This is a genomic window from Pseudomonas putida (assembly GCF_005080685.1).
In the GTDB taxonomy this organism is placed as follows: Bacteria; Pseudomonadota; Gammaproteobacteria; order Pseudomonadales; family Pseudomonadaceae; genus Aquipseudomonas; species Aquipseudomonas putida_V.
In genome coordinates this window covers 2069047-2125777 of record NZ_CP039371.1, presented here as the reverse complement: position 1 = coordinate 2125777, position 56731 = coordinate 2069047, and the positions used below count along the sequence as shown (strand labels likewise).

Here is a 56731-nt window from a genome sequence, read left to right as displayed (position 1 = left end):
GGAAAGCGCAGGGCCAGCAGGGCGCAGCCGAGACTGTCCATCAGACAGTTGCGTGCAGTATCCAGGGCCTCGGGGGAATCGACCCGATAATCCAGAGCGTAGTCGGCGAGCGTTTGCAGCAGCCGGTCGTAGTCCGGGCGATCGTTCAGGTCCACATTGGCACTCATGGCCAGCTCCTGTGCATGGGGGCTGCTTTGCAGCCCATCGGCGGCAAGCCGGCTCCTACTTGGATCGCGGGGTTCCTGTAGGAGCCGGCTTGCCGGCGAAGGGCCACAAAGCGGCCCAATCAGTTCGAGCCGAGCGCCAGTGGTGCCTCAGAAGCAATCGCCAGGCACCCTCACCCAGCCTTCCATCAACACCCGAGCACTGCGGCTCATGATGGCCTTGGTCACCGTCCACTCGCCATTCACCTGGCGAGCCTCGGCCCCGACCCGCAAGGTGCCGGAGGGATGCCCGAAGCGCACCGCGCTGCGCGCTCCTCCGCCGGCGGCGAGGTTCACCAACGTCCCCGGAATGGCTGCAGCGGTACCGATGGCCACCGCGGCAGTGCCCATCATCGCGTGGTGCAGCTTGCCCATGGACAACGCGCGCACCACCAGGTCGATGTCATCGGCCTCGACAGCCTTGCCACTGGAGGCAGTGTAGGCGCTCGGTGGCGCGACGAACGCGACCTTGGGCGTGTGCTGACGCCCGGCAGCCTGGTCGACGTGCTCGATCAGGCCCATGCGCACCGCACCATGGGCACGGATGATCTCGAAACGCTGCAGGGCCTGGGCATCACCATTGATCGCGTCCTGCAACTCGGTGCCGGTGTAGCCGATGTCCGCCGCATTGACGAAGATGGTCGGGATACCGGCGTTGATCAACGTAGCCTTGAAGGTGCCGATACCCGGCAGTTCGAGGTCGTCCACCAGGTTGCCGGTGGGGAACATCGCCCCGCCGCCACCGTCTTCGTCGGCAGCCGGGTCGAGGAATTCAAGCTGCACCTCGGCCGCCGGGAAGGTCACGCCGTCAAGCTCGAAATCACCGGTTTCCTGCACGTCACCGTCAGTGATCGGCACGTGGGCGATGATGGTCTTGCCGATGTTGGCCTGCCAGATGCGCACGGTAGCCATGCCATTGCGCGGGACGCGAGCGGGGTCGACCAGGCCGCCACTGATGGCAAACGAGCCGACCGCAGCGGAGAGGTTGCCGCAATTGCCGCTCCAGTCGACGAAGGCCTTGTCGATGGCGACCTGGCCGAACAGGTAGTCGACGTCGTGCTCGGGCCGGGTGCTTTTTGCCAGGATCACGGTCTTGCTGGTGCTGGAGGTAGCGCCCCCCATGCCGTCGATCTGCTTGCCGTAAGGGTCGGGGCTACCGATCACCCGCAGCAACAGTGCGTCGCGGGCCGGGCCGGGGACCTGGGCGCGCTCGGGCAGGTCCTGTAGGCGGAAGAACACGCCCTTGCTGGTGCCGCCGCGGATGTAGGTGGCGGGGATCTTGATTTGTGGTGCGTATGCCATCGTCTTGGGTGTCCTGTTGAAGAATGCGAAACCCCTGGGGCCGCTGCGCGCCCCATTCGCGGGACAAGCCCGCTCCCACAGGCTGTGTGCTTTACTCGCGGGCAGCGCTGTACCTGTGGGAGCGGGCTTGCCCCGCGAATGGGCTGCAAAGCAGCCCCGCCACTCAGGCCGAGGCCTCGAGGAAATCCTGGGCAAAGCGCTGCAACACACCACCGGCCTCGTAGATCGACACTTCCTCGGCAGTATCCAGGCGGCAGGTCACAGGCACCTCGAGGCGCTCGCCATTCCTGCGCGTCACCACCAGGGCCAGGGTCGCACGCGGCTTGCGCTCACCCAGGACGTCGTAGGTTTCGGTGCCGTCCAGGCCGAGGGTCTTGCGGTCGGTGCCTGGTTTGAACTCCAGGGGCAACACGCCCATGCCCACCAGATTGGTGCGGTGAATACGTTCGAAGCCCTCGGCGACGATGGCTTCCACCCCCGCCAGGCGCACCCCCTTGGCCGCCCAGTCACGCGACGAACCCTGGCCGTAGTCGGCACCGGCGACGATGATCAACGGCTGCTTGCGCTCCATGTACGTCTCGATGGCCTCCCACATGCGCGTCACCTTGCCTTCCGGCTCGATGCGCGCCAGCGAACCCTGCTTCACGCTGCCATCTTCATTGCGCACCATTTCGTTGAACAGCTTGGGGTTGGCAAAGGTGGCGCGCTGCGCGGTCAGGTGGTCGCCGCGGTGAGTGGCGTAGGAGTTGAAGTCCTCTTCCGGCAGGCCCATCTTCGCCAGGTATTCGCCGGCAGCGCTGTCGAGCATGATGGCGTTGGAGGGCGACAGGTGGTCGGTGGTGATGTTGTCCGGCAGCACCGCCAGCGGACGCATGCCACGCAGGGTACGCTCCCCGGCAAGGGCGCCCTCCCAATAGGGTGGACGACGGATGTAGGTGCTCATCGGGCGCCATTCGTACAGCGGCGCCACCTTCGGCCCACGATCCTCCTCGATGGCGAACATTGGGATATAGACCTTGCGGAACTGCTCGGGCTTGACCGCGGCGCGTACCACTTCGTCGATTTCGGCGTCGCTCGGCCAGATATCCTTGAGGCGGATCTCTTTGCCATCGACCACGCCCAGCACATCCTTCTCGATATCGAAGCGGATGGTGCCGGCAATCGCGTAGGCCACCACCAGCGGTGGCGAAGCCAGGAACGCCTGCTTGGCATACGGGTGGATGCGCCCGTCGAAGTTGCGGTTCCCCGACAGCACCGCAGTCGCGTACAAGTCGCGGTCGATGATTTCCTGCTGGATCACCGGATCGAGCGCACCGGACATGCCATTGCAGGTGGTGCAGGCGAAGGCGACGATGCCGAAGCCCAGTTGCTCCAGCTCCTTCTCCAGCCCTGCCTCTTCCAGGTAGAGCTGCACGGCCTTGGAGCCGGGCGCCAAGGACGACTTGACCCAGGGCTTGCGAGCCAGGCCGAGCTTGTTGGCGTTGCGGGCCAGCAGACCGGCGGCGATCACGTTGCGTGGGTTGCTGGTGTTGGTGCAACTGGTGATGGCGGCAATGATCACCGCGCCGTCGGGCATCTGCCCCGGCACTTCTTCCCAGGCGCCGGCAATGCCTTTGGCCGCCAGGTCGCTGGTCGCCACGCGGGCATGCGGGTTGGACGGGCCGGCCATGTTGCGCACCACGCTGGACAGATCGAAGTGCAACACCCGCTCGTATTCAGCGTTGGCCAGGCTGTCGGCCCACAGGCCGGTGGCCTTGGCGTAGGTTTCTACCAGCTGTACCTGTTGCTCTTCGCGGCCGGTAAGCTTGAGGTAGTCGATGGTCTGCTGGTCGATGGCGAACATCGCGGCGGTGGCGCCGTATTCCGGTGCCATGTTGGAGATGGTGGCGCGGTCGCCCAAGGTCAGCGCGCGGGCGCCTTCACCGTAGAATTCGAGATAGGCGCCGACCACTTTCTGCTTGCGCAGGAACTCGGTCAGGGCCAGCACCAGGTCGGTGGCGGTGATGTTCGCTGCCAGCTTGCCACTCAGTTCGACGCCGACGATTTCCGGCAGGCGCATCCACGAGGCGCGGCCGAGCATCACGTTCTCGGCTTCCAGGCCGCCCACGCCGATGGCGATCACGCCCAGGGCGTCGACATGCGGGGTGTGGCTGTCGGTGCCGACACAGGTGTCCGGGTAGGCCACACCGCGGTCGTTGTGGATCACCGGCGACATCTTCTCCAGGTTGATCTGGTGCATGATGCCGTTGCCGGGCTGGATCACGTCGACGTTCTTGAAGGCCTTCTTGGTCCAGTTGATGAAATGGAAGCGGTCTTCGTTGCGACGGTCCTCGATGGCGCGGTTCTTGTCGAACGCCTGCGGGTCGAAGCCGCCGCATTCCACGGCCAACGAGTGATCGACGATCAGTTGCACCGGTACCACCGGGTTGACCTGGGCCGGATCGCCCCCCTTGTCGGCGATGGCGTCACGCAGGCCGGCGAGGTCGACCAGCGCGGTCTGGCCGAGGATGTCATGGCACACCACACGCGCCGGGAACCACGGGAAATCGAGATCGCGCTTGCGCTCGATGAGCTGGCCGAGGGAGGCGTCGAGGGTTGCCGGGTCGCAGCGGCGCACCAGGTTTTCGGCGAGCACCCGGGAGGTGTACGGCAGGCCATCGTAGGCGCCGGGCTTGATCGCCTCGACTGCCGCACGGGCATCGAAGAAGTCCAGGTCGGTGCCTGGCAGGGCTTTACGGTATGTGGTGTTCATAGAGTTATCAGGCTCGGTCACGGTAATCGGTGGCAGTTCGGGCCATTGGGGGCGCCATGCGCCCCTATCGCGGCACAAGGCCGCTCCCACAGGGGTACGGCTGCGGCCATGTGGGAGCGGCCTTGTGTCGCGATAGGGCTGCAACGCAGCCCCAGCGTCCTCCAGGTCAGCGCTTGTCGATCGGCACGAACTGGCGCTGCTCGACGCCGGTGTACTCGGCGCTCGGACGGATGATGCGGTTGTTGGCGCGCTGCTCGTAGACGTGCGCCGCCCAGCCGGTCAGGCGCGAGCAGACGAAGATCGGGGTGAACAGCTTGGTCGGGATGCCCATGAAGTGGTACGCCGAGGCATGGTAGAAGTCGGCGTTGGGGAACAGGCGCTTCTGCTCCCACATGGTCTTGTCGATGGCCTCGGAGACCGGGTACAGGACGCTGTCGCCCACTGCTTCGGCCAGTTGTTTCGACCAACCCTTGATCACCTCGTTACGCGGGTCGGACTCTTTGTAGATGGCATGGCCGAAGCCCATGATCTTGTCTTTGCGCTCGAGCATGCGCAGCAGTTCGGCAGTGGCTTCCTGCGGGGTCTGGAAGCGCTCGATCAGTTCCATCGCCGCCTCGTTGGCACCGCCATGCAGCGGGCCACGCAGCGAGCCGATGGCCGCGGTGATGCAGGAATACAGGTCGGACAGGGTCGAGGCGCAGACCCGGGCGGTGAAGGTAGAAGCGTTGAATTCGTGCTCGGCGTAGAGGATCAGCGACACGTTCATCACCTTGACGTGCAACTCGCAGGGCTTCTTGCCATGCAGCAGGTGCAGGAAGTGACCGCCCAGGGTGTCTTCGTCGCTGGTGCAGTCGATACGCACGCCGTGGTGGGTGAAGCGGTACCAGTAGCACATCACCGCCGGGAACAGTGCCAGCAGGCGGTCGGTCTTGTCGCGTTGCTGCTCGAAGGTCAGCTCGGGCTCCAGGGTGCCCAGCACCGAGCAACCGGTACGCATCACATCCATCGGGTGGGCGTCGCGTGGGATGCGCTCCAGGACTTCCTTCAGTGCCTGCGGCAGATCACGCAGGCCCTTGAGCTTGTGCTTGTAGTCGGCCAGCTCGGCCTTGCTCGGCAGTTCGCCGTACAGCAGCAGGTAGGCCACCTCTTCGAATTCGGCGCCGGCCGCCAGGTCTCGGACGTCGTAGCCCCGGTAGGTCAGGCCGGCGCCGGCCTGGCCGACCGTGGACAGTGCGGTCTGCCCGGCCACCTGGCCACGCAGGCCAGCGCCACTGAGTACTTTTGCTTCGGCCATGGTGTTTCTCCTTTCTTGAACTTGTTATGGATTTCTTCTGGCTAATTCGGGAGTGTTCGTGCCGGCCCTATCGCCGGTTCAGGCTCAGACCTTCTTCTGCGCGAACAACGCATCCAGGCTCTGCTCGAAAGCGTGGTAGCCGATGGCATCGTAGAGCTCCATGCGGGTCTGCATGGTGTCGATCACGTTCTTCTGCGTGCCGTCGCGGCGCAGCGCGGTGTAGACGTTCTCGGCGGCCTTGTTCATGGCACGGAAGGCCGACAACGGGTACAGGGCCAGCGACACATCGGCCGAGGCCAGCTCCTCGGTGGTGTACAGCGGCGTGGCACCGAACTCGGTGATGTTGGCCAGGATCGGCGCACGCACGCGCTCGGCGAAGGTCTTGTACATCGAAAGCTCGGTGATGGCTTCCGGGAAGATCATGTCGGCACCCGCCTCGATGCACGCCGCGGCGCGGTCCAGGGCGGCGTTCAGGCCCTCGACGGCCAGCGCGTCGGTGCGCGCCATGATCACGAAGCTGTCGTCGCTGCGGGCATCCACCGCGGCCTTGATGCGGTCGACCATCTCCTGCTGGGTGACGATTTCCTTGTTCGGCCGATGGCCGCAACGCTTGGCACCGACCTGGTCCTCGATGTGGATGGCCGCAGCGCCGAACTTGATCATCGACTTGACCGTACGGGCGACGTTGAAGGCCGAGGCACCAAAGCCGGTGTCGACATCTACCAGCAGTGGCAGGTCGCACACGTCGGTGATGCGGCGCACGTCGGTGAGGACGTCGTCCAGGCCGGTGATACCCAGGTCCGGCAGACCCAGGGAACCTGCGGCGACGCCGCCACCGGACAGGTAGATGGCCTTGAACCCGGCGCGTTTGGCCAGCAGGGCGTGGTTGGCATTGATGGTACCGACCACTTGCAGCGGATGCTCGGCGGCTACGGCATCGCGAAAACGCTGGCCGGGCGTGCTCTTCACAGTCATGAATCACCTCGGGGGCTGTTGTTGTTGGCGTCCAGGTAGTGACGCTGGATGTTGCGTTTGGAGGCGCCGATGTGGCGGCGCATCAGGAGTTCGGCCAGTTCGCCGTCACGCTCGGCAATGGCATCGAGAATGCGGTGGTGCTCGGAAAACGCCTGGCGAGGCCGATTGGGCGTGGCGGAGAACTGGATGCGGTACATCCGCACCAGCTGGTACAGCTCGCCGCAGAGCATCTTGACCAGCGTCTGGTTGCCGCTGCCCTGGATGATGCGATAGTGGAAGTCGTAGTCGCCTTCCTGCTGGTAGTAGCCGACCCCGGCCTGAAACGCCGCGTCGCGCTCATGGGTATCGAGCACCCGGCGCAGTTCGTCGATTTCGGCCTGGCTCATGCGCTCGGCGGCCAGGCGGCAGGCCATGCCCTCGAGCGACTCGCGAATCTCGTACAGTTCGATCAGCTCGGCTGGGTTCAGCGACACCACCCGCGCCCCTACATGCGGCACCCGCACCAGCAGGCGCTGGCCTTCCAGACGGTGGATGGCCTCGCGTAGCGGGCCGCGGCTGATGCCATAGGTGCGCGCCAGCTCCGGCTCGGAGATCTTGCTGCCCGGGGCTATCTCGCCCCTGACGATAGCCGCCTGGATGCAACGAAAGACATGCTCGGACAAGGTTTCCGTTTCGTCTGTTTGCGCCACATTGGAGGTGGAAAGGTCGAGCATATTGTCAACACCTTGGTAATCCATAAGGCGAAAACTAGCGAATCAAGGGCGCATAGTCAAAGACAAAATCAATATTGTCGACAATCGTCTAAGAGCGAACTTAACCCGCCTTGCTGCTGTCAGATCGCGACGCGCTGGCGCCAAGGCGTCGGCGTGATAGAATGCCGCGCCTCCCACGGAGTATGGACAGTGTGTCCGTCAGCAACCGCAGGTTGTCGACAGATAAACGAGGAAGCTTGCGCAGTACTTGCCAGTCGCCTTGCCCCGAACTTTGCACAGCACCGCGCCAGGACTATGAGACTTACACCCGTTTTATTGCTGTTATGCCTGTCCCTGCTGCCGGCCCTTGGCCAGGCGGCAGGGAAGACCGTATACGGTCTCAACGAATACGCCCGCCTCGGCGGCCTCGACCTCGAAGTGGCCGCCAAGCTCGACACCGGGGCCAAGACCGCCTCGCTCAGCGCCCGCGACATCAAGCGCTTCAAGCGCGATGGAGAAAGCTGGGTACGCTTCTACCTGGCCATCGATGCTGCCCATTCGCACCCGATCGAACGCCCCCTGGCCCGCGTCAGCAAGATCAAGCGCCGCGCCGGCGACTATGATGCAGAGTCGGGCAAGGCCTATACCGCCCGCCCGGTCATCGAACTCGAAATCTGCATGGGCCAGGCCATGCGCACCATCGAAGTCAACCTCACCGACCGCAGCGCGTTCCAGTTCCCGCTGCTGATCGGCTCCGAGGCGCTCAAGCACTTCGACGCGCTGGTCGACCCAAGCCTTAAATACGCGGCCGGCAAACCTGCCTGTGCCACCGACGCTCCCAAAGCAGAGTAACCCCGATGCGCTCTCTTACCCTCCATCTGAAAGTCCTCATCACCGTCCTGGTGCTACTGGGCGTGGCGGTCACGGCTTACCAGATCTTCGTCCTCGGCATACCCGTGACCGAAGACGAAACCGACGACCTGTGGAACATCGACGCCAAGGTCGAGTTCGTCGCCAGTTCCAAGGACCCGGTCAAGGTGCAGATGTTCGTACCGCCGCTGAACCGTGACTACGTGAGCCTCAACGAGAGCTTCATCTCCAACAACTACGGGGTGAGCGTCAACCGTGCCGACGGCAACCGCAAGGTGACCTGGTCGGCGCGCCGCGCCAGCGGCAACCAGACCCTCTACTACCGCCTGGTGCTGACCAAGCGCTACAGCAATGAAAAAACCACGGTCAAGGGCGCGACCTTCCGTGACAGCCTGGCTGTCGAAGGCCCCGAGAAGATCGCCGCCGAGGCCCTGATGGCGCCGATTCGCCAGCATTCGGCCGACGTCGAGACCTTCGTCAGCGAAACCATCAAGCGGGTCAACAACCTCAACGACGACAACGTCAAGCTGCTGCTGGCCGGCGACACGTCCTCGATGAAGAAGGCCCAGGTCATCGACCTGCTGCTGTCGATCGCCCACGTGCCGATGGAAAAGGTCCACACCATCCGCCTGGTGGCCGACACCCCGCAAACCCCTGAGCTGTGGCTGCGCAGCTTCAACGGCAACGACTGGCTGTACTTCAACCCGGACACCGGCGAACAAGGCCTGCCCAGCGACCGCCTGCTGTGGTGGACCGGTGACGACAACCTGATCACCGTCGATGGCGGCAAGAAGGCCAACGTCACCTTCAGCATGAACAACAGCGAGATGAACGCCATCCGCCTGGCCAAGCTGACCGACGAGAACACCGACGCCGACTTCCTCGAGTACTCGCTGTACGGCCTGCCGCTGCAGACCCAGCAGACCTTCATGATCATGGTGATGATCCCGATCGGCGTGCTGGTTATCCTGGTGCTGCGCAACCTGATCGGCATCCAGACCCTGGGCACCTTCACCCCGGTACTGATCGCCCTGGCCTTCCGCGAGACCCAGCTGGGCTTCGGTATCGTGCTGTTCACGGTCATCACCGCCCTGGGCCTGTCGCTGCGTTCCTACCTCGAACACCTGAAGCTGCAGATGCTGCCGCGCCTGTCGGTGGTACTGACCTTCGTCGTGGTGCTGATCGCCGCCATCAGCCTGTTCAGCCACAAGCTGGGCCTGGAGCGCGGCCTGTCGGTGGCCCTGTTCCCGATGGTGATCCTGACCATGACCATCGAGCGCCTGTCGATCACCTGGGAAGAGCGCGGTGGTGGCCACGCCATGAAAGTGGCCATCGGCACCCTGTTCGCCGCCTCCCTGGCGCACCTGCTGATGATGGTGCCGGAGCTGGTCTACTTCGTCTTCACCTTCCCAGCGGTATTGCTGATCCTGGTGGGCTTCATGCTGGCGATGGGTCGCTACCGCGGCTACCGCCTGACCGAGCTCGTTCGCTTCAAGGCATTCGTGAAAAAGGCTGACGTCTGATGTTTGGCCTGATCAAGACGTGGAAAGCCCTGGAGGCCCGGGGCATCATGGGTATCAACCGGCGCAACGCGGACTATGTCCTGAAGTACAACAAGCGCAACCTGTACCCGATCGTCGACGACAAGATCATCACCAAGGAGCGTGCGCTCGCGGCCGGCATCCACGTGCCGGAGATGTACGGCATCATCGAGACTGAAAAGCAGATCGAGAAGCTCGACGAGATCATCGGCGGGCGCAACGATTTCGTCATCAAGCCTGCGCAGGGCGCTGGCGGTGACGGCATCATGGTCATCGCCGACCGCTTCGAGGACAACTACCGCACGGTCTCGGGCAAGATCATCAGCCACGAGGAGATCGAGCACCAGATCTCCAGCATCCTCACCGGCCTCTATTCGCTGGGCGGGCATCGTGACCGGGCACTGATCGAGTACCGGGTGACCCCGGACCAGATCTTCAAGAGCATCAGCTACGAAGGCGTGCCGGACATCCGCATCATCGTGCTGATGGGCTACCCGGTCATGGCCATGCTGCGCCTGCCGACCCGCCAGTCCGGCGGCAAGGCCAACCTGCACCAGGGCGCCATCGGCGTGGGTGTCGACCTGGCCACCGGCGTCACCCTGCGCGGCACCTGGCTCAACCGCATCATCAGCAAGCACCCGGACACCACCAACGCGGTGGACGGCGTGCAACTGCCGAACTGGGACGGTTTCATGAAGCTGGCTGCCAGTTGCTACGAGCTGTGCGGGCTGGGCTACATCGGCGTGGACATGGTGCTGGACCAGGACAAGGGCCCGCTGATCCTCGAGCTCAACGCCCGCCCCGGCCTGAACATCCAGATCGCCAACGACTGTGGCCTGACCCAGCGCACCCACGCCATCGAGGCCCACCTGGAGGCCTTGGCCAAGGAAGGCGTGACCGAGGATGCCGACCAGCGCGTGCGGGTCGCCCAAGGGCTGTTCGGGCACGTGCAACCGCGCTAAACCTGCACCGCCCCATTCGCAGGACAAGTCGGGGGCGCCGAACCGCCGCCCCCACAGGAACCGAATCGACCGGCCCATTCGATACCTGTGGGAGCGGCCTTGTGTCGCGATTGGGCCGCGAAGCGGCCCCATGACGCTAGGCGCATCCCCCTCACAGGTCTACAATCGCCCTCCTCGCTTTTACATCGCCGTCCACACTGATGCCGACCTCCACGCTTCACCCCCTGCCCTACCAACCCGACCCCGCCGCCTTCTTCGCCCGACTGCGCCAGGCGCCCGGCGCGATCCTGCTCGACAGCGCTCGTCCCGGCGCCGAGCGAGGGCGCTTCGACCTGCTCAGTGCCTGGCCGCTGGAGCATCTGCAGGCCCAACCCGGCGAAGGCGGCCGTGAGTTCCTCGAGCGCCTGCGCGCGGCCCTGGCGCAACTGGGCGAGGCGCAACTGCCCGAAGGCTGCGAGCTGCCCTTTGCCGGCGGCCTGATCGGCTACCTCAGCTACGACTTCGGCCGGCGCCTGGAGCAGTTGCCGAGCCTTGCCATCGACGACCTTGGCCTGGCGGAGGCGCAACTGGGCCTGTACGCCTGGGCGCTGATCAGCGACCACCAGCACGCCACCAGCCAACTGGTGTTCCACCCCAGCTTGGCAAACCACGAGCGCCAGCGCCTGATTGCCCTGTTCGACGCCGACGAGGCCACCACCACCGGCGATTTTCGCCTGCTCGACGCCATGCGCGGCGACCTGCAGCCCGCGCAATACCGTGCCGCTTTCGATCAGGTACAACGCTACATCCAGGCTGGCGACTGCTATCAGATCAACCTCACGCAGCGCTTTCGCGCACCCTGCCAGGGCGACCCCTGGCGGGCCTACCAAGCCCTGCGCAAGGCCTGCCCGACGCCCTTCTCCGGCTACCAGCAACTGGCCGATGGCAGCGCCTTGCTGAGCTTCTCGCCAGAACGCTTCATTCGCGTCAGCCAGCGCCAGGTGGAAACCCGCCCGATCAAGGGAACCCGCCCGCGCTCCAGCGACCCGGTCGAAGATGCGCGCAACGCCGAGGAGCTGCGCCACAGCCCCAAGGATCGCTCGGAAAACCTGATGATCGTCGACCTGCTGCGCAACGACCTGGGGCGCACCTGCGAGATCGGCTCGGTGAAGGTGCCGGAGCTGTTCAGCCTGGAGAGCTACCCCAACGTCCATCACCTGGTCAGCAGCATCACCGGGCATTTGGCCGAAGGCCGCGACGCCCTGGACCTGATCGGCGACAGCTTTCCTGGCGGCTCGATCACCGGCGCCCCGAAGATCCGTGCCATGCAGATCATCGACGAACTCGAGCCGAGCCGCCGGGCCCTGTACTGCGGTTCACTGCTGTATGTGGACGTGCGCGGCGAGATGGACAGCTCGATTGCCATCCGCAGCCTGCTGGTCAAGGACGGCCAGGTCAGTTGCTGGGGCGGCGGTGCAGTGGTGGCCGACTCGAACTGGGAAGCCGAGTATGAAGAGTCGATCGCCAAGGTGCGGGTGTTGATGGAGACGTTGCAGAAGCTCTAAACAGTGCCGTCTGCTTCGCGCCGCACCTGGAGCAGGCTTGCCCGCGAAGCAGACACCGCGGTGCATGGTACCGGCTTCGCCGGTGTTCGCGGGTAAACCCGCTCCTACAGGTACGGCGCCGGCCCTGACAGCGGTGAAAATCCTGTAGGAGCGGGCTTGCCCGCGAAGCAGACGACGCGGTCTACCTCGCCATTTTTTGTTACCATCACTCCATTACGAGCGCACAGCGCCACAGCCAAGATGGAAACCGCCTGATGAGCCAACCCTTCGACGTCGCCGCCCTCGCCGTGACCTATGCCAACAAGTCCCCGCAGGACATCCTCAAGCTCGCCTTCGAACACTTCGGCGACGACCTGTGGATCTCCTTCAGCGGCGCCGAGGACGTGGTGCTGATCGACATGGCCTGGAAACTCAACAAGCAGGTCAAGGTCTTCAGCCTCGACACCGGCCGCCTGCACCCGGAGACCTATCGTTTCATCGACAAGGTCCGCGAGCAGTACAACCTGCCGATCGAGATCCTCAGCCCCGACCGCGCCAAGCTCGATCCGTTCGTCAAGGACAAGGGCCTGTTCAGCTTCTACAAGGACGGCCACGGCGAGTGCTGCGGTATCCGCAAGATCGAACCACTGCGACGCAAGCTCGCCACCGTCAGCGCCTGGGCCACCGGCCAGCGTCGCGACCAGAGTCCTGGCACCCGCAGCCAGGTAGCGGCACTGGAGATCGACAGCGCCTTCTCCACGCCCGAGCGCACCCTGTACAAGTTCAATCCCTTGGCGCAGATGACCAGCGAGGAAGTCTGGGGTTATATCCGCATGCTCGAACTGCCCTACAACAGCCTGCACGAGCGCGGCTTCATCAGCATCGGCTGCGAGCCATGCACCCGCCCAGTGCTGCCGAACCAGCACGAGCGCGAGGGCCGCTGGTGGTGGGAAGAGTCGACGCAGAAGGAATGCGGGCTGCACGCCGGCAACTTGATCAGTAAGGCTTGAAATAGCTGGGGCCGCTTCGCAGCCCTTTCGCGACACAAGGCCGCTCCCACAGGTACCATGCAGCATTCATTTGCAGCGCTGTACTTGTGGGAGCGGCCTTGTGTCGCGAAAGGGCCGCCAAGCGGCCCCGGCAATTCTGAATCAGTGCACCGGTAGTTCGACGCCTTCGAACAGCTCTTCGAGCTCCTGCTTGTTATGGCACTGGATGGCCTTGGCCATCACTTCACGCGTCAGGTGCGGGGCGAATTTCTCGATGAAATCGCACATGAAACCACGCAGGAACGTGCCGCGACGGAAGCCGATCTTGGTGATGCTGGCCTCGAACAGTTCGCTGGCGTCCAGGCACACCAGATCGGGATCGAGCTTGGCATCCACCGCCATCTTGGCCACGATACCCACGCCCAACCCCAGGCGCACGTAAGTCTTGATTACGTCGGCATCGGCTGCGGTGAACACCACCTTCGGCGTCAGGCCACGGTGGTTGAACGCCTCGTCCAGCTTGGAACGACCGGTGAAGCCGAACACATAGGTGACGATCGGGTATTCGGCGACTGCCTCCAAGGTGAGTTTCGGCAGCTTGGTCAGTGGGTGGCCCTGCGGCACCACCACGCAGCGGTTCCACTTGTAGCACGGCATCATGATCAAGTCGCCGAACAGCTCCAGCGCCTCGGTGGCGATGGCGAAATCGACTGTGCCGTCGGCGGCCATTTCGGCAATCTGCATGGGCGAGCCCTGGTGCATGTGCAGCGACACTTCCGGATATTGCTTGATGAAGTTGCTGATGACCGGCGGCAGCGCATAGCGCGCCTGGGTGTGGGTGGTGGCGATGGACAGGGTGCCCTTTTTCTCGTTGGAGAATTCCTGGGCAATCTGCTTGATGCTCTCGACCTTGCGCAGGATTTCGCCCGCGGTGTTGATGATCCGCTCACCCGCAGGCGTCACCCGCGTCAGGTGCTTGCCGCTCCGGGCAAAGACTTCAACCCCCAGTTCGTCCTCCAGCAGGCGGATCTGCTTGCTGATCCCTGGCTGGGAGGTATACAGACTCTGCGCCGTCGCGGAGACGTTGAGGTCATGGTGCGCCACTTCCCAGATGTAGCGCAGTTGTTGAAGCTTCATAGGTTTCCCTCGGATCAGCAGTAAGTCACCGGCGGCACACTGCAGGCTGCGATGAGATATAACTATATTAGTGGTTATCGCAATAAATCTAGAACTATTTTGTTACCTGTGCCGGACTTTTCCCACACCAGGCTTCACGCTTTCCTGCGCCCGAGATGCTGAGCCAACGGCACCATGTAAACCGGTACGGGTGACAGCTGCAGCAAGCGCACCGCCGTGCGCCCAATCGGCACGTCAGCGCCCGCCCCCGCGCTGTGGCTGCCAAAGATCATCAGGTCGACCGCCAGGCGCTGCGCCTGCTCGAGGATGACCTGGGCCGGATCGCCCTGACGCACGCGCACGGCCTTGATCAATGCCAGGTCAGCCTCCTCGCCCAGCTCTTCGCGAAAATTCTCGAGCACACGCTGCTCGATGTTGGCCATGACGGTATTGACGCCTTCGCTGTGCAGCTCATCCAGCGTCTGCTCGTCGAGATAGCTCTGCAGCAACGATTCGGCGAACTGCCCCATCGGCTCCACGGCGTGGATCACGTAGAGCTCGGCGCCGAAAGTGCGCGCCAGGGCCAGGGCATGCTGCATGACGAAGGGTGCGTACACCCCGAGGTCGGTGGCGTACAACATGGAACGAATCATTCGACCTCCTCGGCTGTCGCGACGACAGAGCAAGCTTCAGCTTAGCAGCGCGCCGCGCACCCGCCTTGCCGTCCAGCCGCTGGCGACGCGGGCTGGCGAGGGTCAGGCGAGGCGGCTCTGGGAGGCTGGACAGGGGGTCTAGCGCGCTGTTTCATGCTTCTTTTTTGGTTCTTCACGGGTTAGTGGGGCTCGGCTATGGGTCTTGGGATTGGGTCTTGGCTTTGGGATTGGATGGTTGATCCGAGGGGTGTAGCGGCGCTACCGGCCCCTTCCGCCTTTACAGCGGGCTCCTTTGTTCTTGGACAAAGGAGCGCAAAACCGCCTGCTCCCACATACGGCCCCTACGCTGCGCTTCGGGGTTCCCTCGCTACGGCGGCTTGCGGGCCCGCGCGGCCTACGACTTGCTGCGCAAGTCTACATCTCGCGCCTCCGGCTCTGCCGGAGGGTGCTGCGCACCTGGCCCTCCAGCCGCCTACGCTCGGCCTCCTGAGGTCGCGGGTAGATCAAGATCAACAGCAAGATCAAGAGCAGATCAAAAGCCAGAGCAACGGCAGGCGAATCGCTGCGCTCTCGCGGTTTACCTATCGCTTTGTGTTGTAGCGGATAGCGCGGTGTCTCTTTCGAAGATAACGCCATTGCAGGCGCCGCCCCTAACTTCGCGACGTCAGGAGGCCGAGCGTAGGCGCCTGTAGGGCCAGGTGCGCAGCACCCTTCGGCGTAGCCGAAGGCGCGAGATGTAGACTTGCGAAGCAAGTCGTAGGCCGCGCGGGCCCGGAAGGCGCCGTAGCGAGGGGACCCGTAGCGCAGCGGAGGGCCGGATGCAGGAGCATGTACGGGTCACCCTCATGGGTTACACAAAAGTTCGTTCACATAGGTGACAACACCTGAAGTCTTACATAACCATCATCGGCTTCTCGCTCATCGACCCTGCCGAGAATGATTGGGCCGAAAATAACATCCCACACCCCATCCCCGACCCGCTCCAGCCCAATGGTCTGGTGCTTGAGCACATAACCTACATAGATCCTCAAACCCCGGCGGTTGACGATGCCACTACAATCAGCTTGCAGGCTCTCGATATGACTGGGGTAAGTCATTTCGGGTAGTTGCTCCGGAAACGGGCGTGGCGAAGGCTGATAACAGGACGCCGGCGTTTTCTGCTTCAGCGCTTCGTGCAATCGCTCGTAATTGTAGTGTTGCCGAAAGCGGTCGAAGTGCCGCTGTTGAGCCTTCCAAGCCACTGCAGGCGGGGATGGAAGCGTACTTTTGAGTGTCCGGTGCATACGCTCGTGCCGACCATTTTGCTCCGGCCTGCCAGGCGCAATACGTTCAGGAATGATGCCCAGGCGCAGCCACCAAATGGACAGCTGGGAGAGGCCTGCGCGTCCTTTACTCGCAAACGGCACGCCGTTATCGGTTCGGATACGTTCAGGTAGCCCGTTTTCGCGAAAGACCTCAGCGAACACAGCCTGTGTCTCCAGGAAGTTCGTGTTGGCCATGCTGTGGCACGCAAGCAAGAAGCGACTGGCGTGATCCATGATCGTCAACGGATAGCACCAGACCCCTGCTCCTGTCAGAAACTGGCCTTTGTAGTCCGCAGTGAATAGCTGATTGGGCGACTCCGCTTTCTCCAATGGCTTGGGATAGACCGCTACACGCTGACGCAGGCGTCGCGGTTTGATCAGCTCGGCCTTCTTGAGGATGTTGTAGATCGTGGTCTTGGAGGGAGGCGCCTGGTCGGGAAAACGCGCCTGCAATGCTGCCTGGATCTTCTTGGGTCCAGGCTCCGTCTGGCCTTGACCACGCAGCTCGATGATGGCCTCCGCGAACGGCGACGGGTACAACCCAGTCTTGTGTCAGCCGGCGACGACTGCGCTCCTCCAGGCCCGCCGGGCCCTCTTTCTCGTACCGCTCGACCCATTTGTATCCGGTCTTTCGACTGATCTCGTAGGCCTCGCAGAGGGCGCTGAAGCTAGGCGGACCCTGCAGGTAATCCGCGATGAAAAGCGTTTTCATGTCCATAGGTTTCAGCTCTCGCCAAGGCATGGTCAGATCCTCGAAAAACCGACCCTGCCAGTTAAAAACTGTTACCTATGTGCGTGAACTGATTTGTAACCCATGTGGGTGAGTCATACCAGCGAGCGGTTTTGCGTCCCTTTTTCCAAGAAAAAAGGGACCCGCCGTAAAGGCGGAAGGGGCCAGTAGCGCCGCTACACACAATGGATCCGCTCACGATCTAAATGCCAAGCCAAGCCAAGCCCAACCCCTCACAATCCGTGAAAAACTTCTTTTCCGCGCACCAGCAACGCGCAACCTGCACACAAATACCCAAGGCCAGGGAAAATCCCTACGTGGAGCAGGCCCAACCCATTGTCGCCACCCCTGTAACGCGCTAAGGTTCCGCTCCCCGCTGCGAACATTCTTGCTGCTGGGCCGCACGGGGATTGCTGGCGGCCGGCACCCGTGACCTGACGAGTAACACGATGGCTGATTTACCGATCGACGACCTTAACGTTGCCTCCAACGAGACCTTGATCACCCCCGATCAGCTCAAGCACGAACTTCCCCTGAGCGCCAAGGCCCTGCAGACCGTAACGGCTGGCCGTGAAGTGGTGCGCAATATCCTCGATGGCAAGGACCATCGCCTGTTCGTGGTGGTCGGCCCCTGCTCCATCCACGACATCAAGGCGGCTCACGAGTACGCCGAGCGCCTCAAGGCACTCGCCGAAGAAGTTTCCGACACCCTGTACCTGGTGATGCGCGTGTACTTCGAAAAACCGCGCACCACCGTGGGCTGGAAAGGCCTGATCAACGACCCGTACCTGGACGACTCCTTCAAAATCCAGGACGGCCTGCACATCGGCCGCAAACTGCTGCTGGACCTGGCTGAAATGGGCCTGCCGACCGCCACCGAGGCACTCGATCCGATTTCGCCGCAGTACCTGCAGGACCTGATCAGCTGGTCGGCGATCGGCGCGCGTACCACCGAGTCGCAGACCCACCGCGAAATGGCGTCGGGCCTGTCCTCAGCCGTGGGCTTCAAGAATGGCACCGACGGCGGCCTGACCGTCGCCATCAACGCCTTGCAGTCGGTATCCAAGCCGCACCGCTTCCTGGGCATCAATCAGGAAGGCGGCGTCTCGATCGTCACCACCAAGGGCAACCCGTACGGCCACGTGGTGCTGCGTGGCGGCAACGGCAAGCCGAACTACGACTCGGTCAGCGTCGCCCTGTGCGAACAGGACCTGGCAAAGGCCAAGATCAAGGCCAACATCATGGTCGACTGCAGCCACGCCAACTCCAACAAGGACCCGGCCCTGCAGCCTCTGGTGATGGAAAACGTCGCCAACCAGATCGTCGAAGGCAACCAGTCGATCATCGGTCTGATGGTCGAGAGCCACCTGAACTGGGGCTGCCAGGCCATTCCAAAGAATCTCGACGAGTTGCAGTACGGCGTGTCGATCACCGACGCCTGCATCGACTGGTCGGCGACCGAGAACACCCTGCGCAGCATGCGCGAGAAGCTCAAGGATGTGCTGCCGCAGCGCAAGCGCGGCTGATAACGAGCGGGGCCGCTTCCCGCCTCGATCGCCTGCAGGCGATCGGGGCGGGAAGCGGCCCCGCTGCATTCTGGCTGGCAGGAATCAGACTTTGCTCGAGTGCCGCTGCTGGCGCTCCATGTAGCGCTCCACGTACGAGCAGGAAGGGATCACCGTGTAACCCATCTGTTCGGCGTACTCCAGGGCCTTCTCGGTCAGTGCCGCAGCAATGCCACGCCCACGCAGCGCATTGGGGACGAAGGTGCGATAGATGTCCAGCGTCTGCTTGCCCAGGTCCATGTACGTCAGGTAGGCACGATGACCGTCCACGTTGGTCTCGAACTGATGACCGGCCTGGTCATGGTGGATGGTCAGCGCTTCACTCATCACTACTCCTCGCAGGTCTTTGCGGCAGACCCTGGCCTTAACCGATGGTGGTTTGTCCGGCGGAGGAACCTCTACGCCACCTCTTGCCCCTTCGACCGTGGGTCGATGCCAATCGTTCTGCGGGCGGGCCCCCAAATAGTAGGCACCGTCGGCACGATTGCTCAAGGTGGCAGCGGTTAAAAAGTGACAGAATTGGGTACGACGCCCCCGTTGGACCGCACTCGCAACAGCAGCCGGATGTTCTTGGGCTTAAGACGCTGATCGACAGTTAAAGTCACCGTTAGTTCAACAAAAAAGTTCCCGTACTACAGTCGCTTGCGAAGCCTGCACAGGTTTTTCACAAAGTCGCACGCAAATCTTGTCGGCAACCCTTCCAGTGACAATTTTTTTTGCAGTTCTTGCGCTCGGTCAGTTTACTTACTACAAGTAATGGGTACTATGTACGCCGGCCAGTTTCTCTTTTCCGAGAGATGGCTCTTTAATAGAAAGTCCTTGAAGGGGAACACGATGAACAACGTTCTGAAATTCTCTGCTCTGGCTCTGGCCGCAGTTCTGGCTACCGGTTGCAGCAGCGTATCCAAAGAAACCGAAGCTCGTCTGACTGCGACTGAAGACGCAGCAGCTCGCGCTCAAGCTCGTGCTGACGAAGCCTACCGTAAGGCTGACGACGCACTGGCAGCCGCTCAGAAGGCTCAGCAGACCGCTGACGAAGCCAACGAGCGCGCTCTGCGTATGCTGGACAAAGCCAGCCGCAAGTAATAATCCTCACGGATTGTTAAGAAGCCGACCCACTTGTGGGTCGGCTTTTTTATTGCCGTGTTAAACCGGTGTGACACAAACGAAGAGGCCTGCGCAAGGCAGGCCCCAGGTACCGCGTTTAACCTTTACTGCAGTTCGGCCGGAATGCTCGACACCATCGGCTCGCTGCCCTGGTTATTGGCGGGCACGGCGATCTCCACGGGCATGCCATCTTCAGCGGCAACCACATTGCGAACCATGTCCCAGTTCATGCGTAGGTTATTGGCGAGATCTTCACGCTTGAGCAGCGCATTGATCACTGCCGTATGCTTGTCGACCACCGACGGATTGCCGTGATCATCGAGCGGAGTATGGGCTTCGAGGTAGACCTTGCCACCACTCACACCGAACTTGTACGGCTCGTTGATGATACGCACCGAAGTGCCCACCGGGACCATCTGGGACAACGCCAGCACGTTGTTGTTGAGCATACGGAAGCAACCATGACTGGTGCGCATGCCGATGCCGAACTTCTTGTTCGAACCGTGGATCAGGTAACCCGGCACACCCAAGGTGAACTTGAACGGCCCCAGCGGGTTGTCAGGCCCGGCCGGCACCACCGCAGGCAGGATGTCACCATCTGCCGCATGCTCGGCACGAATGGAGGCCGGCGGCGTCCAGGTCGGGTTTGGCGTCTTGGCGGTGATCTTGGTCAGGGCGATCGGCGACCCCCAGCCTTCACGACCGATGCCCAGGGGGAAGGTATAAACCTTGCTCTCCCCTTTGGGGTAGTAGTACAGGCGGTACTCGGCGAGGTTGATGACGATACCCTCGCGCGGCCCCGGCGGCAGGATGTAGCGGGTCGGCAGGATGATCTCGGTACCGGCGCCCGGCAGCCACGGGTCGACACCCGGGTTGGCGGCGATCATTTCCAGGTAACCGAGGTCGTTGGCCGTGCCGATGTCGGCGAAGGTGTCCTCGTACTTGGCCTTGATGACCTGCACCTGGCCAACCACGTCTTCACCGGGCGGCGGCAAGGGCAGCTCCAGCGCAGCAGCAGGGCCCGCTACCAGCAGAGCGGCCAGGGACAGGCATCGGGTGACGGCAGGAAAGCGCGGCAACATCCGGTAAATCCTTCGAAAGATGAGTCAAGACAGTCGATTGTACACCCGCCCCGATACAAGCGGGAGGCATTGGCGGCGTGCAAGCGTTTCAGTTGATGAAAGGTGCCTCGGAACGCTCTAGAGCTGCGGCCACACCGGGCGCATGCCGCACCGCTGGGCCTCGAGGATCGCCCGGCACAGCGGACACAGGCGGCCATCCCGGTAGATCGAGCGTGCCACCCCCGACCAGCGCGGTTGCGCCGGCAGCAGCCCGCCACACAACGTGCGGTCGGCCGGCACGCCCAGTTCGAGCTGACGCGCCACCAGATGGACGCGGATTTCCTGGCAGGCGAACAGGTCGAGCTGCTCATCGGGCTCGATCAGTTGATAGGCATACAAGGACCAGGCAGGGCGCGGCATTGGGGGCTCTCGAAACGGGGGGCGCAACATTAGCCGAAAGCCGCCCCCGTTTAAAGCGTCAGAGCAAGGGTTTTATCGCCGGCCAGGCATTTTCCAGCAAGCGCTGCTGCGCCCCCTGCGCCGGATGGATGCCATCGGCCTGCATCATCCCCGGGTCGCCACCCACACCCTCAAGGAAAAACGGCACCAGCGACACCTGTTTTTCCGCCGCCAGTTGCTCATAGACCTCGGCGAAGGCCGTGGTGTAGCGCACGCCGTAGTTCGGCGGCAGGCGCATGCCCAGCAGCAGTACCTTGGCACCGGCCTGGCGCGAACTGTCGATCATCGAGGCAAGATTTTGTTGCAATTGCGCCGGCGACTGCCCGCGCAGGCCATCGTTGCCACCCAACTCCAGTACCACCACGCTGGGTTTGTGTGCCGCAAGCAGCGCCGCCAGCCGCGTGCGGCCACCGGCACTGGTGTCGCCACTGATCGAGGCATTGACCACACGATCGTCGAAACCTTCGTCCTTGAGCCGTGTCTGCAACAAAGACACCCACCCCTGGCGGGTATCCAGGCCAAAACCGGCGCTGATACTATCGCCGACAACCAGCAACGTTCCCGCCGCCGCGCTCTGGGCCAGGCAATACAGGGCCAGACCGGCACTCAACCACCACACTCGCATCGGATTCTCCATGGGCCCCAGCATTCTCGTTGCGCAGAACCTTAGCAAAGTGGTCCCCAGCGTGGAAGGCGACCTGACCATCCTCCACGCCCTGTCCCTCGACTTGGCCGAGGGCGACAGCCTGGCCATCGTCGGCGCCTCTGGCTCGGGCAAGTCGACCTTGCTCGGCCTGCTCGCCGGGCTCGACCGCCCCAGCGCCGGCAAGGTGATCCTCGCCGGCCACGACCTGGGGCCGCTCGATGAGGACCAACGCGCCCGGGTGCGGGCCGAGCACGTCGGCTTCGTATTCCAGTCCTTCCAGCTGCTCGACAGCCTCAACGCCCTGGAAAACGTCATGCTGCCGCTGGAGCTCGACGGCCGCCGCGATGCCCGCGAGCACGCCCGCACCCTGCTCGAGCGGGTCGGCCTGGGCAAGCGCCTGAGCCATACCCCGCGCCAGCTCTCAGGCGGTGAACAGCAACGCGTGGCGATCGCCCGCGCCTTTGCCGCCCAACCTTCGGTACTGTTCGCCGACGAACCCACCGGCAACCTCGACAGCCACACCGGCGAGCGCATCAGCGACCTGTTGTTCGAACTGAACAAGGAGCGCGGCACCACCTTGGTACTGGTCACCCACGACGAGCGCCTGGCGCGTCGCTGCCGACGGCTCATTCGCCTGGAAGCCGGGCACATGGTCGCCCCGGTGCCGGCATCATGACCCGCATGCCACTGACTCGCCTGTGCGGCCTGGCGCTGCGCCAACTGCTGCGCGACACCCGCGCCAGCGAGGTGCGCGTGCTGTTCTTCGCCCTGCTGGTGGCCGTGGCCGCGAGCACGGCAATCGGTTACTTCGGCGCCCGCCTCAATGGCGCCATGCAGATGCGCGCCAGCGAATTCCTCGGTGCCGACCTGGTGCTGCAAGGCACCTCACCGGCCCGCCAAGCGCAGATCGCCGACGGCCTCGGCCTGGGCCTGAAGCACGCGCAGGTGGTGGAGTTCACCAGCGTGGTTGGCAGCGATGCCGGCATCCAGCTGTCCAGCGTCAAGGCGGCCGACGTGGCCTATCCATTGCGCGGCCAGATTCGCAGCGCCGCCGCACCCTACGGCGAGGAAACCCCCGGCGGCGGCCCCGCACCCGGCGAGGCCTGGGTCGAGCCGCGCCTGCTGGCAGCCTTGGGCCTGGCGATCGGCGACAGCATCGACGTCGGCTCGCGCACCCTGCGCATGAGCCGGGTGCTGACCTACGAGCCAGATCGCGCCAACAACTTCTATAGCCTCACCCCGCGGGTGATGATCAACCTCGCCGACCTCGAGGCGACCGGGGTCATCCAGCCAGGCAGCCGGGTCACCTACCGCGACCTGTGGCGCGGCAACGCCGAAGCACTGGCGGCCTATCGACAATCGGTGGAAAAGGACCTGGCCGCCAACCAGCGCCTGCGCGACACCCGCGACGGCAACCGGCAGATCGGCGGCGCCCTGGGCAAGGCCGAGCGCTACCTGAACATGGCCAGCCTGGTGGCAGTACTGCTGGCCGGCGTGGCCGTGGCCCTGTCGGCCAGCCGCTACGCCGCGCGACGCCTGGATGCCAGCGCCCTGCTGCGCTGCCTGGGCCTGTCCCGGCGCGAGGCACTGGGGCTGTATTGCGTGCAACTGGCGGCATTGGGCCTGGCCGCCGCACTCGCCGGCGCCCTGCTCGGCTGGCTGGCACAGCTCGGGCTGTTCCGCCTGCTGCACGGCCTGCTGCCGAACGTGGTCCCCCCCGGCGGGATCGCGCCGGCACTGGCCGGAATCGGTACCGGGCTGGTGGCCCTGGCCGGTTTCGCCCTGCCGCCGCTGGCCGCCCTGGGCAAGGTCCCGCCACTTCGCGTGCTGCGCCGCGACCTGCTGCCGGTACCACCCAGCAGTTGGCTGATCTACGGCGCCGCCCTGTTCGCCCTGGGCCTGATCATGTGGCGCCTGAGCCTCGACCTGTTACTGACCTTCGCCCTGCTCGGCGGCGGCCTGGTCGCCGCACTGCTGCTCGGCGGCCTGCTGCTGCTCGGCCTGCGCAGCCTGCGACGCCTGCTGGCCGGCGCACCGCTGGCCTGGCGCCTGGGCCTTGGGCAACTGCTGCGCCACCCCACCGCTGCCGCCGGCCAGGCCCTGGCCTTCGGCCTGATCCTCCTGGCGATGGCGCTCGTGGCCCTGCTGCGCGCCGAGCTGCTCGATACCTGGCAGGCCCAGCTACCCAAGGACGCACCCAACCATTTCGCCCTGAACATCCTCCCCGACGACCGCGCGCCCTTCGCCCAGCACCTGCGCGAGGTCAACGCCTCCTCCGCACCGCTGTACCCAGTCACTCCGGGACGACTCATCCAGATCAACGAACAACCCGTGCAGCAGATCGTCAGCAAGGACTCGGCAGGAGAACGCGCCGTGCAACGCGACCTGAGCCTGACGTGGGCTGCCGACCTGCCCGCCGGCAACAGCCTGACCGCCGGCCAATGGTGGCAGGGCGCACCTGCCAAGCAACCAGTGCCCGGCGTTTCGGTGGAAGCGGAACTGGCCAGCAGCCTGAAACTGCAACTGGGCGACCTGTTGACCTTCGACATCGGCGGCGAGCAACACCAGGCCCGCGTCACCAGCCTGCGCAGCGTGCATTGGGACAGCTTCCAGCCCAACTTCTACATGATCTTCCAGCCCGGCACCCTGCAAGGCTTGCCGACCACCTACCTGACCAGCTTCTACCTGGCGCCGGGGCACGACCTTGACGTGGTCGCCTTGTCCCGCGCCTTCCCGGCGGTAACCATCCTCCAGGTCGACGCATTGCTCGACCAGCTGCGCAGCATCCTCGCCCAGGTCACCCTGGCCGTCGAGTACGTACTGCTGTTCGTGCTCGCGGCGGGCCTGGCAGTGTTGTTCGCCGGGCTGCAGGCCACCCTCGACGAGCGCATCCGCCAAGGCGCCCTGCTGCGCGCGCTAGGCGCGGCAAGGCCATTGCTGGTAAAGGCCCGTCGCATAGAGTTCGGCCTGCTGGGCGCGGCCAGCGGCTTCCTGGCAGCGCTAGGCTGCGAGCTGATCACACTGGTGCTCTATCGTCATGCCTTCGACCTGGCCTGGAGCCCGCACCCCTGGTTGCTGGTGCTTCCGGTGGCAGGTGCTCTACTGGTCGGAGGTGCCGGGGTCCTGGGCACTCGCCGAGCCCTCAATGCCAGCCCGCTGACCGTGCTGCGCGAAGGCTGACGGGGCTTGCGAGTGGCAGATTCCGCGCCATTCGCCAACGCCTGGAAATTCGAGAACGCCTTTCTCCATTCGGAATGAGCACTCAGTCGTGCTTACTTGCCGGCACCTGCGGAAACAGCGAGCGACTAATGAACCGGGCCGCCTCGTGCAGGCTGGCGCCGATCCGCTCCAGATCGGCGCGCTCATGCTGGGCACTGATGCCGATGGCGGAAATGACGAAGCGCGGCTGGCGATCGTGATCGGTGACCGCACTGGCGACCATGCTCACGCCCCGGTACAGATGATCCCGATCCATGGCCCAGCCAAGCTCCAGGGCACCGATGGCATCATCACGGAACGCCTCGAAACTCGGCGGCTGCTCCCAGCGCACCCGAGTCAGGCGGCGACGTAGCTCGTCGTCCGGCAAGCGGCGCAGGCCGGCGATGCAGCGCCCGGCGGCTCCCACCAATTCCGGCAGGCGCGAACCGATGGCGACGTTGACGTGCGCCACAGGAGGCGCGGACACGGCGATCACGCGGATGTGCGCATCGTCGGTAACCTGCCACAAGGTAATCAGGATCTGGTGCGCCATGCTCAGCCGCTCCAGTTCCGGCTGGATCAGGTCGGCGTAGCTGCGACCAATGAAGCTGACCGCCAGCTCCGACAAACCCAATCCCAGACGATAGGTCTTGGCCTCGTTGTCGAACGAGGTCAATTGCTCGTTGCTCAGCGTGCGCAGGATATTGAAGGTGGTGCTCGGGCTGATGCCGGTGGCGCGGGCGATCGCAGCCACGCCCTCGGCCCCTTCGGCATTGGCCAGATGACGAAGAATCTGGATGGCGTTCACGACTGCGCCGACATCTTTGCCATTGGCGCGCTTGGCTTGGGACTCATCGACGGTTTTCTCGGTTTTCATATTCAGTATTCTGATTGACATTCAGTATTTGGAATGTATTCTAACCCTGCGATGCCCGCAACCGCTATCGGTTCGGCAGGCGGAGCATCGGCGACAACGCACTGTGCAACAAAGCAGAACAACAACAAAGGAGAAACCTCATGCTGGATTTCCCCGACCAGAGCACGCCAGGTCCCGAGGCACAGTACCTCGCGTTTCTCGGCCAAGGTCGTTTCATGTTGCAGCGCAGCGCCTCCACTGGCCAGCACGTGTTCTACCCCCGCACCCAGGTGCCCGGCAGCGGCGAGACCGACCTCGAGTGGGTACCGGCCAGTGGCATGGGGACTCTCTATGCCCTCACCGTCAACCGCGCCCGCGGCGGTGATCACAATATCGCCCTGGTCGACCTCGACGAAGGCGTACGCATGATGTCGCGTATAGAAGGCCACCTGAGTCTCCCCCTCGGCACCCGCCTCAAGGCGCGCATCGTCGACCAGGATGGCAGCCCGGTCGTGGTCTTCGACCCAGCAACGGAGGTGCAACCATGAACCAGGCCCTGCGCGGCAAAACCGCGATCGTCGGCATTGGCAGTGCCGGTATCGGCGAAGCCCCCGGCTACAGTGCCATGGAGCTGCTTGGCCAGGCCTCGCTCAAGGCCATCGCCGATGCCGGGTTGAAGCTGTCCGACATCGATGCGGTATTTGCCGCCACCAGTTCCCACGCCTTCCCTACCCTGTCGGTCTGCGAATACCTGGGCATCAAGCCGAAATTCGTCGACGGCACCAACATCGGCGGCTCCAGCTTCGAGCTGCACCTGCTGCAGGCCACGCTGGCCCTGCAAGCCGGACTGTGCGATGCCGCACTGATCTGCTACGGCTCCAACCAACGCACTGCCGGCGGCAAACTGGTATCGATGAGCGAGCCGCAGTGGCACGAAACGCCGTACCGCCCCCGTCACCCGATCACCGCCTATGGCCTGGCTGCCAGCCGCCACATGCATCAGTACGGCACCACTCGCGAACACCTGGCCGAAGTGGCCGTGGCCGCCCGCGGCTGGGCCAACCTCAACCCCGAAGCCTTCGCCCGCGGCCCGCTGAGCCTCGATGACGTCTTGTCGGCACGCATGGTCAGCGACCCGCTGAGCAAGGCCGACTGCTGCCTGGTTACCGATGGCGCCGGCGCCTGCGTGGTGGTCCGCGCCGACCGGGCACGCGATCTGCCCAACGCACCGGTGTACTTCCTCGGTGCCGCCGGGGCGCAGTGGCACCGCTCCATCGCCGCGATGCCCGACCTGACCGTCACCGCGGCCTCCGAAAGTGGCCCACGCGCCATGCAGATGGCCGGCGTAACGCATGCCGACATCGACCTGGTGATGCTCTATGACGCGTTCACCATCAATACCATCCTGTTCCTCGAAGACCTCGGTTTCTGCCCCAAGGGCGAAGGCGGTCGCTTCGTCCAGGGCGGGCGCATCGCCCCCGGCGGCGAGCTGGCGGTGAACACCAACGGCGGCGGGCTTTCCTGCGTACACCCGGGCATGTACGGCATGTTCCTGATCATCGAGTCGGTCACCCAACTGCGTCGCCAGGCCGGTGAGCGTCAGCTGAACAAGGCCGACGTGGCCCTGTTGCATGGTAATGGCGGCACCTTGTCGAGCCAGGTCACGGCACTGCTCGGCACCCAGTCCGCACTTTGAAGTCCGCGTAGCACACCCGGCGGCCCACTCGGCCCGCCGTGGATGCGCTCGCCCTCGCGCCGGGCGAATGGCCCGGCACACGCCAACGGTTCAGGTGGAACATCATGTCAGTGAGTCACTTGCAACACGCACCCTTCTCCAGCCTCACCCCCCTGGTGCAACCGAACTCGGTCGCCGTGGTCGGCGCCTCCAGCGACCCCCACCGCATCGGCGGGCGCCCCATCGCCTACATGCTGCGCAATGGTTTTGCCGGGCGCATCCTCCCGGTCAATCCCACCCGCAGCGAGATCCAGGGGCTGCCAGCCTTCGCCAGCGTCGAGGCATTGCCCGAGGCGCCCGACGTGGCCATCGTTGCAGTGCCGGCACCGCAGGTGCTGGAAACCATCCAGGCGCTGGGCCGCAAGGGTGCACGCAGCGCCATCGTGTTCTCCTCGGGCTTCAGCGAAGTCGGCGAGGAAGGCGTGGCCATGCAGGATGCCATCGTCGAGGCCGCCCGCGCCGCCAACATGCGCCTGCTCGGGCCCAACGCCCTGGGCGTGTTCAACGCCAATCTCGGCTACTACGCGTTCTTTTCCACCAGCCTCGAGCGCGGCACCCCGCTGCCCGGCCGGGTCGGTATCGCCACCCAGTCCGGCGCCTACGGTGCGCACCTGCTCGGCCTGTCGCGCCAACGCGGGCTGGGCACGCCGATCTGCATCGCCACCGGCAACGAGGCCGACGTCACCCTGGGCGACAGCATCGGCTGGCTGGTGGAGTCGCCGGATGTCGACGTGGTCATGGCCTACGCCGAATCCATCCGCAACGTCGACAGCTTCCTCGCGGCCCTGGAGGCCGCCCACCGCGCCGGCAAGCCGGTAATCCTGCACAAGGTCGGGCGCAGCGAACTGGGCGGGCGCGCGGCGATGTCGCACACTGCCTCGCTGGCCGGCGACGACAAGGTGCTCGACGCCGTGCTCGCCGATTACGCGGTCATCCGCGCACGCACCACCGAAGAGCTGGTGGACATCGCCTACCTGGCCACCCAGCGCCTCTATCCGGTCAACAACAGCCTGGGCATGATCACGGTCAGCGGGGGTGCCGGAATCATCGTCAGCGACGCCGCCGAAGAAGTCGGCCTGCCCATGCCGCCGATGCCCGAGGCCGCCCAGCAACGCCTAAAGCAGCGCCTGTCGTACGCCTCGCCGATGAACCCGGTGGACTGCACCGCCCAGGCGCTCAACGACCTGAGCCTGGTGCACGATTTCACCGAATCGATGGTGGTCGACGGTGGCTACCGTTCGCTGGTCGCCTTCTTCACCCAGGCCGGCACCGCCGCCTCCATCGGCCCGCGCCTGGCCGAGCAGTTCAGCCGGATCAAGGCCGACCACCCGGACCGCCTGTTCGTGGTTTCGGTGATGGGCGAAGGCGAGGAACTGGACCCCTACCAAAAAGCCGGCTTCGCCCTGTTCGAGGACCCGACCCGCGCCGTGCACGCCATCAATGCCATGGGCAAGCTGGGCGAGGCGTTTGCCCGACCACTGCGCAAACGCCCGGTGGCCAGCGGCGTCGAGCTGCCGGCGCGCACGCCTGGCGAGGCCGAGGCCAAGCAACTGCTGGCGCGTGCCGGCATCGAGTCGGCGCCCGAGCAGGTGCTGCGCAGCCCTGAGGAGGCCGCCGCCTTCGCCGAGCGTATCGGCTTCCCGGTGGTACTGAAGATCGCCTCGGCAGACATCCTGCACAAATCCGAAATCGGCGGTGTGCTGCTCAACGTCGACAGCGCCCAGGCCGTGCGCGATGGCTTTGCCCTGCTGCAGCGCCGCGCTGCCGAGCATGCCCCCGAGGCGCGGATCGACGGCGTACTGGTGGCGCGCCAGCTGCAGGGTGGCGTGGAGTGCTTCATGGGCATCCAGCGCGATCCGCAGTTCGGTCCGGTGGCCGTGTTCGGCCTCGGCGGCATCTTCGTCGAAGTCCTCAAGGACGTGGTGTTCCGCCGCTGCCCGTTCGGTGTCGAGGAGGCCGAGCAGATGATTCGCAGCATCAAGGGTGCCCCGCTGCTGCTGGGCGCCCGTGGTCGCCCGGTCACCGATATCCCGGCCTTGGCCAAAGTGCTCTCGCAACTCTCGCAATTCGCCGCAGCGGCTGGCCCACGCCTGCGCTCGGTGGACCTCAACCCGGTCTTCGCCATGCCCGAGGGGCAAGGTGCTTGGGCCGCCGATGCGGTACTGGAAGTCGAGGAGATGGATCATGGCACTGAATCCTGAGCACCTGCTGAACTACCCGATCCCTGAAGTGCGACAGCGCTTCAGCCGTCACGACAGCGCCTTCTATGCACTGTCGGTGGGGCTGGGCGCCGACCCCATGGACGAGCACCAACTGACCTTCGTCGATGCCAACCGCGACCTCCAGACGCTGCCTTGCATGGCAGTGGTCCTCGGCCATCCGGGCTTCTGGCTGGGCCACCCGGACACCGGCATCGATGCACTGCGCCTGGTGCATGGTGAACAGAGCATCGAATGGCGCCAGCCGCTGCCTGTGGAAGGCGAAGTGATTGGCCGCACGCGGGTCACCGGTCTGGTCGACAAGGGCCCCGGCAAGGGTGCCCTGCTGTACAGCGAGAAGGTCGTCACCGATGCCGCCAGCGGCGAAGTGCTGGCCATCACCCGCAGCACCACGTTCCTGCGTGGCGATGGCGGATTCGGCGGCGACAGCCAATCCCTCAGCCAGCCGCACCGCCTGCCAGAGTCCGCGCCCGACCTGGTGATCGATCTGCCGACCCGCCCTGAACAGGCCCTGCAGTATCGCCTCAACGGCGATGACAACCCGATCCACGCCAGCCCCGCGGCGGCAGCGCGTGGCGGTTTCGCGCGGCCGATCCTGCATGGCCTGTGCACCCTCGGGGTGGCCTTCCATGCACTGCTGCGCGGGGTAGCCGACTACCGAGCCGAACGCTTCGCGCATCTGCAGGTGCGGTTTTCCGCCCCGGTGTTCCCAGGCGAGACCCTGCGCACCGAGATCTGGAACGACGGCTCCTTCCGTACCCGCGTGGTCGAGCGGGATGTGGTGGTGCTGGACAACGGACGCGTGCGCCTGACCCCGGAGAGCGCCGAAGTGGTCTAGCGAACGCCTCAACCTCTTAACTTGCGAGAACAACAACAATGAACGCATCCGACAGCTTGGCCCAGAGCGCCGCCCTACCCCGGCGGACCCTGGTGATCGCATTCCTGTTCTGCTTCCTCGGCCTGCTCGCCGACGGCGCCGACCTGATGTTTCTAGCCTATAGCTTGAACAGCCTGAAGGCCGAGTTCGGCCTGAGCAACTTCGAGGCGGGCTCGCTGGGCAGCATCACCCTGGCCGGCATGGCCATCGGCGGTATCTATGGTGGCTGGGCCTGCGACCGCTTCGGCCGGGTGCGGGTAGTGACCTGGACCATCCTGGTGTTTTCCGCAGGCACCGCCCTACTGGGCCTGGCGCACAACTACTGGGCTTTCGCGGTGGTGCGCTTCATCTCATCGCTGGGGCTGGGTTCGCTGTTCGTGGCCTGCAACATCCTGATGTCCGAGTTCGTCACCGCCAAGTACCGCACCACCATCCTGGCCACCATGCAGGCCGGCTGGACGGTGGGCTACCTGGTGGCGACAGTGTTGGCCGGGCAGATCATCCCCGAGCACGGCTGGCGGGTGCTGTTCTTCACCGCCGTGGGCGCAGGCCTGCTGTGCCTGGCCTTGCGCCCCTGGGTGCCGGAATCGCCTTCCTGGCTCGCCGCCCGCGCCCAGCGCGCCCAGCAGGTCCGCCAGGCTGCCACCAGCGGCCAGCCGCCCAAGGTCGCCAGCGGCGGGCTGCGCCAGCTGCTGGTGGATGCACAGACGCGCCGGATGTTCACATTGTGGAGTCTCACCTCGTGCTTTCTGCTGTTCGGCTACTACGGCACCAACAACTGGATGCCGTCGTACCTGGAAAGCGAGCTGGGTATGAACTTCAAGTCCATGACCGGCTACATGGTGGGCACCTACACCGCGATGATTCTCGGCAAGGTGGTCGCGGGCCTGGCCTCCGACAGCTTCGGCCGCCGCGCCACCTTCGCCGCCGGGGCCATCGGCACTGCGCTGTTCATGCCGGTGATCGTGTTCTGGCACACCCCCGACAACATCCTCTGGATCCTCACCCTGTTCGGCTTCATCTACGGCGTGCCAGTGGGCGTGCTCGCCACCTACATGACCGAAAGCTTCTCCACCCAGGTACGCGGCGCTGCCGTGGGCACCGCCTACAACCTCGGGCGCATCGGCGCGGCAGTGGCACCGGCGGCCATCGGCCTACTGGCCACCCACGTGTCGATCGGCGCCGGCTTCCTGGTCATGGGCATCACCTACGTCATCACCGGCCTGATCCCGGCGCTGGCCATACCCAACCGCCTCTACGACCCCAACCAGGAAGCCCGCAGCGCCAAGCCCGCCCAGGGCACGACGCATGCCACCGCCCGGCCACTGGGCAAGCCAGCCACCGAGGAGGGCCTGGGATGAACGACATCACCTGCGCGCCCAACAGCGAAGAGATGGAGATTTTCCCCAGTGGTCGCTCCACCTTCCAGGAGTTCATCGGCCTGGAACGCTGGGTGGATGGCGACAGCGCCCGGGTGCGCCTGCGCCACCGGCCAGAACTGATGAACTACAACGACACCTTTCACGGCGGCGTGCTGATGAGCGTGCTCGACGCCGCCATGGCCGGCGCCATCCGCGCTGCGGTGCCGGGCTGCTCGATGGTCACCATCGACATGGCCACCCACTTCATGGGGCCACCCGCGGCGAGCTCAACGCCGTCGGCAAGGTGCTACGGCGCACCCGCACCCTGTGCTTCTGCACCGCGCAGATCTTCGACCAGGGCGGCGAACTGATCGCCAGCGCCACTGGCAGTTTCAAATACCGGCCCGCGGCGGCCGGAGCTGTTCAACCGACACGGGAATGACGACATGACAGAACACGCTGAACTGGCTGCAGAACGCGAAGAGCGCCTGCGCATGATTCGCGACAGCGCAGCCTCCCTGGTGCCTCGCGACGGTGACCTGGGCCGGGTCCGCCGCCTGCGCTTCCAGGCACCCGGGATCGACCGCGACGCCTGGGCCGAAGTCTGCGCCATGGGCTGGCCCGGCCTGCGCCTGACCGAGGACGAAGGCGGCAGCGGCCTGGGCATGGCCGAGTACGCAGCTTTGCTGGAGGAACTCGGCCGCGGCCTGCTGCCCGAGCCACTGATCGAGGCGAGCCTGGTGGCGCCACTGCTACCTGCTGCCGAGCGTGACGCGTTGCTGGCGGGCGAGCGCTTGATCCTGCCGGCCGGCATCGACTACCAAAGCGCCACCCTGCCGGTGCTGCGCGATGGCCAGTTGCACGGCGAAGTCGCCCATGTGGCACTGGGCGCGGTCGCCGACGCCTGGCTGGTGGCGTGCGACCAAGGCCTGGCCCTGGTGCGCCGCAACGCCGATGGCCTGACCGTGCAACAAGAGCCGACCCAGGACGGCGGCCACCTGGCACGCCTGAGCTTTGCCGGCACGCCGGCTGAGCCCGTCGCCAGCAAACCAGCCGCGCTCGACGAGGCCGCCCTGGCCAGCGCCGCCTACCTGGTTGGACTGATGGACGCAGCCTTCGAGCAGACCCGCGAATACCTGGGTGTACGCCGCCAGTTCGGCCGCGAGATCGGCAGCTTCCAATCGCTGCAACACCGCATGGTCGACCTCAAGCTGCAGATCGAGCTGGCCCGGGCCATCGTCGGCGAAGCGGCCACCGCCCTGGATGCCCGCGCCCCAGCGGCACGCGTGAAGCGCCTGGTGTCCACCGCCAAGGTGCGTGCAGCGCAAGCGGCCATGCTGGTGACCCGCCAGGCGATCCAACTGCATGGCGGCATCGGCTACACCGACGAGGCCGACATTGGCCTGTTCCTGCGCCGCGCCATGGTGCTGCTCAACCGCCATGGCTCGCTGGCCTTCCACCGCGAACGTTACATCGACCTGCTGCACGCGGAGGTGGCCTGATGAGCGAAATGCTGATCCAGCAAACCCAGGGCTCGGTGCGTCTGCTGCGCTTGAACAACCCGGCCCGACGCAACGCGCTGTCGCCTGTCGTGCGCGCCGAGCTGCTCGTGGCGCTGAAGCTGGCCGAGGACGACCCGGCCATTCGCAGCGTGGTGATAACCGGCTCCAACGAGGTGTTCTGTGCCGGAGGCGACCTCAGCGACATGCACGTCACCGACCTGAATGCCGGCCGTCTGCGCATGCAGAAGAACGCCGACCTGATACGGCAGATGCTGCGCATGAGCAAGCCGCTGATTGCCGCCATCGAAGGCTGGGCGGTGGGTGCCGGGCTATCCCTGGCGCTTGCCTGCGACAGCCTGGTGTGTGGTGCCACGGCGCGCTTCGCGGCGGGCTTCGGCAAGGTCGGGCTGCTCGCGGACCTGGGCCAGTTGCACACCCTGCCGGCACGCATCGGCATCGGCCGGGCGCGCCAGGTGCTGATGTTCGGCCAGGTGATCGAGGCCGAGGAAGCCCTGCGCATCGGCCTGGTCGATCAGCTCTGCGCTGCCGGCGATGCGCAGGGCACGGCCCTGGCGCTGGCGGCGCGGGTCGAGCAGCAGGCACCACTGCCGCTGGCAATGACCAAGGCGCTGCTGGCCGACGGCCTGGAGCTGCTGCTCGAACGCGAGGGCGATTTCCAGAGCCAGTTGTTCCTCAGCGCCGATCACGCCGAAGGCAAAGCGGCCTTCCTCGACAAGCGCTCCCCTTCTTTCAAAGGACAATGACATGACCGACTACAACGCCTTGGGCGATGAAGAATTCCGCCAACTGGTGCGCGAGTGGGTCGCCGCCAACTACCCGCAGCACATCCGCAACCCGGCCCACCGCCTGGGCCGCGTTGAGACCTGGGAGTGGTACCAGGCGCTGTCGCGCCAGGGCTGGCTGTGCCCCGGCTGGCCAGCGGAGCATGGCGGCATGGGCCTGAGCGCCGGCAAGCAGTTGATCATGATGGAGGAAATGGAAGACTACGGCTGCGCGCGGTTGCCCGACAGCGGCATCACCATGCTCGGCCCCCTGCTGATCCGCTACGGCAGCGACGCCCAGCGCGAGCGTTTCCTGCCGCGCATCCTCAGCGGCGAGGACATCTGGTGTCAGGGCTACAGCGAGCCCAACGCCGGCTCCGACCTGGCCAGCCTGCGCACCGAGGCGGTACTGCAAGATGGCGAATGGGTGATCAACGGCCAGAAGACCTGGACCACCATGGGCAGCGAAGCCAACTGGATCTTCGTGCTCGCCCGCACCGAACGCAGCGCCAAGCCGCAACAGGGCATCAGTTTCCTGCTGGTACCAATGGACACCCCAGGTGTCGAGGTGCGGCCGATCCTCAACCTGGAACTGCAAGGCGAATTCTGCGAGGTGTTCTTCAACGACGTGCGCGTGCCCCAGGCCAACCTGGTCGGCGCGGTCAACCAGGGCTGGGGCATGGCCAAGGCGCTGCTGGGCTTCGAGCGGATCTTCCTCGGCTCGCCCAAGCAGGCCACCTTCGCCCTCGAGCGCCTGGTGCGCCTGGCCCGGCACCAGGGCCTGTGGCGTGACCCGGTGTTCGCCCAGCGCTTCGCCGCATTGAGCATGGACCTGGACTGTCACAAGGCGCTTTACGAACGCTTCGCCGAGCGCCTGCGCCGTGGCGAGGAACTGGGCCCGGACGTTTCGATGCTCAAGGTCTACCAGTCCGAGTTGTACCAGCGCATCAGCGAGCTGGGCCTGGAGATCGCCGGCGCCGACTCGGCCTTGCTGCACCCGTTCAGCGACGACGCCGAACTGCACCCGGCAGGCATCTTCATCCAGTCGCGGCCCACCACCATCTACGGCGGCACCAACGAGATCCAGCGCAACATCCTGGCCAAGGCCGTGCTCGGCCTGCCGAATTGAACCCTGCGCAAGCGCTGTGCAAACCGAATTCTGAATGAGGAACGAGCAATGACCCAACGACTCAACGAAGGCAAGGTAGCGATCGTCACCGGCGCAGGCGGCGGCATCGGCCGCGAGATCGCCCTGGCCCTGGCCGACAGCGGCGCACGGGTACTGATCAACGATATCGGCGTATCGCTGCAAGGCGACGGTGGTTCGGCGTCGCCTGCCGAGGAAACCCTTGGCCTGATCCGCCAACGCGGCGGCGACGGCGCCATCAACACCGACAGCGTGTCGGACTGGGACAGCGCCCGGCGCATCGTCTCCAGTGCCCTCGATGCGTTTGGCCGCGTCGACATCGTGGTCAACAACGCCGGCATCCTGCGCGATGCGATCTTCCACAAGATGAGCGCCGAGGACTGGCTGTCGGTGATCAACGTGCACCTCAATGGCAGCTTCTTCGTCAGCCGCGCCGCCGCCGAGCACTTCCGCGCGCAGAACAGCGGCGCCTTCGTGCACATGACCAGCACCTCGGGGCTGATCGGCAACTTCGGCCAGGCCAACTATTCGGCGGCCAAGCTGGGCATCGTCGCCCTGAGCAAGTCCATCGCCCTCGACATGCAGCGCTACAACGTGCGCTCCAACTGCATCGCGCCGTTCGCCTGGAGCCGCATGACCGACTCGATCCCGGCCGATACCCCGGAGCAGAAGGCGCGGGTGGAGAAACTCCAGCGCATGACCCCGGACAAGAACGCGCCGCTGGCGGTGTACCTGGCCTCCGATGCCGCCCGCGAGGTCAACGGCCAGGTGTTCGCCGCACGCAATCACGAGCTGTTCCTGATGAGCCAGAGTCGCCCCCTGCGCAGCGTGCACAGCGAAAACGGCTGGACCCCGCAGGCCATCGCCGAGCACGGCATGCCGGCGCTGCGCAGCAGCTTCATGGACCTGGCGCGCAGCCCGGACGTGTTCTCCTGGGACCCACTCTGAGCCTGCGGAGGACAGACCATGTTCAAGACCCGATTCACCGAACTGTTCGCGGTCGAGCACCCGATCATGCAAGGCGGCATGCAGTGGGTGGGGCGTGCCGAAATGGCCGCGGCGGTAGCCAACGCTGGTGGCCTGGCCACGCTCTCGGCGCTGACCCAACCCACGCCCCAGGCGCTGGCCGATGAGATCGCGCGCTGCCGCGAACTGACCGACCAGCCCTTCGGCGTCAACCTGACGCTGCTGCCGACGCAAAAGCCGATCCCCTACGCCGAGTACCGCGCGGCGATCATCGAAAGCGGCATCCGGGTGGTCGAGACCGCTGGCAACAACCCCGGCGAGCACATCGCCGCGTTTCGCCAGCACGGGGTCAAGGTGATCCACAAGTGCACCAGCGTGCGCCATGCGCTCAAGGCCGAACAGCTGGGGGTCGACGCCGTGTCCGTCGATGGCTTCGAATGCGCCGGGCACCCGGGCGAGGACGACATCCCGGGGCTGGTGCTGCTGCCTGCCGCGGCCAACCAACTGAGCGTGCCGATCATCGCCTCGGGAGGCTTCGCCGATGGGCGCGGACTGGTTGCCGCACTGGCGCTGGGCGCCGATGCGATCAACATGGGCACGCGCTTTCTCAGCACCCGCGAATGCCCGATCCAGCCACAGGTCAAGGCGGCCATCCGCGCCGCCGACGAGCGCTCCACCGACCTTATCATGCGCACGCTGCGCAACAGCGTACGCGTGGCACGCAATGCGGTGAGCCAGGAGGTGCTAAGCATCGAGGCACGCGGCAATGCCACCTATGCCGACCTCGCTCCCCTGGTCAGCGGCGTACGCGGGCGCACCGTCTACGAACAGGGCGATACCGACCTGGGCATCTGGTCGGTAGGCATGGTCCAGGGCCTGATCGACGACGAACCCAGCTGTGAAGAACTGCTGCGCGGCATCGTCGAGCAGGCCCGCGACCTGGTGCGCCAGCGCCTGGAGGGCATGCTCGGCGACTGACCCCTTCTGCGGCGTCACAGGAGCGGCGCCGCCTTCACCACACCTGACGAAGAGCACAACAACAATGAAAATTCTTCCCGTACGGGCGCTCGTCACGAGCTTCGCCTGCCTGCCCCTGCTTGCCCAGGCCGACTTCATCGGCGACAGCAAGGCCAGCGTCGAGCTGCGCAACTTCTACTTCAACCGCGACTATCGCCAAACCGGCGCCGCCCAGTCGTACTCCGAGGAATGGGCACAGGGCTTCCTGCTGCGCCTGGAGTCGGGCTATACCGAGGGCACGGTCGGGTTCGGCGCGGACGCGCTTGGCCTGCTCGGCCTGAAACTCGACTCCAGCCCCGACCGCAGCGGCTCCGGCCTATTGCCCTACTCGGCCAGCGACAAGCGCGCCGCCGACGACTACAGCGACGTCGGCCTGACAGCGAAAATGCGTGTATCGAAGAGCACGCTGAAGGTCGGCACGCTGCTACCGAAGATGCCGGTGGTGCAGTACAACGATACGCGTCTGCATCCGCAGACGTTCCAGGGCGGCCTGGCCGAAATCAACGAAATCGACGGCCTGGCCATGCAACTGGGGCAGTTGCGCGAGGTCAAGCAGCGTGACTCGTCCAACCGCGAAGACCTGACGATGACCCGTGGCAACAAGCGCAACATCGTCCTTGGCCGCCATCTCACCAGTGACCGCTTCAACCTGGCCGGCGGCACCTACCGCTGGACCGACAACCTGAGTACCAGCTACCACTACGGCGGCCTCGAAGACTTCTACCGCCAGCACTACCTGAGCCTGGTACATGTCCTGCCGATCGCCGAGGGGCAGTCGTTGAAGTCCGATATCCGCTGGGCCCGCTCCACCGACGACGGGGGCAGCAATGTCGACAACCGGGCCCTCAATGCACTGTTCACCTACCGGCTGGGCGGCAGCAGTTTCGGCGTGGGCTACCAGCGCATGTCCGGCGACACTGGCTTCGCCTACCTCAGTGGCACCGACCCGTACCTGACCAACTTCGTGCAGATCGGCGACTTCGCCAACAAGGACGAGCGCTCCTGGCAGGTGCGCTATGACTACGACTTCGCCGCCCTCGGTCTGCCAGGGCTGACGTTCATGACGCGCTACCTGCAGGGCGACCATATCGACCTGCTCGATGGCCAGGGCCGCGGCAAGGAGTGGGAGCGCGATACCGACATCGGCTACGTGGTGCAGAGCGGGCCGCTGAAGAACCTGGGGTTGAAGGTGCGCAACGGGGCGTTTCGCAGCGACTTCGGCAACGACATCGATGAAACCCGGGTGATCCTCAGCTATCAGATGCCGCTGTGGTAGATCGATGACCTAATGGATGGCACGGAGCGCGCCCTCCTCACCCATAGGCGATGCTGTTGATGTACCAGACAGCTTCGCCTGTCGGCGTATGCACCACCACCTCGTCACCCTCTTCTTTCTTCAGCAGGGCACGAGCCATGGGCGAGTCGATCGAAATGTAGTCGTTGCGGCCATAGATCTCGTCATAGCCGACGATGCGAAACTTCATGCGCTCGCCGTCGTCGTTCTCGATTTCCACCCAGGCGCCGAAGAACACCTTGCCTTCCTGCTGCGGCGAATACGCCACCACCTTCACATCCTCGAGGCGCTTGCGCAGGTAGCGGACCCGACGGTCGATCTCGCGCAGCAGCTTCTTGTTGTACTGGTAGTCGGCATTCTCGCTGCGATCCCCCAGCGAAGCCGCCCAGGCGACCTTCTGGGTGATCTCGGGGCGGTACACCCGCCACAGATGGTCAAGCTCCTTCTTCAGGGCGTCATGACCTTCGGTGGTAATGATATTGGTGCTCAATGGCGCATTCCTCAGCGGCGGGTGATCAGGCCCTGGCGAGCGACGCGGGTCAGCTGGCCGATGACCTGGGCCGCATCGCAGGCCTGGGGTGCCTGGATCACTGCCAGGTCGAAGCGATCGCTGGCGTATTGCTCGAGCTGACCGACGCCGTCGATGAACTGGATCAGGAACGCACGGGCCTGGCCCTTGCGCCGTGAAAGGCCTTCAAGGTGCCGCAGAAGCGTGGGTTGATGCTGGCCGCCGAGCAGGATGCGCGGGGTGCGGGATGCCTGGTTGGCAGGCAGGGGGCTCAAGCAGACACTGGTACGTGGACAACTCATGGTGGTTTCTCTGCGCCTCGCAAAACCCGCTGGGCTGCGGTGGGAGGCTTCACCGAACCAGCGCTTTAGCGGTATTTCGGACGCACCTCGTGGGGCGTGTCCCGCGCCCCGCAAGTAGCTGTTTAAATCGGCGCAGGCAGTATCCTAGAGCCTAGCGTGAAAGGCCGCAACCCCACCTTGATCGATACTCAGCCTAGCGCTGCACCACCCGTTCCAGCTGCGAACGCTGGCGATTGAACGCCAGGAAGTACTTGTTGACGCTGTTGACGAAATTGACCGGCCCCATGCCCACCTGCTCCATGGCGATGCGTTCGGTCTGGAAGAACCACTGGTTGCCGTTCAGCCCCCGCCTGCGGGCCTCGGCGCGCATGGCCTGGACCCGCTCCGGGCCGAGGTTGTAGGCCGCCAGGGTGAAGGCCATGCGCTCGCGCTCGTTGATCTTGGCGCTGGCGAAGAACTTGCGGCGGATCAGCGCCAGGTAGCGGGCGCTGGCCTGGACATTGCCATCCACCGTCGCAGTGTTGCTCACGCCAACGCGCTGGGCCGCCGACGGGGTGATCTGCATCAGCCCATGGGCGCCGCCCGTGCCCCGTGCGGTCGGGTTGAGGGTCGACTCCTTGAAGGCCAGCGCCGCCAGGTTGAGCCAGTCGATCTGCTGCGCGTCGCCGTGCTTCTGCAACACCGGGCGCAACGATGCCAGGCGCTGGCGATCCTTGCGCGCCAGGGGGTTGTGCACGCGGTACTGGCGCCGATAGATGCGCTCGAAAGCCGCGTCCTGGTTGCCCGGTGCCCGATACCCCTTGAGGAAGCGGTCGACCGCGCCGAGCAGCAGCGTGGCATCCTTGCGCACATACCAGCGCATGGCCTGCGCCTTGCCCAGTTGCACGCGGTTGTCCAGGCGCAGGCGCGGCATCACCCGCGACCAACGCTGGGCGATCGGCCGCTCGACCACGGTCAGGTGATAGATGCCGGCCTGGACCATTTCCAGCACATCTTCCACCGCCAACGTCGAATCCACCCATTCCACCTTGATCGGCGGGCGCTTGCGCAAGGCCAGCTGCTGGTTGATCTGGGCGATCACAGCACCGGCGGCACTCGCCGACGTCAGCGCCACGGTGCGTCCGTACAACTGCTCTGCGCGGCTGAAGCTGCGCTCGCCCTTGCGTCCGACCAGGGTCAACGCCACCTGGTCGAGCACCGGTGCGCTTTCACCGACATTGCCCACGACGCTCGGGTCGAGTAGCTCACCCGGTGCGGCCAGGTCGCCCTCGCCGCGCTGCAAGGCGCCCAGCAGTTGCTCCTTGGCCCGAGGAATGATCTTGAGCTCGACCTGCTGGCCCTCCTCGACTCGTGCGTTGAGGTAGTGCTCGAAACTGCGCAAGCGGTAGTACTCGACGCCCACCGGCTCGCCCTTCACCTCCCCCGAGCTGTTGCGGCTCTGGTTGACCAGCACGCGCAGTACCTTGCTGCTGCGGATCTGCTCGAGGTCGCGCACCTTGCTCGCCGGTGCGTCTGGCTGCGGGCCGGGCAGCCGTGCATGGGCAGGGCCTGGGCCAAGCAGCGCGAACATCAGCAACAGGGTGAGCGCAGGTCGCAGCATGGAAACGGGTCCGAGGTGGAGGGCGGCGCCAGCATGGCGCAATCATGCCGTGAGAAATGAGGCTAAAAGACCACGACAAGCGACTGAAGTTCTTGGGTTTTTCCCGAAATTCGCGTTTTTTTGCTATGCTGGCCGCCCCGCGGCACGAGGTAGCACCATGCAACTGATCGATATCGGCGTCAACCTGACCAACAGCAGCTTCCACGACCAGCAAGCCGCCATCGTCGAACGCGCCATCGAAGCCGGGGTGTCGCGCATGGTGCTCACCGGCACCAGCCTCGAGGTCAGCGAGCAGGCACTTGCGCTGTGCCACGAGCTCGACGCCCCGGGCCAGCACCTGTTCGCCACTGCGGGTGTGCACCCACATGACGCCAAGTCCTGGAGCAGCGACAGCGAACGACAGTTGCGCCAGTTGTTGGCTGAACAGCGCGTGGTCGCGGTCGGTGAATGCGGGCTGGACTTCAACCGCGACTTCTCCCCCCGCCCGCTTCAGGAAAAGGCCCTTGAAGCACAACTGGCGCTGGCCGCCGAGCTACGTTTGCCGGTGTTCCTGCACGAACGCGATGCCAGCGAGCGCCTGCTGGCGATTCTCAAGGATATGCGCGACCACCTGCCGGCCGCCGTGGTGCATTGCTTCACCGGCGAGCGCGCGGCGTTGTTCGCCTACCTGGACCTAGACCTGCACATCGGTATCACTGGCTGGATCTGCGACGAGCGCCGTGGTACACACCTGCACCCGCTGGTGGGCAATATCCCGGCAGGCCGCCTGATGCTGGAGAGCGATGCGCCCTACCTGCTGCCGCGCAGCCTGCGGCCCAAGCCAAAGAACGGCCGCAACGAACCGGCGTTCCTGCCGGAGGTGTTGCGCGAAGTGGCGCAGCATCGAGGTGAAGCCCTGGAAAACACCGCCGCCCACACCACCGCCACGGCCGAGGCATTCTTCCACTTACGCCAAGGCTGACGAGGCCTGGCAACGGTTTGTTGATACACATCAAGGTCTTCCTGGAACGCGCGGGCACAATGATGGCACCTTGCCAACAATGTTTCCGCTCAACTCAGAGAAGACCTACCCATGGGTGCCTGGCTTAGCAATGTTTCCCTGAAGTACAAGTTCTGGGCCGTCAACGCGGTGGCCTTCGTCACTACCCTGCTCTTGGTGCTCTACGCCGTCCATCTGGAGCAACTTGCCCGCATCGATGCCGCGCGCGCCCAGGCCGAGGCCCAGGGGCAGCTGCTGGCTGCGTGGCCGGCAGGCCAGCCGCTGCCCAGCCAGGCCAACGTCATCTCCTGGCCAGCCGGGCAAACCCCGACCCTGGCCGGCGAGCCGCTGCCAGCCCTGCACGGTGCCCAAGGCTGGGTCGAGCTGCCGGCGGCCTGGGCAATGGGCGACAACCCGCTGTACGGTGCACAGGTGTTGCACCGTGATTCCCAACAGGTCGCGGTACTGGCGCAAGCGCCAAGCCTGCGCCAGGTGTTCTTCGAGCGGTTCAGCAACTATGCGGTATGCGTACTGGTACTGATGCTGGCCATGCTCGGCGCTTCGCAGTTGCTCATCCGCTTTTTGCTCAGCCAGCTCAATACCCTCAAGGACGTGATGCTGCACGTCGAGAAAACCGGCGATCTGTCTGCCCGCGTGCCTCTGGCCTGTGGCGACGAAGTCGGCCAGATGGCTGGCGCCTTCAACGCCATGCAGGCCACCTACCATCGGGTGGTCGGCACCGTGGCCCGCACGGCCGCGCAACTCGACGCCGGCGCGGCGAGCCTGGCGGCCAGCATGAGCGAGGTTCGCCACGGCATGCTCGGTCAGCAGAGCGAAACCGACCAGGCGGCCACGGCAATCAACCAGATGTCCGCCACCGTGCACCATATCGCCCAGCATGCCGGCGCCACCCGCGACCTGTCCCAGGCCGCCGACACCTTGGCCGGCGATGGCCAGCAGGTGGTGAGCCGCGTCCAGACCTCGATCGCCGGGCTGTCCACCGGCGTACAGCAGACCGCGCAGATGATCAACCAGCTGGCCGAGGACAGCCAGAAGATCAACGGCGTGGTCGGGGTCATCCACAGCATTGCCGAGCAGACCAACCTGCTCGCCCTCAACGCCGCCATCGAAGCCGCCCGCGCCGGTGACCTGGGGCGTGGCTTCGCCGTGGTCGCCGACGAGGTGCGCAGCCTGGCCAAACGGGTGCAGGCCTCCACCGACGAAATCACCCGCATGGTCGCCGACTTGCAGGCCGGAACCCGCGATGCGGTGGAGTTCATGCAGGAAAGCTCGTACAAAGCCGACGATTGCGTACGTGAAGCGCGCGAGGCAGGCGAGGCCCTGGCGGAAATCACCGGTGCAGTGGCGCAGATGCGCGAAAGCAACACGCAGATCGCCGTGGCCGCGCAGCAACAGAGCCAGGTCGCCGAGGAAATGAATCGTGCCGTGGTGAGCATCCGCGATGTCACCGAACAGACCGTGGCGCAGACAGTCGGCTCCGCTACCACCAGCAACGAACTGGCGACCCTGGCGGGTGAGCTGAACAAGGCTATCGGCCAGCTCAAGCTGTAGTCGGCGCTATAGCGACCATAGCCAGCCTCGATTGGCCCCCGCCCGGGGCCGCACTAAGCTTTGGGCATGACTTGGAGGAATTGCCCATGAGCAAACGATTGCCCAATCTCCACGCCTGGCAATGGCGCGGCTACCACCACAACCACCGCCACCCGACCAACCTGGTGCTGCACCTGATCGCGGTGCCGCTGTTCATCCTCGGCGCCTTGCTGGTGCTCTCGGGATTGTTCGGCCTGGACCTGAGCCAGCTTGCCGTCGGCATCATCGCCCTGCTCGCCGGCCTTGGCATGCAGCGCCAGGGGCATCGTCTGGAGGCCGAGCAGCCTGAACCGTTCGCCAACCGCAAGGACGCCGTGCAACGCCTGCTGACTGAGCAATTCATCACCTTTCCGCGCTTCGTGCTCAGCGGCGCCTGGTGGCGGGCCTGGCGTGAACGCCACAAGCACCGCCACTGAGTGCGGGGTGTGACTACTTGCCTGCCTTGCCGCGCCCCAGCGCCTTGAGCAAGGCATCCAGGGTCACGTCAGAGGTACGTTCGGCCTCATGCAGCTCTTGCTCCCAGTCGCCCCTGCACGGAGCCAGGTCGGCGTGGTCGCGCGCCTGCAGCAGCCACTGCAGCCGATCATGCCAGTCCCCCAGGTCGCCCTGGGCACGCTTGAGCAGCTTCTGCAGTTTCTTGCCGGCGTGATCCAGCTGCGGATACGCCTCGTCACCATAGCGGGCACGCTTGATCAGCAAACGCAGGCGATGGCGATCATGGGTCGGGTCACGCAGGGCGTCGTGGAGCTTGTGCCATTGCTTGACCAAGCGCCTATCGATGCGTTTGTCGAGGTTCGGCACCAGGCCTTCGCGGCCCGCCGCACGCAGGAACAACGGGAACGCATCGACAATCGCCAGCACTCGGGTCAGCTGCGCGCTGCGCGCCACGTTGGCGAACGCCTGCGCACGCCCAGCCTGGCGCCGCTGCCCAGCCGCAGTCAGGCCTCGACGCAACAGCTCGGCCGCCAGCACCTCACGATCACGCAGCGGCGTGGTCAGCTCTCCCAGCGACTTGCATGCCTCCTCCAACTGTTCTACGCCAGGCAGGCCGCGCAACGGGCGCAGCAGGCTGCGCAGGCGCCGCACGTTGGTACGCAAGTCATGCAACGCCTCGCTGTCGGTGTCGGCAGCAAGGCGCTCGCGGCAGGCCAGCAGGCGAACCTGCTGGGCCAGTATCTGGGCAACCACATGATCGAGCATGGCGGCCATACGTAACTCCTTGGTCAGCGACCGGCACGCGACTCACGAATGTAGAACCGCGCCTTCTCGGCCTTGTTGGTGCAACCTTCGAACCCTTCGAACTGCTGCTGGGTCTTGGCGCCGGTCAGCAGCGACAGGGCCTTGGAATAACTGACGGTGCCGGCGAAGCCTTCGGCCTTGGCCAGGTCGAGCTCTTTCCAGGCAGCGTCCAGCTGGGTCGCGCAGCTGTCACGGTAGGCCGTCTTGCCGGCACAGCCAGCCAGCGCCAGGGCAATCAGAGGAAGGCAGATCCAGGCTTTCATCGGTGGTACCTCAAAGGGAAAAAGAATGGCTGTTCGACGCCCAGGCAAAGGAAAAGTGCCGTGCTCGGCACGGCTGCGCTCAGCATGCTTTGCTTAGGGTAGCTCAGCCCTGCGTGCATTGAAGCACAGCGCGCGAAGGTGCATTGTTGGACCATGGTTGCACAGATGGGGGAAACAGCATGAGCAAACGCGTGGCGCTGGTACTGGGTTCGGGGGGCGCCCGAGGGTATGCCCACATCGGGGTGATCGAGGAAATCGAGCGGCGCGGCTACGAGATCGCCTGTGTCGCAGGTTGCTCCATGGGCGCGGTGATTGGCGGCATCTATGCCGCTGGCAAACTGGAGGACTATCGCAACTGGATCGAGAGCCTCGACTACCTGGACGTGTTGCGCCTGGTCGATGTCAGCTTCCGCCTCGGCGCCATCCGGGGCGACAAGGTGTTCGGGCAAATTCGCAAGATCGTCGGGGAAATCAACATCGAGCAATTGCGCATACCCTACACGGCGGTCGCGACCGATCTCACCAACCAGCAGGAAATCTGGTTCCAGGAAGGCTGCCTGCACCAGGCCATGCGTGCCTCGGCGGCCATTCCCAGCCTGTTCACACCCGTGATGCAGGGCAACCGCATGCTGGTCGATGGCGGCATCCTCAACCCGCTGCCGATCGTCCCGGTGGTGTCCAGCCACAGCGACCTGATCATCGCGGTCAACCTCAACTCGACCAACCAGAAACAGTATCAGTTGCCAGTGATCGAACGCCCGGCGGCGTTCAAGATGCGTTTCGACGCGCTCATAAACTCCCTCGGCTCGCGCCTGCCCTTTCGTCGCAAGCCTGCCGAGGAACTGATCCGCATCGAGCAGGAGATCGTCACCGAAGGCCTGGCCCCACCCAGCCCCTGGCTGGCTGACGAAGCCGACCCCGAAGCCCAGCAACCGGCAGCGGCCCCGGAACGCAGCGGCGCGCCAAAATCGGCGACAGGTTCGTTCATCGTCGACAACGTCGGGCCGGCGTCGCTGCTTGACCTGATCAACCAGAGCTTCGAAGTGATGCAGACGTCGCTGGCCCAGTACAAGATCGCCGGCTACCCGCCAGACGTGCTGATCAACGTGCCCAAGCGGGTATGTCGGTTCTTCGAGTTCTACAAGGCGCCGGAGCTGATCGCGCTGGGACGGGAGATTGCACGCGATACGCTGGACAACTACGAAGGGCAGAAGCGCTGAAGGCGTTGCCCGAACCGGCGATGAAGCCAGCACAATCCCACAGAAACGAGACAGGCCGCATATAGCGGCCTGTTTCGTCATGCAGCGAGCACTCAGTAACGCGTGATATCCGCGCTGCCTTCGAGCTGCTTGCGGAACGCAGCGAAGTCCTGCTGGCCCGCACGCGAGGCGAGGTAGCGACGAATCTGCTGCTTCTCCTCGTCGGTGGCCGCAGCGCCTTCGTTGACGCCCTTGAGCTGCAACACCACCAGGCTACCGTCAGCCAGGGCCACGCTGCCGTAGACCGGCTTGTCCTTGGCTTCTGGCTTGGCCAGGCGGAACAGCGCCTGCAGCTCGGCCGGGTCGATGCCATCCTGGCCACGGGTGACCGCTTCGGCTGGTTTCCAGACCTGGCCTTCGTAGGCCTGGGCACCGGCGATGGAGCCGTCACGCAGACCGGCGATCAGCTTGTCGGCCTTGGCCTTGAGCTCGGCGGTAGCCTTTTCCTTGGCCAGGTGATCGGCGATGTTGCCGGCCACGGCTTCCAGAGGCAGTTGCGCAGGCTTGCGGTGTTCCTTGACCCGCAGCACGACAGTGGTTTCCGGATCCAGCTCGATGGCGGTGCTGTTCGCACCCTCCTCCAGCACTTCCTCGGAGAACGCTGCTTGTACCACCTGGCGGTTGGCGGTAATGCCGTCGCCACCTTCGCGACCAAACGCTGCCGAAGTCTGCACCTTGAGGTTCAGGTCCTGGGCCGGCTGGGCCAGGTCGGAAGCCTCGTAAGCGGCGTCCTGCAGCTGCTTGCTGGCGTCGACGTAACGCTGCTCGACCAGCGGCGTCTTCAGGTCGCGGATGAGCTTGTCCTTCAGGCTGGCGAAGCTAGGCACCTGCGGCGCCTCGACACCCAGCAGCTTGATCAGATGATAGCCATACTCGGTACGCACCGGCTCCGAGACCTGGTTCTTATCGAGCTTGTAGAGCGCGGTTTCGAATGCCGGGTCGTAAACGCCTGGGCCTGCAAAGCCGAGATCACCACCGGTGCTGGCCGAACCTGGATCCTGGGAGAACTCCTTGGCCAGCGCGGCGAAATCCTCACCCTTGGCCAGGCGCTGCTGCACTTCCTCGATGCGGGCCTTGGCCTGGGCATCGGTCACCTTGTCGTTGACCTCGATGAGGATATGCGCGGCATGGCGCTGTTCGACGAGGTTGGCGATTTCCTTCTCGTACTGCGCCTTGAGCTCTTCGTCGCTGACCTTGACCTGATCGAAGAACGCCGATTTCTTGAGTTCGACATAGTCGATGACCACCTGGTCGGGACTCATGAATTCCTTGGCGTGCTGGTCGTAGTGCGCCTTGATCTCTTCGTCGCTGATCTTGATCGCGGCCGGGTTGGCCTTGAAGGTCAGGGAGGCGAAGTCGCGGGTCTGTTTTTCCAGGCGGGCGAAAGCGTCCACCTGCTGGTCGGTGACGAAGCTACTGCCGGCGATCCCGGTGCGCAACTGGCCGATGAGCATCTCTTCGGCCAGCATGTCGCGGAATTGCATGCGGCTGTAGCCCATCTGGCGGATGACCTGGTCGAAACGGTCGGCATTGAACTTGCCGTCCACCTGGAATTCCGGCGTCTGCAGGATCACCTGATCCAGCGCGGCCTCGGAGAAGGCGAACTTGGCATCGGCAGCACCCTGCAGCAGCAGTTTGCGGTCGATCAGCCCCTTGAGCGCCGCTTCGCGCAGCATTTTTTCATCCAGCAGAGCCGGGTCGAAATCCTTGCCCAGCTGTTGCATGAGCTGGCGGCGCTGCATGTCGGCCGCCTGGCTCAGCTCGTTCTGGCTGATGGTCTCGCCGTTCACCTTGGCGGCGTCCTGGCTATGAGTGGCGGCCTGGAAAATGGCCTCGAAGCCAGTCAACGCCATCAGCATGACGATAAGGCCGATGATGGTCTTGGCAATCCAACCTTGTGAATTGTCCCTGATATTTTGCAGCATGCGTCCCCCAGAAACGGCTGTACCACTGCGTCGACAACCGCGGAGCGTGGGTAGAATCCTGATAAAAGAAAGGCGCATCCGAGGATGCGCCTTTTCTTAGCAAACGTGTCAGGCGGGAACGTTTGCGCCCCGCCGTCACCGTGCTCGGACCTGGCCAGGCCGGGTCCGGCTGAAAGACGACTTAGTTGACGGCGTCTTTCAGGCCTTTGCCAGCCTTGAAGCCTGGAACCTTGGCAGCGGCGATCTTGATGGCCTTGCCGGTTTGTGGGTTGCGGCCGGTGCGCTCGGCGCGCTCTTTGACCGAGAAGGTACCGAAGCCAACCAGTACCACGTCGTCACCTTGCTTCAGGGCGCCGGTGACGGATTCGATGACTGCATCCAGCGCACGGCCGGCTACAGCTTTCGGGATGTCTGCAGAAGCGGCGATAGCGTCAATCAGTTCCGACTTGTTCACTCTAAGTCCCCTTATATCTCTATTGAGTTTGTTTCTAAGTATGTAATGAAAGCTTATGAAACGTGCGCTGAGTGGCTTACTGACGATAGCGTGCCGCTTTATAGCAAGGCCCCGAAAAAACTGTCAAGGAAAGCCCCCCAGCCAAAAACTACTAATGCGTGCTGATTCTTTCCTTAGCATCGCCGTCGCGCTTTTCATCTTTCGCGACAATCTCAGGAGCCACATCTGGCAAGGGCTCCGGGGCGTATTGCAGCGCAATTTGCAGGACTTCGTCAATCCATTTAACCGGTTTGATTTGCAGATCCTGTTTGATATTTTCAGGAATTTCCTTCAAATCGCGAACATTCTCCTCCGGAATGATCACCGTCTTGATGCCCCCACGGTGCGCAGCCAGCAGTTTTTCCTTCAACCCACCGATGGCCAACACCTGGCCACGCAGGGTGATTTCGCCGGTCATGGCCACGTCGGCACGTACCGGAATCTGGGTCAGCGCCGACACCAGTGCGGTGCACATGCCAATACCGGCACTCGGGCCATCCTTGGGCGTGGCGCCCTCGGGCATGTGGATGTGCACGTCGTGCTTCTCATGGAAATCGGCAGCGATGCCCAGGCTGCGAGCACGGCTGCGGACCACGGTCTGCGCGGCGGTGATCGATTCGACCATGACGTCGCCGAGCGAGCCGGTCTTGATCAACTGGCCCTTGCCGGGGATGACCACGGCTTCGATGGTCAGCAGTTCACCGCCCACCTGGGTCCAGGCAAGCCCGGTAACCTGGCCGATCTGGTCCTGCTGCTCGGCCAGGCCGTAGCGGAACTTGCGCACACCCAGCAGATGCTCGAGCTGCTCACCGGTGACCTTGACCCGCACCTGCTTCTGCCCGGTGTGTTCCTTGACCACCTTGCGGCAGACCTTGGCGATCTGGCGCTCGAGGCCACGCACACCTGCCTCGCGGGTGTAGTAGCGGATGATGTCGCGAATGGCCGAGACGTCGATCTCGAGCTCTTCTTTCTTCAAACCGTTGGCCTTGACCTGCTTGGGCGTCAGGTACTTGACCGCGATGTTGATCTTCTCGTCCTCGGTGTAACCCGGCAGGCGGATGACTTCCATCCGGTCCAGCAATGCCGGCGGGATGTTCATCGAGTTCGAGGTGCACAGGAACATCACGTCCGAGAGGTCGTAGTCGACCTCCAGGTAGTGGTCGTTGAAGTTGTGGTTCTGCTCGGGATCGAGCACCTCCAGCAACGCCGAAGCCGGGTCGCCACGCATGTCGCTGCCCATCTTGTCGATCTCGTCGAGCAGGAACAGCGGGTTGCGTACGCCCACCTTGGTCATTTTCTGGATCAACCGGCCCGGCATGGAGCCGATGTAGGTACGACGGTGGCCACGGATCTCGGCCTCGTCACGCACGCCACCGAGGGCCATGCGCACGAACTTGCGGTTGGTCGCGGCGGCGATCGACTCGGCCAGGGAGGTCTTGCCCACGCCAGGCGGGCCGACCAGGCACAGTACCGGGCCACGGATCTTCTTCACGCGCTTCTGTACGGCGAGGTACTCAAGAATGCGTTCCTTGACCTCTTCCAGGCCATAGTGGTCGGCATCGAGGATCTCCTCGGCCTTGGTCAGGTCAAGGCGAACCTTGCTCTGGGCCTTCCACGGCACCTGCACGAGCCAGTCGAGGTAGGTGCGTACCACGGTGGCCTCGGCCGACATCGGCGACATCTGCTTGAGCTTGTTCAGCTCGGCCTGGGCCTTGGCCAAGGCATCCTTGGGCAAACCGGCGGCGTCGATGCGCTTTTTCAGCTCCTCGACTTCGTTGTGGCCTTCATCGCCATCGCCGAGCTCCTTCTGAATGGCCTTCATCTGCTCATTCAGGTAGTACTCGCGCTGGCTGCGCTCCATTTGTTTCTTGACCCGGCCACGGATGCGCTTCTCGACCTGCAGCAGGTCGATCTCGGCATCCAGCAGCGCCAGCACGTGTTCGACACGCGCAGCCAGGTCGACGATCTCGAGAATGTCCTGCTTCTGCTCGATCTTCAAGGCCATGTGCGCGGCCATGGTGTCGACCAGGCGCCCCGGCTCTTCGATGCTGTTGAGCGACGACAGAACCTCGGCTGGCACCTTCTTGCCCAGTTGAACGTATTGCTCGAACTGCGACAGCAAGGTACGCACGAAGACTTCCGACTCGCGCTCGGCGGCGTCGATTTCATCGATCAGGGAGACTTCGGCACGGATGTGCCCGTCCACTTCGTTGAAGCGCTCGACGGCGCCTCGCTGCTCGCCTTCTACCAGCACCTTGACGGTGCCATCAGGCAGCTTGAGCAATTGCAGCACGGTGGCGACGGTACCGACACGGTACAGGGCATCTTCGCCCGGATCATCGTCGGCTGGGTTCTTCTGGGCCAGCAGGAGAATCTGCTTCTCGCCCGTCATCGCGGCCTCGAGGGCTTCGATGGACTTTTCGCGCCCCACGAACAGCGGGATGACCATATGCGGATAGACGACGACGTCGCGCAATGGCAAAAGAGGCAAGTCGAGGGTGGTCTTCATGATTTCGCCTCTACAGCGGCCTTGTGGCCGGAAACCGTTGGAAATGTTGCTTGGAGCTAATGTGGGGGCACGCCTGGGAAATTACAAGCGCTAGTGCAGGAAAAGCAAAAAGGGGCCCATAGGCCCCTTTTTGCTATCTACCACACGCACCGACTCAGGCGTCGGGGGCAGCCTTGGCTTGCGGCTCGCTGTTTTCGTAGATCAACAGCGGCTGCGACGTGCCATCGATGACGCTCTCATCGATCACCACCTTGCTGACATCCTTCTGCGAAGGAATCTCGTACATGGTGTCGAGCAGCACGCCCTCGAGGATCGAACGCAGGCCACGGGCGCCGGTTTTGCGCTCCAGGGCCTTGCGAGCAACGGCCTTGAGCGCATCGCTGCGGAACTCGAGGTCGACGCTTTCCATCTCGAACAGCTTGGCATACTGCTTGGTCAGGGCGTTCTTCGGCTCGGTGAGGATCTGCATCAGAGCAGCCTCGTCCAGCTCGTCGAGGGTCGCCAGTACCGGCAGGCGGCCAACGAATTCGGGGATCAGGCCAAACTTCACCAGATCGTCCGGTTCGACCTCACGCAGGGACTCGCCGACCTTCTTGCCCTCTTCCTTGCTGCGCACTTCGGCGCCAAAACCGATACCACCTCGGGTGGAGCGGTTCTGGATGACCTTTTCCAGGCCCGAGAACGCGCCGCCGCAGATGAACAGGATGTTGCGGGTATCGACCTGCAGGAACTCCTGTTGCGGGTGCTTGCGCCCCCCTTGCGGCGGAACGGAGGCCACGGTGCCTTCGATCAGCTTCAGCAACGCCTGCTGCACGCCCTCACCCGAAACGTCACGGGTAATGGACGGGTTGTCCGACTTGCGCGAAATCTTGTCGATCTCGTCGATGTAGACGATGCCCATCTGGGCCTTTTCCACGTCGTAGTCGCACTTCTGCAACAGCTTCTGAATGATGTTCTCGACGTCCTCACCCACGTAACCGGCTTCGGTCAGGGTGGTGGCGTCGGCGATGGTGAACGGTACGTTCAACAAGCGCGCAAGGGTTTCGGCGAGCAGGGTCTTGCCCGAGCCGGTCGGCCCGATGAGCAGGATGTTGCTCTTGCCGAGTTCGACCTCGTCACCCTTCTTGTCACGCTGGTTCAGGCGCTTGTAGTGGTTGTACACCGCTACCGACAGCACCTTCTTGGCACGTTCCTGACCGATGACGTACTGGTCAAGGATGCCGCTGATTTCTTTCGGCGAAGGTAATTTGTGCGCGTTGCTCTCGGCCTGGGCTTCCTGCACCTCCTCGCGGATGATGTCATTGCACAGGTCGACGCACTCGTCGCAGATAAATACCGAGGGCCCGGCAATCAATTTGCGCACTTCGTGCTGGCTTTTGCCGCAGAAGGAGCAATAGAGCAATTTGCCGCTGTCCTCGCCGTTACGGGTGTCAGTCATTCGATCGATCCAATCCGGTAGGCTTGCAACACAAGATGAAGGCAATTGCGGGCTTTTTCAAGTCCGCAGGTAGGCGCTTTCGGCGCCTACCTGCTCTGGCCCCTGGGTTCAGGAGGCCAGTTGCCGCTTGTCGTAGACCGAGTCGATCAGGCCGTACTCGGCCGCGCGCGAGGCGCTCATGAAGTTGTCACGTTCGGTGTCGCGCTTGATGGTCTCGAGGTCCTGGCCGGTGTGGTAGGCCAGCAGCTCGTTCAGGCGTGCCTTGATATTGAGGATTTCCTGGGCATGGATCTCGATATCGGTGGCCTGGCCCTGGAAACCGCCCAGTGGCTGGTGAATCATCACGCGCGAGTTCGGCAGGCAGTGACGCTTGCCCTTGGCCCCGGCAGCCAGCAGGAAGGCGCCCATGCTGCAGGCCTGGCCGATGCAGATGGTCGACACGTCCGGCTTGATGAACTGCATGGTGTCGTAGATCGACATGCCTGCAGTGACCGAGCCGCCTGGGGAGTTGATGTAGAGATGGATATCCTTGTCCGGGTTTTCCGCTTCCAGGAACAAGAGCTGCGCCACAACCAGGTTGGCCATGTAGTCCTCTACGGGACCGACCAGGAAGATCACACGCTCCTTCAAGAGGCGCGAGTAGATATCGTAGGCGCGTTCGCCACGGGCGGATTGCTCGATAACCATCGGGACCAGGCCGCCTGCAGCCTGGATGTCAGAGCTCTGCTGAATATAAGAATTGCGGGACATGTCCTGCGCTCACTCCCAAATAGTCATGGCTTGATAACGCACAAGCCAGCGCGAAGGCTGGCTTGTGGGGGTTTCCTACGAGAGAAACGTATTACTCAGCTTCGGCTGGGGCCTGTGCTGGCTTTACGGCTTCTTCGTACGAGACCGACTTGTCGGTCACAGTCGCTTTCTGCAGAACAGTATCTACAACTTGCTCTTCCAGCACAACCGAACGCACTTCGTTCAGTTGCTGGTCGTTCTTGTAGTACCAGGCGATAACCTGCTCAGGCTCTTGGTAAGCCGAAGCCATTTCCTCGATCATCTCGCGGACCTTGGCGTCGTCCGGCTTCAGCTCGAACTGCTTGACCACCTCGGCGACGATCAGGCCCAGCACCACGCGGCGCTTGGCTTGCTCTTCGAACAGCTCGGCCGGCAGTTGCTCAGGCTTGATGTTGCCACCGAACTGCTGGACGGCCTGCACGCGCAGACGGTTGACTTCGTTTTCCAGCAGGGCCTTCGGCACTTCGATCGGGTTGGCAGCCAGCAGACCGTCCATGACCTGGTTCTTGACCTTGGTCTTGATGGCCTGACGCAGTTCACGCTCCATGTTCTTGCGAACTTCGGCGCGGAAGCCTTCCAGGGTCGATTCCTTGATGCCGAACTGGGCGAAGAAGGCTTCGTTCAGCTCTGGCAGCTCTGGAGCAGCGACGCTGTTGACGGTGATGGTGAACTCGGCGGCCTTACCGGCCAGGTCCAGGTTCTGGTAGTCCTCTGGGAAGGTCACGTTGACAACGCGCTCTTCACCAGCCTTGGCGCCAACCAGGCCATCTTCGAAGCCAGGGATCATGCGACCGGAGCCCAGCACCAGCTGGGTGCCCTTGGCCGAACCGCCGGCGAAGGCTTCGCCGTCGATCTTGCCGACGAAGTCGATGTTGACCTGGTCGTCGTTCTGGGCGGCGCGCTCGACGTTTTCGAAGCGTACGTTCTGCTTGCGCAGCACTTCGAGCATGTTGTCCAGGTCGGCGTCGGCCACTTCGGCGCTCAGGCGCTCGACGCTGATCGACTCAAGGCCGGCAACGGTGAACTCAGGGAACACTTCGAAGATGGCGACGAATTCCAGGTCCTTGCCCTTTTCGAAGGACTTCGGCTCGACGGCCGGAGCACCAGCCGGGTTCAGCTTCTGCTCGACGATAGCCTCGTAGAAGGAAGCCTGGACCAGGTCGCCGAACGCTTCCTGGCGGGCGTCGGCTTCGAAACGCTGACGGATCACGCTCATCGGCACCTTGCCTGGGCGGAAGCCCGCGACCTTGGCACGCTTGGCAGTCTGTTGCAGACGCTTGTTGACTTCGTTCTCGACGCGCTCGGCCGGAACGGCGATGGTCATGCGGCGCTCGAGAGCGGAAGTGTTTTCAACAGAAACTTGCATGGATATTCCTCGTTGCACAGACGTTAGCCGGCGATAGCCCGACTCCAGAATCAAGGGCCAACATTCTAGTGAGTCACGCACCAGAAGTCACCCCACCCTGGACGACGGGAAACCACGCCGGTCGATTAACTTGCAAGACCCGCGCACCAGCGCAACGGGCTTCTTTATATACAGGGGCCACACACCGTCGTTGAGGCAAGCAGCCGTAATAACTTGTCAAACACTTACCAAATACATTTCAAACCCCGAGCTGCGAGCGACCACGTCGCCCTTACTGCGGGTCGATCTCGTTGAGCTGGCAGTACTCTTCCCATTCCATCCCCAGCGCCTCGGCGACCTCGCGGTGAGTCTCCAGACGCATGGCATGCAACTGCTCCGGGCTCTCGGCGATCAGCTGCAGCGCCAACTCCCAGGACTGCAGACCCTGCTCCTCGGCGGCATCCTCGAAGGCCCACTGGATCTGCTGGGCCTGCTCACGCGCATCCAGCTCGCGGATCTCCTCGAGCAATTGCGGGTTGGCTTCGGCGAAGCGCTGCAGCGCCAAGGCCTGGCGGGCTTCTTTTGCAATCATCGGTTGGTTCCTCTGCCAGCCAACGGGGCCGGTGTTTCAACCGGCTGAAATCTAACAGCTTTTATTGGGGTGCCACCAGAGGATTGCAAGGGGAATCGAGCAAAGACGGCCAAGTTACCGGTGCGAGACCCGTGAGACCGGGGAAATCACGGCATGCGCCCGGCGCCAAAACAAAAAGGCGCCCAGTCTAACGACCAAGGCGCCTTCGAAAATATGGGGTGGACGATGGGAATCGAACCCACGACAACTGGAATCACAATCCAGCGCTCTACCAACTGAGCTACGCCCACCATATTGCGGTGTTGCGATGCGACTTCTTACAGAAGCATGGTTTCTTACAGAAGCATGGTGCGGACGAAGAGACTCGAACTCTTACAGCTTGCGCCGCTGGAACCTAAATCCAGTGTGTCTACCAATTTCACCACGTCCGCGTAACGCTTAAAACAAAGGCGCCAGATTACAATCAAGGCGCCTTTGTAGAATATGGGGTGGACGATGGGAATCGAACCCACGACAACTGGAATCACAATCCAGCGCTCTACCAACTGAGCTACGCCCACCATATCGCGATACAGCCTTACTTGCTTGCCCAGAGGCCTAATGGCGCACCCGGCAGGACTCGAACCTGCGACCATCCGCTTAGAAGGCGGATGCTCTATCCAGCTGAGCTACGGGCGCTTAAGCGTTCAGCCTAACGGAACAAGCGCTTAACAGATAGCTGCTAAACCACTCATTCTGCCCGACTTCGCCAACCAGTGCTAGGCAGTGCCCGACAAGTGCGGCGAATCTTATAGGCGAGGCCAAAAGTCGTCAACACCTTTCTCAAAAAAATTTAAATTATTGAAGGGGTTAGAGGATTTGCCCGACCACCCGCCTTTGCCCTCGGCGCATGTCGTGCGAGAATGCGCCCTCTTTAATGTTCCTTTCTCGATGGTTAATCACGCGTCTATGACTGCACACCTAATCGATGGCAAGGCGATCGCCGCCAACCTGCGCCAGCAGATCGCACAACGTGTCGAGGAGCGCCGCCAGCAAGGCCTGCGCACTCCGGGCCTCGCTGTGATCCTGGTCGGCACCGACCCCGCCTCCCAAGTCTATGTCTCGCACAAGCGCAAGGACTGCGAAGAGGTCGGCTTCATTTCGCAGGCGTTCGACCTGCCCAGCGCCACCACGCAGCAGGC

At 64.0% G+C, this 56731-nt stretch carries 50 protein-coding genes, 4 tRNA genes and 2 pseudogenes (2 of these 56 running past the window's edge); 26 read left to right on the top strand and 30 right to left on the bottom strand.

Annotated elements, in window-relative coordinates; all coding sequences use genetic code 11:
* The 6 genes from prpD to E6B08_RS09830 all read right to left on the bottom strand — a co-directional run.
* Positions 1–167, bottom strand: the beginning of a protein-coding gene (prpD, locus tag E6B08_RS09855; RefSeq protein ID WP_136913830.1) for a 2-methylcitrate dehydratase. The gene continues 1318 nt to the left of window position 1, outside the view; the window shows 167 of its 1485 coding nt (coding positions 1–167); its start codon is at positions 165–167; its stop codon lies off the left edge, out of view.
* A gap of 147 nt (positions 168–314) precedes the next feature.
* The gene (gene prpF / locus E6B08_RS09850) at positions 315–1505 is read right to left on the bottom strand and encodes a 2-methylaconitate cis-trans isomerase PrpF (RefSeq protein ID WP_136913829.1); all 1191 of its coding nucleotides are present in this window, start codon (positions 1503–1505) and stop codon (positions 315–317) included.
* A gap of 163 nt (positions 1506–1668) precedes the next feature.
* Complete coding sequence (gene acnD / locus E6B08_RS09845; protein WP_136913828.1) at positions 1669–4257, bottom strand: Fe/S-dependent 2-methylisocitrate dehydratase AcnD; 2589 nt, start codon at positions 4255–4257, stop codon at positions 1669–1671.
* A gap of 166 nt (positions 4258–4423) precedes the next feature.
* Complete coding sequence (prpC, locus tag E6B08_RS09840; RefSeq protein ID WP_136913827.1) at positions 4424–5551, bottom strand: 2-methylcitrate synthase; 1128 nt, start codon at positions 5549–5551, stop codon at positions 4424–4426.
* A gap of 84 nt (positions 5552–5635) precedes the next feature.
* Positions 5636–6526 (bottom strand): methylisocitrate lyase, encoded by an 891-nt coding sequence (prpB, locus tag E6B08_RS09835; RefSeq protein WP_136913826.1) that lies wholly within the window; start codon positions 6524–6526, stop codon positions 5636–5638.
* A complete protein-coding gene (locus E6B08_RS09830; protein WP_136913825.1) occupies positions 6523–7239 on the bottom strand; it encodes a GntR family transcriptional regulator in 717 nt (238 codons plus the stop codon). Before E6B08_RS09830 ends, prpB begins: the two co-directional genes overlap by 4 nt.
* A gap of 294 nt (positions 7240–7533) precedes the next feature.
* Between E6B08_RS09830 and E6B08_RS09825 the strand changes: the two genes are divergently transcribed.
* From E6B08_RS09825 to E6B08_RS09805, 5 genes are all read left to right on the top strand, one after another.
* Positions 7534–8070: an ATP-dependent zinc protease gene (locus tag E6B08_RS09825; protein WP_136913824.1), complete on the top strand. Its 537-nt coding sequence runs from the start codon at positions 7534–7536 to the stop codon at positions 8068–8070.
* 5 nt (positions 8071–8075) lie between these two features.
* Positions 8076–9611 (top strand): inactive transglutaminase family protein, encoded by a 1536-nt coding sequence (locus E6B08_RS09820; RefSeq protein WP_136913823.1) that lies wholly within the window; start codon positions 8076–8078, stop codon positions 9609–9611.
* Positions 9611–10591, top strand: coding sequence for an alpha-L-glutamate ligase-like protein (locus tag E6B08_RS09815; RefSeq protein WP_136913822.1), 981 nt, complete (start codon positions 9611–9613; stop codon positions 10589–10591). Before E6B08_RS09820 ends, E6B08_RS09815 begins: the two co-directional genes overlap by 1 nt.
* Before the next feature lie 200 nt (positions 10592–10791).
* A complete protein-coding gene (gene pabB, locus E6B08_RS09810; RefSeq protein WP_136913821.1) occupies positions 10792–12135 on the top strand; it encodes an aminodeoxychorismate synthase component I in 1344 nt (447 codons plus the stop codon).
* 254 nt (positions 12136–12389) lie between these two features.
* Positions 12390–13124: a phosphoadenylyl-sulfate reductase gene (locus E6B08_RS09805; protein WP_136913820.1), complete on the top strand. Its 735-nt coding sequence runs from the start codon at positions 12390–12392 to the stop codon at positions 13122–13124.
* Between the two features lie 141 nt (positions 13125–13265).
* On the opposite strand, the gene cysB is transcribed toward E6B08_RS09805, so the two are convergent.
* The 3 genes and pseudogenes from cysB to E6B08_RS09790 all read right to left on the bottom strand — a co-directional run bounded on the left by cysB (position 13266) and on the right by E6B08_RS09790 (position 16918).
* On the bottom strand, positions 13266–14240 hold the full coding sequence (cysB, locus tag E6B08_RS09800; protein ID WP_136913819.1) for an HTH-type transcriptional regulator CysB: 975 nt from the start codon (positions 14238–14240) through the stop codon (positions 13266–13268).
* Positions 14241–14374: 134 nt separating this feature from the next.
* Positions 14375–14872 carry a universal stress protein gene (locus tag E6B08_RS09795; protein ID WP_136913818.1) on the bottom strand — a complete coding sequence of 166 codons (498 nt, stop codon included), beginning with the start codon at positions 14870–14872 and terminating at the stop codon, positions 14375–14377.
* Positions 14873–15738: 866 nt separating this feature from the next.
* A pseudogene (locus tag E6B08_RS09790) lies at positions 15739–16918 on the bottom strand (integrase core domain-containing protein).
* Between the two features lie 437 nt (positions 16919–17355).
* On the opposite strand from E6B08_RS09790, the gene E6B08_RS09785 reads away from it, so the two are divergent.
* Positions 17356–18432 (top strand): 3-deoxy-7-phosphoheptulonate synthase, encoded by a 1077-nt coding sequence (locus E6B08_RS09785; RefSeq protein ID WP_136913817.1) that lies wholly within the window; start codon positions 17356–17358, stop codon positions 18430–18432.
* Between the two features lie 84 nt (positions 18433–18516).
* Here the strand turns inward: E6B08_RS09785 and E6B08_RS09780 are convergent, their stop codons facing one another.
* Entirely contained in the window at positions 18517–18798 is a 282-nt protein-coding gene (locus E6B08_RS09780) for a GNAT family N-acetyltransferase (RefSeq protein ID WP_136913816.1), read from the bottom strand.
* Positions 18799–19305: 507 nt separating this feature from the next.
* Here E6B08_RS09780 and oprI point away from each other — a divergent pair.
* Entirely contained in the window at positions 19306–19557 is a 252-nt protein-coding gene (gene oprI, locus E6B08_RS09775; RefSeq protein WP_003259780.1) for an outer membrane lipoprotei OprI, read from the top strand.
* A 125-nt stretch (positions 19558–19682) separates the two neighbouring features.
* Here the strand turns inward: oprI and E6B08_RS09770 are convergent, their stop codons facing one another.
* From E6B08_RS09770 to E6B08_RS09760, 3 genes are all read right to left on the bottom strand, one after another.
* Complete coding sequence (locus tag E6B08_RS09770) at positions 19683–20660, bottom strand: L,D-transpeptidase family protein (protein WP_136913815.1); 978 nt, start codon at positions 20658–20660, stop codon at positions 19683–19685.
* Between the two features lie 117 nt (positions 20661–20777).
* Positions 20778–21059: a hypothetical protein gene (locus E6B08_RS09765; protein WP_136913814.1), complete on the bottom strand. Its 282-nt coding sequence runs from the start codon at positions 21057–21059 to the stop codon at positions 20778–20780.
* A 58-nt stretch (positions 21060–21117) separates the two neighbouring features.
* Complete coding sequence (locus E6B08_RS09760; RefSeq protein ID WP_136913813.1) at positions 21118–21723, bottom strand: arylesterase; 606 nt, start codon at positions 21721–21723, stop codon at positions 21118–21120.
* A gap of 10 nt (positions 21724–21733) precedes the next feature.
* On the opposite strand from E6B08_RS09760, the gene E6B08_RS09755 reads away from it, so the two are divergent.
* Both E6B08_RS09755 and E6B08_RS09750 read left to right on the top strand, forming a co-directional pair.
* On the top strand, positions 21734–22420 hold the full coding sequence (locus E6B08_RS09755) for an ABC transporter ATP-binding protein (protein ID WP_136913812.1): 687 nt from the start codon (positions 21734–21736) through the stop codon (positions 22418–22420).
* The gene (locus tag E6B08_RS09750) at positions 22417–24924 is read left to right on the top strand and encodes an ABC transporter permease (RefSeq protein WP_136913811.1); all 2508 of its coding nucleotides are present in this window, start codon (positions 22417–22419) and stop codon (positions 24922–24924) included. The genes E6B08_RS09755 and E6B08_RS09750 overlap by 4 nt, the downstream gene beginning before the upstream one ends.
* A gap of 82 nt (positions 24925–25006) precedes the next feature.
* On the opposite strand, the gene E6B08_RS09745 is transcribed toward E6B08_RS09750, so the two are convergent.
* Positions 25007–25819 (bottom strand): IclR family transcriptional regulator, encoded by an 813-nt coding sequence (locus E6B08_RS09745; RefSeq protein ID WP_136913810.1) that lies wholly within the window; start codon positions 25817–25819, stop codon positions 25007–25009.
* A 140-nt stretch (positions 25820–25959) separates the two neighbouring features.
* Here E6B08_RS09745 and E6B08_RS09740 point away from each other — a divergent pair, with 140 nt between their 5' ends.
* The 12 genes and pseudogenes from E6B08_RS09740 (at position 25960) to E6B08_RS09685 (ending at position 38680) form a co-directional block, all read left to right on the top strand.
* Positions 25960–26346 (top strand): Zn-ribbon domain-containing OB-fold protein, encoded by a 387-nt coding sequence (locus tag E6B08_RS09740; RefSeq protein ID WP_136913809.1) that lies wholly within the window; start codon positions 25960–25962, stop codon positions 26344–26346.
* Positions 26343–27494: a thiolase gene (locus E6B08_RS09735; protein WP_136913808.1), complete on the top strand. Its 1152-nt coding sequence runs from the start codon at positions 26343–26345 to the stop codon at positions 27492–27494. Before E6B08_RS09740 ends, E6B08_RS09735 begins: the two co-directional genes overlap by 4 nt.
* Positions 27495–27598: 104 nt before the next feature.
* The gene (locus E6B08_RS09730) at positions 27599–29734 is read left to right on the top strand and encodes an acetate--CoA ligase family protein (protein ID WP_136913807.1); all 2136 of its coding nucleotides are present in this window, start codon (positions 27599–27601) and stop codon (positions 29732–29734) included.
* On the top strand, positions 29718–30590 hold the full coding sequence (locus tag E6B08_RS09725; protein ID WP_136913806.1) for a MaoC/PaaZ C-terminal domain-containing protein: 873 nt from the start codon (positions 29718–29720) through the stop codon (positions 30588–30590). The genes E6B08_RS09730 and E6B08_RS09725 overlap by 17 nt, the downstream gene beginning before the upstream one ends.
* A 38-nt stretch (positions 30591–30628) precedes the next feature.
* Positions 30629–31990, top strand: coding sequence for an MFS transporter (locus E6B08_RS09720; protein ID WP_136913805.1), 1362 nt, complete (start codon positions 30629–30631; stop codon positions 31988–31990).
* A 32-nt stretch (positions 31991–32022) separates the two neighbouring features.
* Positions 32023–32432: pseudogene (locus tag E6B08_RS09715) on the top strand (PaaI family thioesterase).
* A gap of 4 nt (positions 32433–32436) precedes the next feature.
* Positions 32437–33492, top strand: coding sequence for an acyl-CoA dehydrogenase family protein (locus E6B08_RS09710; RefSeq protein WP_136913804.1), 1056 nt, complete (start codon positions 32437–32439; stop codon positions 33490–33492).
* Between the two features lie 8 nt (positions 33493–33500).
* The gene (locus tag E6B08_RS09705; RefSeq protein WP_238349348.1) at positions 33501–34256 is read left to right on the top strand and encodes an enoyl-CoA hydratase/isomerase family protein; all 756 of its coding nucleotides are present in this window, start codon (positions 33501–33503) and stop codon (positions 34254–34256) included.
* A 1-nt stretch (position 34257) separates the two neighbouring features.
* Positions 34258–35403, top strand: a complete 1146-nt coding sequence (locus E6B08_RS09700) for an acyl-CoA dehydrogenase family protein (protein WP_136913802.1) — start codon at positions 34258–34260, stop codon at positions 35401–35403.
* A gap of 48 nt (positions 35404–35451) precedes the next feature.
* Positions 35452–36369: an SDR family NAD(P)-dependent oxidoreductase gene (locus E6B08_RS09695; protein WP_136913801.1), complete on the top strand. Its 918-nt coding sequence runs from the start codon at positions 35452–35454 to the stop codon at positions 36367–36369.
* Positions 36370–36387: 18 nt separating this feature from the next.
* Positions 36388–37365: an NADH:ubiquinone reductase gene (locus E6B08_RS09690; protein ID WP_136913800.1), complete on the top strand. Its 978-nt coding sequence runs from the start codon at positions 36388–36390 to the stop codon at positions 37363–37365.
* Between the two features lie 64 nt (positions 37366–37429).
* On the top strand, positions 37430–38680 hold the full coding sequence (locus E6B08_RS09685) for an OprD family porin (protein WP_136913799.1): 1251 nt from the start codon (positions 37430–37432) through the stop codon (positions 38678–38680).
* Positions 38681–38717: 37 nt separating this feature from the next.
* Here E6B08_RS09685 and greB read toward each other — a convergent pair whose 3' ends face one another.
* The 3 genes from greB to E6B08_RS09670 all read right to left on the bottom strand — a co-directional run bounded on the left by greB (position 38718) and on the right by E6B08_RS09670 (position 41108).
* Positions 38718–39188, bottom strand: a complete 471-nt coding sequence (gene greB, locus E6B08_RS09680) for a transcription elongation factor GreB (RefSeq protein WP_136913798.1) — start codon at positions 39186–39188, stop codon at positions 38718–38720.
* Positions 39189–39199: 11 nt separating this feature from the next.
* A complete protein-coding gene (locus tag E6B08_RS09675) occupies positions 39200–39508 on the bottom strand; it encodes a hypothetical protein (RefSeq protein ID WP_136913797.1) in 309 nt (102 codons plus the stop codon).
* Between the two features lie 193 nt (positions 39509–39701).
* Positions 39702–41108, bottom strand: a complete 1407-nt coding sequence (locus E6B08_RS09670) for a transglycosylase SLT domain-containing protein (protein WP_136913796.1) — start codon at positions 41106–41108, stop codon at positions 39702–39704.
* 157 nt (positions 41109–41265) lie between these two features.
* Between E6B08_RS09670 and E6B08_RS09665 the strand changes: the two genes are divergently transcribed.
* The 3 genes from E6B08_RS09665 (at position 41266) to E6B08_RS09655 (ending at position 44114) form a co-directional block, all read left to right on the top strand.
* Positions 41266–42069, top strand: coding sequence for a TatD family hydrolase (locus E6B08_RS09665; RefSeq protein ID WP_136913795.1), 804 nt, complete (start codon positions 41266–41268; stop codon positions 42067–42069).
* 111 nt (positions 42070–42180) lie between these two features.
* Entirely contained in the window at positions 42181–43659 is a 1479-nt protein-coding gene (locus E6B08_RS09660; protein WP_136913794.1) for a methyl-accepting chemotaxis protein, read from the top strand.
* A gap of 86 nt (positions 43660–43745) precedes the next feature.
* Positions 43746–44114 (top strand): Mpo1-like protein, encoded by a 369-nt coding sequence (locus E6B08_RS09655; RefSeq protein ID WP_136913793.1) that lies wholly within the window; start codon positions 43746–43748, stop codon positions 44112–44114.
* 13 nt (positions 44115–44127) lie between these two features.
* On the opposite strand, the gene E6B08_RS09650 is transcribed toward E6B08_RS09655, so the two are convergent.
* Both E6B08_RS09650 and E6B08_RS09645 read right to left on the bottom strand, forming a co-directional pair.
* A complete protein-coding gene (locus E6B08_RS09650) occupies positions 44128–44907 on the bottom strand; it encodes a CHAD domain-containing protein (RefSeq protein ID WP_136913792.1) in 780 nt (259 codons plus the stop codon).
* A gap of 14 nt (positions 44908–44921) precedes the next feature.
* Positions 44922–45200 carry a hypothetical protein gene (locus tag E6B08_RS09645; protein ID WP_136913791.1) on the bottom strand — a complete coding sequence of 93 codons (279 nt, stop codon included), beginning with the start codon at positions 45198–45200 and terminating at the stop codon, positions 44922–44924.
* A gap of 179 nt (positions 45201–45379) precedes the next feature.
* Between E6B08_RS09645 and E6B08_RS09640 the strand changes: the two genes are divergently transcribed.
* A complete protein-coding gene (locus E6B08_RS09640; protein ID WP_136913790.1) occupies positions 45380–46420 on the top strand; it encodes a patatin-like phospholipase family protein in 1041 nt (346 codons plus the stop codon).
* 92 nt (positions 46421–46512) lie between these two features.
* Here E6B08_RS09640 and E6B08_RS09635 read toward each other — a convergent pair whose 3' ends face one another.
* The 11 genes from E6B08_RS09635 to E6B08_RS09585 all read right to left on the bottom strand — a co-directional run bounded on the left by E6B08_RS09635 (position 46513) and on the right by E6B08_RS09585 (position 56228).
* Positions 46513–48384 carry a SurA N-terminal domain-containing protein gene (locus E6B08_RS09635; RefSeq protein WP_136913789.1) on the bottom strand — a complete coding sequence of 624 codons (1872 nt, stop codon included), beginning with the start codon at positions 48382–48384 and terminating at the stop codon, positions 46513–46515.
* Between the two features lie 181 nt (positions 48385–48565).
* Positions 48566–48838: a nucleoid-associated protein HU-beta gene (hupB, locus tag E6B08_RS09630; RefSeq protein ID WP_011533117.1), complete on the bottom strand. Its 273-nt coding sequence runs from the start codon at positions 48836–48838 to the stop codon at positions 48566–48568.
* A gap of 151 nt (positions 48839–48989) precedes the next feature.
* Positions 48990–51386 carry an endopeptidase La gene (lon, locus tag E6B08_RS09625; RefSeq protein WP_136913788.1) on the bottom strand — a complete coding sequence of 799 codons (2397 nt, stop codon included), beginning with the start codon at positions 51384–51386 and terminating at the stop codon, positions 48990–48992.
* A 154-nt stretch (positions 51387–51540) separates the two neighbouring features.
* The gene (gene clpX, locus E6B08_RS09620; RefSeq protein ID WP_136913787.1) at positions 51541–52824 is read right to left on the bottom strand and encodes an ATP-dependent Clp protease ATP-binding subunit ClpX; all 1284 of its coding nucleotides are present in this window, start codon (positions 52822–52824) and stop codon (positions 51541–51543) included.
* A 108-nt stretch (positions 52825–52932) separates the two neighbouring features.
* Positions 52933–53574, bottom strand: coding sequence for an ATP-dependent Clp endopeptidase proteolytic subunit ClpP (gene clpP / locus E6B08_RS09615; protein ID WP_003259400.1), 642 nt, complete (start codon positions 53572–53574; stop codon positions 52933–52935).
* 91 nt (positions 53575–53665) lie between these two features.
* Positions 53666–54979, bottom strand: coding sequence for a trigger factor (gene tig, locus E6B08_RS09610; RefSeq protein ID WP_133328523.1), 1314 nt, complete (start codon positions 54977–54979; stop codon positions 53666–53668).
* Positions 54980–55250: 271 nt separating this feature from the next.
* Positions 55251–55550, bottom strand: a complete 300-nt coding sequence (locus E6B08_RS09605) for a DUF6388 family protein (protein WP_136913786.1) — start codon at positions 55548–55550, stop codon at positions 55251–55253.
* A 214-nt stretch (positions 55551–55764) separates the two neighbouring features.
* A tRNA-His gene (locus E6B08_RS09600) sits at positions 55765–55840 on the bottom strand.
* Between the two features lie 56 nt (positions 55841–55896).
* Positions 55897–55981 (bottom strand) — tRNA-Leu (locus E6B08_RS09595).
* Positions 55982–56034: 53 nt separating this feature from the next.
* Positions 56035–56110, bottom strand: a tRNA-His gene (locus E6B08_RS09590).
* Positions 56111–56151: 41 nt separating this feature from the next.
* A tRNA-Arg gene (locus E6B08_RS09585) sits at positions 56152–56228 on the bottom strand.
* 270 nt (positions 56229–56498) lie between these two features.
* Between E6B08_RS09585 and folD the strand changes: the two genes are divergently transcribed.
* Positions 56499–56731 carry the start of a bifunctional methylenetetrahydrofolate dehydrogenase/methenyltetrahydrofolate cyclohydrolase FolD gene (gene folD, locus E6B08_RS09580; RefSeq protein ID WP_136913785.1) on the top strand. The gene runs 622 nt beyond the window's last position, so the window shows 233 of its 855 coding nt (coding positions 1–233); it begins with the start codon at positions 56499–56501; its stop codon lies off the right edge, out of view.

Bases quoted from the DNA above. Each gene is read 5' to 3' on its own strand.
- prpF (WP_136913829.1), bottom strand. From the start codon at position 1,505: ATGGCATACGCACCACAAATCAAGATCCCCGCCACCTACATCCGCGGC.
- acnD (WP_136913828.1), bottom strand. From the start codon at position 4,257: ATGAACACCACATACCGTAAAGCCCTGCCAGGCACCGACCTGGACTTC.
- prpC (WP_136913827.1), bottom strand. From the start codon at position 5,551: ATGGCCGAAGCAAAAGTACTCAGTGGCGCTGGCCTGCGTGGCCAGGTG.
- prpB (WP_136913826.1), bottom strand. From the start codon at position 6,526: ATGACTGTGAAGAGCACGCCCGGCCAGCGTTTTCGCGATGCCGTAGCC.
- E6B08_RS09830 (WP_136913825.1), bottom strand. From the start codon at position 7,239: ATGCTCGACCTTTCCACCTCCAATGTGGCGCAAACAGACGAAACGGAA.
- E6B08_RS09825 (WP_136913824.1), top strand. From the start codon at position 7,534: ATGAGACTTACACCCGTTTTATTGCTGTTATGCCTGTCCCTGCTGCCG.
- E6B08_RS09820 (WP_136913823.1), top strand. From the start codon at position 8,076: ATGCGCTCTCTTACCCTCCATCTGAAAGTCCTCATCACCGTCCTGGTG.
- E6B08_RS09815 (WP_136913822.1), top strand. From the start codon at position 9,611: ATGTTTGGCCTGATCAAGACGTGGAAAGCCCTGGAGGCCCGGGGCATC.
- pabB (WP_136913821.1), top strand. From the start codon at position 10,792: ATGCCGACCTCCACGCTTCACCCCCTGCCCTACCAACCCGACCCCGCC.
- E6B08_RS09805 (WP_136913820.1), top strand. From the start codon at position 12,390: ATGAGCCAACCCTTCGACGTCGCCGCCCTCGCCGTGACCTATGCCAAC.
- cysB (WP_136913819.1), bottom strand. From the start codon at position 14,240: ATGAAGCTTCAACAACTGCGCTACATCTGGGAAGTGGCGCACCATGAC.
- E6B08_RS09795 (WP_136913818.1), bottom strand. From the start codon at position 14,872: ATGATTCGTTCCATGTTGTACGCCACCGACCTCGGGGTGTACGCACCC.
- E6B08_RS09785 (WP_136913817.1), top strand. From the start codon at position 17,356: ATGGCTGATTTACCGATCGACGACCTTAACGTTGCCTCCAACGAGACC.
- E6B08_RS09780 (WP_136913816.1), bottom strand. From the start codon at position 18,798: ATGAGTGAAGCGCTGACCATCCACCATGACCAGGCCGGTCATCAGTTC.
- oprI (WP_003259780.1), top strand. From the start codon at position 19,306: ATGAACAACGTTCTGAAATTCTCTGCTCTGGCTCTGGCCGCAGTTCTG.
- E6B08_RS09770 (WP_136913815.1), bottom strand. From the start codon at position 20,660: ATGTTGCCGCGCTTTCCTGCCGTCACCCGATGCCTGTCCCTGGCCGCT.
- E6B08_RS09765 (WP_136913814.1), bottom strand. From the start codon at position 21,059: ATGCCGCGCCCTGCCTGGTCCTTGTATGCCTATCAACTGATCGAGCCC.
- E6B08_RS09760 (WP_136913813.1), bottom strand. From the start codon at position 21,723: ATGCGAGTGTGGTGGTTGAGTGCCGGTCTGGCCCTGTATTGCCTGGCC.
- E6B08_RS09755 (WP_136913812.1), top strand. From the start codon at position 21,734: ATGGGCCCCAGCATTCTCGTTGCGCAGAACCTTAGCAAAGTGGTCCCC.
- E6B08_RS09750 (WP_136913811.1), top strand. From the start codon at position 22,417: ATGACCCGCATGCCACTGACTCGCCTGTGCGGCCTGGCGCTGCGCCAA.
- E6B08_RS09745 (WP_136913810.1), bottom strand. From the start codon at position 25,819: ATGAAAACCGAGAAAACCGTCGATGAGTCCCAAGCCAAGCGCGCCAAT.
- E6B08_RS09740 (WP_136913809.1), top strand. From the start codon at position 25,960: ATGCTGGATTTCCCCGACCAGAGCACGCCAGGTCCCGAGGCACAGTAC.
- E6B08_RS09735 (WP_136913808.1), top strand. From the start codon at position 26,343: ATGAACCAGGCCCTGCGCGGCAAAACCGCGATCGTCGGCATTGGCAGT.
- E6B08_RS09730 (WP_136913807.1), top strand. From the start codon at position 27,599: ATGTCAGTGAGTCACTTGCAACACGCACCCTTCTCCAGCCTCACCCCC.
- E6B08_RS09725 (WP_136913806.1), top strand. From the start codon at position 29,718: ATGGCACTGAATCCTGAGCACCTGCTGAACTACCCGATCCCTGAAGTG.
- E6B08_RS09720 (WP_136913805.1), top strand. From the start codon at position 30,629: ATGAACGCATCCGACAGCTTGGCCCAGAGCGCCGCCCTACCCCGGCGG.
- E6B08_RS09710 (WP_136913804.1), top strand. From the start codon at position 32,437: ATGACAGAACACGCTGAACTGGCTGCAGAACGCGAAGAGCGCCTGCGC.
- E6B08_RS09705 (WP_238349348.1), top strand. From the start codon at position 33,501: ATGCTGATCCAGCAAACCCAGGGCTCGGTGCGTCTGCTGCGCTTGAAC.
- E6B08_RS09700 (WP_136913802.1), top strand. From the start codon at position 34,258: ATGACCGACTACAACGCCTTGGGCGATGAAGAATTCCGCCAACTGGTG.
- E6B08_RS09695 (WP_136913801.1), top strand. From the start codon at position 35,452: ATGACCCAACGACTCAACGAAGGCAAGGTAGCGATCGTCACCGGCGCA.
- E6B08_RS09690 (WP_136913800.1), top strand. From the start codon at position 36,388: ATGTTCAAGACCCGATTCACCGAACTGTTCGCGGTCGAGCACCCGATC.
- E6B08_RS09685 (WP_136913799.1), top strand. From the start codon at position 37,430: ATGAAAATTCTTCCCGTACGGGCGCTCGTCACGAGCTTCGCCTGCCTG.
- E6B08_RS09675 (WP_136913797.1), bottom strand. From the start codon at position 39,508: ATGAGTTGTCCACGTACCAGTGTCTGCTTGAGCCCCCTGCCTGCCAAC.
- E6B08_RS09670 (WP_136913796.1), bottom strand. From the start codon at position 41,108: ATGCTGCGACCTGCGCTCACCCTGTTGCTGATGTTCGCGCTGCTTGGC.
- E6B08_RS09665 (WP_136913795.1), top strand. From the start codon at position 41,266: ATGCAACTGATCGATATCGGCGTCAACCTGACCAACAGCAGCTTCCAC.
- E6B08_RS09660 (WP_136913794.1), top strand. From the start codon at position 42,181: ATGGGTGCCTGGCTTAGCAATGTTTCCCTGAAGTACAAGTTCTGGGCC.
- E6B08_RS09655 (WP_136913793.1), top strand. From the start codon at position 43,746: ATGAGCAAACGATTGCCCAATCTCCACGCCTGGCAATGGCGCGGCTAC.
- E6B08_RS09650 (WP_136913792.1), bottom strand. From the start codon at position 44,907: ATGGCCGCCATGCTCGATCATGTGGTTGCCCAGATACTGGCCCAGCAG.
- E6B08_RS09645 (WP_136913791.1), bottom strand. From the start codon at position 45,200: ATGAAAGCCTGGATCTGCCTTCCTCTGATTGCCCTGGCGCTGGCTGGC.
- E6B08_RS09640 (WP_136913790.1), top strand. From the start codon at position 45,380: ATGAGCAAACGCGTGGCGCTGGTACTGGGTTCGGGGGGCGCCCGAGGG.
- E6B08_RS09635 (WP_136913789.1), bottom strand. From the start codon at position 48,384: ATGCTGCAAAATATCAGGGACAATTCACAAGGTTGGATTGCCAAGACC.
- lon (WP_136913788.1), bottom strand. From the start codon at position 51,386: ATGAAGACCACCCTCGACTTGCCTCTTTTGCCATTGCGCGACGTCGTC.
- clpX (WP_136913787.1), bottom strand. From the start codon at position 52,824: ATGACTGACACCCGTAACGGCGAGGACAGCGGCAAATTGCTCTATTGC.
- clpP (WP_003259400.1), bottom strand. From the start codon at position 53,574: ATGTCCCGCAATTCTTATATTCAGCAGAGCTCTGACATCCAGGCTGCA.
- tig (WP_133328523.1), bottom strand. From the start codon at position 54,979: ATGCAAGTTTCTGTTGAAAACACTTCCGCTCTCGAGCGCCGCATGACC.
- E6B08_RS09605 (WP_136913786.1), bottom strand. From the start codon at position 55,550: ATGATTGCAAAAGAAGCCCGCCAGGCCTTGGCGCTGCAGCGCTTCGCC.